General features: G+C 70.7%; 38 protein-coding genes (1 of these 38 running past the window's edge). 15 read left to right on the forward strand and 23 right to left on the reverse strand.

Annotated features, from left to right (window positions below; all coding sequences use genetic code 11):
• On the reverse strand, window positions 1-749 hold the 5' portion of the coding sequence (locus tag ACIP6U_RS02100; protein ID WP_401711557.1) for a sugar ABC transporter substrate-binding protein. 328 nt of this gene lie to the left of the window's left edge; only the first 749 of its 1,077 coding nucleotides appear in the window; its start codon is at window positions 747-749; its stop codon lies beyond the left edge, outside the window.
• A gap of 165 nt (window positions 750-914) precedes the next feature.
• Here ACIP6U_RS02100 and ACIP6U_RS02105 point away from each other — a divergent pair, with 165 nt between their 5' ends.
• Window positions 915-1,661, forward strand: coding sequence for a FadR/GntR family transcriptional regulator (locus ACIP6U_RS02105; RefSeq protein ID WP_401711560.1), 747 nt, complete (start codon window positions 915-917; stop codon window positions 1,659-1,661).
• A gap of 87 nt (window positions 1,662-1,748) precedes the next feature.
• On the opposite strand, the gene ACIP6U_RS02110 is transcribed toward ACIP6U_RS02105, so the two are convergent.
• The 6 genes from ACIP6U_RS02110 to ACIP6U_RS02135 are packed head-to-tail and all read right to left on the reverse strand — an operon-like array spanning window position 1,749 to window position 11,307.
• Complete coding sequence (locus tag ACIP6U_RS02110; RefSeq protein ID WP_401711563.1) at window positions 1,749-4,769, reverse strand: alpha-mannosidase; 3,021 nt, start codon at window positions 4,767-4,769, stop codon at window positions 1,749-1,751.
• Window positions 4,770-4,817: 48 nt separating this feature from the next.
• Window positions 4,818-6,848 carry an endo-beta-N-acetylglucosaminidase gene (locus tag ACIP6U_RS02115; RefSeq protein WP_401711566.1) on the reverse strand — a complete coding sequence of 677 codons (2,031 nt, stop codon included), beginning with the start codon at window positions 6,846-6,848 and terminating at the stop codon, window positions 4,818-4,820.
• The gene (locus tag ACIP6U_RS02120) at window positions 6,845-8,131 is read right to left on the reverse strand and encodes a glycosyl hydrolase (RefSeq protein ID WP_401711569.1); all 1,287 of its coding nucleotides are present in this window, start codon (window positions 8,129-8,131) and stop codon (window positions 6,845-6,847) included. The genes ACIP6U_RS02115 and ACIP6U_RS02120 overlap by 4 nt, the downstream gene beginning before the upstream one ends.
• A 27-nt stretch (window positions 8,132-8,158) precedes the next feature.
• The gene (locus ACIP6U_RS02125; protein WP_401711572.1) at window positions 8,159-9,064 is read right to left on the reverse strand and encodes a carbohydrate ABC transporter permease; all 906 of its coding nucleotides are present in this window, start codon (window positions 9,062-9,064) and stop codon (window positions 8,159-8,161) included.
• Window positions 9,061-9,975 carry a carbohydrate ABC transporter permease gene (locus ACIP6U_RS02130; protein WP_401712880.1) on the reverse strand — a complete coding sequence of 305 codons (915 nt, stop codon included), beginning with the start codon at window positions 9,973-9,975 and terminating at the stop codon, window positions 9,061-9,063. The genes ACIP6U_RS02125 and ACIP6U_RS02130 overlap by 4 nt, the downstream gene beginning before the upstream one ends.
• A gap of 39 nt (window positions 9,976-10,014) precedes the next feature.
• Window positions 10,015-11,307: an ABC transporter substrate-binding protein gene (locus tag ACIP6U_RS02135; protein WP_401711576.1), complete on the reverse strand. Its 1,293-nt coding sequence runs from the start codon at window positions 11,305-11,307 to the stop codon at window positions 10,015-10,017.
• Window positions 11,308-11,545: 238 nt separating this feature from the next.
• Here ACIP6U_RS02135 and ACIP6U_RS02140 point away from each other — a divergent pair, with 238 nt between their 5' ends.
• On the forward strand, window positions 11,546-12,625 hold the full coding sequence (locus ACIP6U_RS02140; protein ID WP_401711578.1) for a LacI family DNA-binding transcriptional regulator: 1,080 nt from the start codon (window positions 11,546-11,548) through the stop codon (window positions 12,623-12,625).
• Window positions 12,626-12,662: 37 nt separating this feature from the next.
• On the opposite strand, the gene ACIP6U_RS02145 is transcribed toward ACIP6U_RS02140, so the two are convergent.
• The gene (locus ACIP6U_RS02145) at window positions 12,663-15,758 is read right to left on the reverse strand and encodes an AfsR/SARP family transcriptional regulator (protein ID WP_401711581.1); all 3,096 of its coding nucleotides are present in this window, start codon (window positions 15,756-15,758) and stop codon (window positions 12,663-12,665) included.
• A gap of 141 nt (window positions 15,759-15,899) precedes the next feature.
• On the opposite strand from ACIP6U_RS02145, the gene ACIP6U_RS02150 reads away from it, so the two are divergent.
• From ACIP6U_RS02150 to ACIP6U_RS02165, 4 genes are all read left to right on the forward strand, one after another.
• Window positions 15,900-16,859 carry a hypothetical protein gene (locus ACIP6U_RS02150; RefSeq protein ID WP_401711584.1) on the forward strand — a complete coding sequence of 320 codons (960 nt, stop codon included), beginning with the start codon at window positions 15,900-15,902 and terminating at the stop codon, window positions 16,857-16,859.
• A 60-nt stretch (window positions 16,860-16,919) separates the two neighbouring features.
• Window positions 16,920-17,282: a peptidase inhibitor family I36 protein gene (locus ACIP6U_RS02155; protein WP_401711586.1), complete on the forward strand. Its 363-nt coding sequence runs from the start codon at window positions 16,920-16,922 to the stop codon at window positions 17,280-17,282.
• Window positions 17,283-17,297: 15 nt separating this feature from the next.
• The gene (locus ACIP6U_RS02160) at window positions 17,298-17,657 is read left to right on the forward strand and encodes a peptidase inhibitor family I36 protein (protein ID WP_401711589.1); all 360 of its coding nucleotides are present in this window, start codon (window positions 17,298-17,300) and stop codon (window positions 17,655-17,657) included.
• Window positions 17,658-17,839: 182 nt separating this feature from the next.
• Window positions 17,840-18,976, forward strand: a complete 1,137-nt coding sequence (locus ACIP6U_RS02165; RefSeq protein WP_401711592.1) for a methyltransferase — start codon at window positions 17,840-17,842, stop codon at window positions 18,974-18,976.
• Window positions 18,977-19,004: 28 nt separating this feature from the next.
• Here ACIP6U_RS02165 and ACIP6U_RS02170 read toward each other — a convergent pair whose 3' ends face one another.
• On the reverse strand, window positions 19,005-20,081 hold the full coding sequence (locus tag ACIP6U_RS02170) for an aldo/keto reductase (RefSeq protein WP_401711595.1): 1,077 nt from the start codon (window positions 20,079-20,081) through the stop codon (window positions 19,005-19,007).
• 237 nt (window positions 20,082-20,318) lie between these two features.
• Here ACIP6U_RS02170 and ACIP6U_RS02175 point away from each other — a divergent pair, with 237 nt between their 5' ends.
• Window positions 20,319-21,122: an SAM-dependent methyltransferase gene (locus ACIP6U_RS02175; protein ID WP_401711598.1), complete on the forward strand. Its 804-nt coding sequence runs from the start codon at window positions 20,319-20,321 to the stop codon at window positions 21,120-21,122.
• Between the two features lie 87 nt (window positions 21,123-21,209).
• On the opposite strand, the gene ACIP6U_RS02180 is transcribed toward ACIP6U_RS02175, so the two are convergent.
• Window positions 21,210-21,758 (reverse strand): ATP-binding protein, encoded by a 549-nt coding sequence (locus ACIP6U_RS02180; protein WP_401711600.1) that lies wholly within the window; start codon window positions 21,756-21,758, stop codon window positions 21,210-21,212.
• Window positions 21,759-21,979: 221 nt separating this feature from the next.
• On the opposite strand from ACIP6U_RS02180, the gene ACIP6U_RS02185 reads away from it, so the two are divergent.
• Together ACIP6U_RS02185 and ACIP6U_RS02190 are read left to right on the forward strand one after the other, a co-directional pair.
• A complete protein-coding gene (locus ACIP6U_RS02185) occupies window positions 21,980-22,222 on the forward strand; it encodes a DUF397 domain-containing protein (RefSeq protein WP_280881454.1) in 243 nt (80 codons plus the stop codon).
• Window positions 22,223-22,422: 200 nt separating this feature from the next.
• The gene (locus tag ACIP6U_RS02190; protein ID WP_401711602.1) at window positions 22,423-23,328 is read left to right on the forward strand and encodes a helix-turn-helix domain-containing protein; all 906 of its coding nucleotides are present in this window, start codon (window positions 22,423-22,425) and stop codon (window positions 23,326-23,328) included.
• 47 nt (window positions 23,329-23,375) lie between these two features.
• Here the strand turns inward: ACIP6U_RS02190 and ACIP6U_RS02195 are convergent, their stop codons facing one another.
• Genes ACIP6U_RS02195 through ACIP6U_RS02205 form a run of 3 tightly spaced genes read right to left on the reverse strand, consistent with a single transcriptional unit; the run spans window position 23,376 to window position 29,143 of the window.
• Window positions 23,376-24,920: an alpha-L-fucosidase gene (locus ACIP6U_RS02195; protein WP_401711605.1), complete on the reverse strand. Its 1,545-nt coding sequence runs from the start codon at window positions 24,918-24,920 to the stop codon at window positions 23,376-23,378.
• A 28-nt stretch (window positions 24,921-24,948) separates the two neighbouring features.
• Window positions 24,949-26,793, reverse strand: coding sequence for a family 20 glycosylhydrolase (locus ACIP6U_RS02200; RefSeq protein WP_401711608.1), 1,845 nt, complete (start codon window positions 26,791-26,793; stop codon window positions 24,949-24,951).
• Window positions 26,786-29,143, reverse strand: a complete 2,358-nt coding sequence (locus ACIP6U_RS02205) for an alpha-L-fucosidase (RefSeq protein WP_401711611.1) — start codon at window positions 29,141-29,143, stop codon at window positions 26,786-26,788. The genes ACIP6U_RS02200 and ACIP6U_RS02205 overlap by 8 nt, the downstream gene beginning before the upstream one ends.
• Window positions 29,144-29,438: 295 nt before the next feature.
• On the opposite strand from ACIP6U_RS02205, the gene ACIP6U_RS02210 reads away from it, so the two are divergent.
• Window positions 29,439-30,782, forward strand: a complete 1,344-nt coding sequence (locus ACIP6U_RS02210) for an amidase (RefSeq protein WP_401711614.1) — start codon at window positions 29,439-29,441, stop codon at window positions 30,780-30,782.
• 71 nt (window positions 30,783-30,853) lie between these two features.
• Complete coding sequence (locus ACIP6U_RS02215) at window positions 30,854-31,492, forward strand: LysE family translocator (protein WP_401711616.1); 639 nt, start codon at window positions 30,854-30,856, stop codon at window positions 31,490-31,492.
• Window positions 31,493-31,521: 29 nt separating this feature from the next.
• Here ACIP6U_RS02215 and ACIP6U_RS02220 read toward each other — a convergent pair whose 3' ends face one another.
• Together ACIP6U_RS02220 and ACIP6U_RS02225 are read right to left on the reverse strand one after the other, a co-directional pair.
• A complete protein-coding gene (locus ACIP6U_RS02220) occupies window positions 31,522-32,004 on the reverse strand; it encodes a GNAT family N-acetyltransferase (RefSeq protein WP_401711619.1) in 483 nt (160 codons plus the stop codon).
• Between the two features lie 31 nt (window positions 32,005-32,035).
• Entirely contained in the window at window positions 32,036-32,209 is a 174-nt protein-coding gene (locus tag ACIP6U_RS02225) for a hypothetical protein (protein WP_401711622.1), read from the reverse strand.
• Between the two features lie 463 nt (window positions 32,210-32,672).
• Between ACIP6U_RS02225 and ACIP6U_RS02230 the strand changes: the two genes are divergently transcribed.
• Both ACIP6U_RS02230 and ACIP6U_RS02235 read left to right on the forward strand, forming a co-directional pair.
• Window positions 32,673-33,122, forward strand: coding sequence for a hypothetical protein (locus tag ACIP6U_RS02230; RefSeq protein ID WP_401711625.1), 450 nt, complete (start codon window positions 32,673-32,675; stop codon window positions 33,120-33,122).
• A 25-nt stretch (window positions 33,123-33,147) separates the two neighbouring features.
• Complete coding sequence (locus tag ACIP6U_RS02235) at window positions 33,148-33,984, forward strand: SDR family oxidoreductase (protein WP_401711628.1); 837 nt, start codon at window positions 33,148-33,150, stop codon at window positions 33,982-33,984.
• A gap of 236 nt (window positions 33,985-34,220) precedes the next feature.
• On the opposite strand, the gene ACIP6U_RS02240 is transcribed toward ACIP6U_RS02235, so the two are convergent.
• From ACIP6U_RS02240 to glgA, 7 genes are all read right to left on the reverse strand, one after another.
• Window positions 34,221-35,714, reverse strand: coding sequence for an SDR family NAD(P)-dependent oxidoreductase (locus tag ACIP6U_RS02240; RefSeq protein ID WP_401711630.1), 1,494 nt, complete (start codon window positions 35,712-35,714; stop codon window positions 34,221-34,223).
• Between the two features lie 103 nt (window positions 35,715-35,817).
• Window positions 35,818-37,143 carry a wax ester/triacylglycerol synthase family O-acyltransferase gene (locus tag ACIP6U_RS02245; RefSeq protein WP_401711633.1) on the reverse strand — a complete coding sequence of 442 codons (1,326 nt, stop codon included), beginning with the start codon at window positions 37,141-37,143 and terminating at the stop codon, window positions 35,818-35,820.
• A 156-nt stretch (window positions 37,144-37,299) separates the two neighbouring features.
• Window positions 37,300-39,615: a GH92 family glycosyl hydrolase gene (locus ACIP6U_RS02250; protein WP_401711636.1), complete on the reverse strand. Its 2,316-nt coding sequence runs from the start codon at window positions 39,613-39,615 to the stop codon at window positions 37,300-37,302.
• 29 nt (window positions 39,616-39,644) lie between these two features.
• Complete coding sequence (locus ACIP6U_RS02255; RefSeq protein ID WP_401711638.1) at window positions 39,645-42,254, reverse strand: PA14 domain-containing protein; 2,610 nt, start codon at window positions 42,252-42,254, stop codon at window positions 39,645-39,647.
• Window positions 42,255-42,354: 100 nt separating this feature from the next.
• Window positions 42,355-46,218, reverse strand: coding sequence for a tetratricopeptide repeat protein (locus ACIP6U_RS02260; protein WP_401711641.1), 3,864 nt, complete (start codon window positions 46,216-46,218; stop codon window positions 42,355-42,357).
• Between the two features lie 86 nt (window positions 46,219-46,304).
• Window positions 46,305-47,525 carry a glucose-1-phosphate adenylyltransferase gene (glgC, locus tag ACIP6U_RS02265; protein ID WP_401711644.1) on the reverse strand — a complete coding sequence of 407 codons (1,221 nt, stop codon included), beginning with the start codon at window positions 47,523-47,525 and terminating at the stop codon, window positions 46,305-46,307.
• An 81-nt stretch (window positions 47,526-47,606) separates the two neighbouring features.
• Window positions 47,607-48,758, reverse strand: coding sequence for a glycogen synthase (glgA, locus tag ACIP6U_RS02270; RefSeq protein WP_401711646.1), 1,152 nt, complete (start codon window positions 48,756-48,758; stop codon window positions 47,607-47,609).
• 487 nt (window positions 48,759-49,245) lie between these two features.
• Here glgA and ACIP6U_RS02275 point away from each other — a divergent pair, with 487 nt between their 5' ends.
• Window positions 49,246-50,415, forward strand: coding sequence for a DMT family transporter (locus ACIP6U_RS02275; protein WP_401711649.1), 1,170 nt, complete (start codon window positions 49,246-49,248; stop codon window positions 50,413-50,415).
• Here ACIP6U_RS02275 and ACIP6U_RS02280 read toward each other — a convergent pair.
• The gene (locus tag ACIP6U_RS02280) at window positions 50,405-51,592 is read right to left on the reverse strand and encodes a transglycosylase family protein (protein ID WP_401711651.1); all 1,188 of its coding nucleotides are present in this window, start codon (window positions 51,590-51,592) and stop codon (window positions 50,405-50,407) included. The two genes, ACIP6U_RS02275 and ACIP6U_RS02280, sit on opposite strands and share 11 nt — an antisense overlap.
• Window positions 51,593-51,878: 286 nt before the next feature.
• Here ACIP6U_RS02280 and gndA point away from each other — a divergent pair, with 286 nt between their 5' ends.
• Window positions 51,879-53,318 carry an NADP-dependent phosphogluconate dehydrogenase gene (gndA, locus tag ACIP6U_RS02285; RefSeq protein ID WP_401711654.1) on the forward strand — a complete coding sequence of 480 codons (1,440 nt, stop codon included), beginning with the start codon at window positions 51,879-51,881 and terminating at the stop codon, window positions 53,316-53,318.
• Window positions 53,319-53,470: the final 152 nt, after the last annotated feature.

The raw sequence follows: 53,470 nt of genomic DNA on the forward strand, positions 1-53,470 counted from the left end.
GTCTGCAGGGTTGGCGCCAGGTAGACACCGCCGGCCTGCATGTAGATGCCCTTGATGTCGGGGTTGGCGTTGAGGAGGGTGTCCAGCTTGGAGGCCGCGGTGTCGGACTCCCACTTCGCCGGGATCTCCAGGACCTTGAGCTTGGGGTACTTCGTCTTCACGCAGTCCCGGAAGGCCTCGGAGCGGTCCCGGCCGTTGACCGAGGCCAGGTCGCCCATGATCTGCACGACCTTGCCGCTGGTGATGTGCTGGCCCAGGTACTCGCAGGCCTTCTCGCCGTACGCCACGTTGTTCGCGCGCACCACCATCGCGACCTTGCCCTTGTCGGGCGCCACGTCGACCGCGACCACGGGCACGCCCTTGCGGTCGGCCTGGTCGAGTCCGGCCTCGATCGCGGCACTGTCCAGCGGGGCCACGACCAGGCCCTTCACGCCCTGGTTGAGCTGGTTGTTGATGTCGGTGATCTGCTGGGCCGGGTCACTGTTGGAGTTGACCGTCTTCAGCGCGTCGACACCCTCGGACTTGGCCATCTTCGGCACGTAGTCGTTGTACGACTGCCAGAACGGCGAGGTCAGCAGCGGCAGGATCACCCCGACCTTGCCGGTTCCCCCGCCGCCTCCCGCGCTGCCGGAGCCGCCGGTGTCCTTGGTGCTGCCGCACGCGGTGAGCGCGAGCGACACACTCGCCGCCGCGGCCACCGCGCCGAGCATTCTGAACCTGGTGCGCTTCCCCACTGTCCTGCCGGGCATCTGGCGGCTCCTCGTTGAGCTGTGTTCGAGCGGATGACCGCATACTTATCAGACCACTCTGCCGAAAGAACACCCTCCAGCGGCAGATTTTCCTTGATTCAGGCCATAGTGGTCCTACCACTGTGCCGGTTAGACTTCGGCGCACCCGGTGACTGGAGGAACGGCGTGGACGAGACGGCTCCGCAGAAGGGCACCGTGACCCAGCGCGCGATCGAGCAGGTCAAGGGCATGATCGGCGAGGGTCGCCTGGAGCCCGGCCAACGGCTGCCCACCGAGCGCGACCTCGCGGTCCAGCTCGGCATCTCCCGCAGCTCGATGCGCGAGGCGATCCGCGCGCTGACGGTGCTGGGCGTGCTGGAGGCCCGGCACGGCTCCGGGATCTACGTCACCCAGCTGGAGGCCGGCGATCTCCTGGAGACCTTCGGCGTGGTCGCCGACCTGTCCCGGGGCCCGCAACTGGTGGAACTGCTCGAAGTACGCCGCGTCCTGGAGTCGACGGCGACCGCGCTGGCGGCGGCCCGGATCACGCCGGACCAGCTCGCCGAGGTGGAGAAGCACCTCACCGCGATGAACGCCACCGACGATCCCGAGGAGATCCTCGCCCACGACCTCGCCTTCCACCGCGAGATCGCGACGGCGGCCGGCAACGACACCATGGCCGCCATCCTGGAGGGCCTGTCCTCACGGACCTTCCGAGCCCGGGTCTGGCGCGGCTACCAGGAGGAGGGCGCCTTCGAGCGCACCAGACGGGAGCACGCGGCGATCCACCGGGCACTGGTGGCCCACGACCCGGAGGCGGCGCGCGCGGCGGCGGCCGCGCACGTGGGCGAGGTGGAGCAGTGGCTGCGGACGCAGCTCAGTGAGCAGGGCCTGTCCGGCGGATCAGCGCCCCAGGCGCGGGGCGAGGACTGACCGGGCGAGGGACGAGTGGTCCCTGGGCGTTGAACAGGGACGGGCGAGCGCCTCAGCACCCGCCCGTCTCCATCCCGACCTGATGCGTCAGGCCCGCTTGAACCTCAGCGTCACCAACTCGAACGGCCGCAGCCGCAAAGCGACCTGATTGCCCGTCACTTCGGGCGCGGGCGCCTCTTCCTCGGCGAGCGGTCGCTCCAGCAGGTCCGTCGCCGCCACCGACGCCACCTCGAACCCGGCCGTGAGCGTCGCGCGCGCCCGTCCGCCGTGGGCCTCGTGGAAGCGGACGACCACGTCACCGCTCCCGTCGTCCGCGAGCTTGACCGCCGTCACCACGACCGCGTCCCGGTCGACGGCGACCAGCGGCGCGACCTCGCCCGCACCCTCGAGTCGCCGCTCCGGCACATTGATCCGCCAGCCCTCGCGCACTGCGTCCCCGATGCCCGCGCCCGGCACCAGCGCGTGCCGGAAGCGGTGGACGCCCTGGTCGGTCTCGGGGTCCGGGAAGCGCGGGGCGCGCAGCAGGGAGACACGGACGGTGGTGGTCGTGCCCCGGTCGCCGTCCGTCCGGACCGTGCGGGTCACGTCGTGTCCGTACGTCGAGTCGTTGACGACGGCCACGCCCCAGCCCGGCTCCTCCAGATGGACGAAGCGGTGGTTGCAGGCCTCGAACTTGGCCGCCTCCCATGAGGTGTTGGTGTGGGTGGGCCGGTGGAAGTGCCCGAACTGCGTCTCCGACGCGTACCGTTCGGCGTGCACGTCGAGCGGGAAGGCGAGCTTGAGGAACTTCTCCGTCTCGTGCCAGTCCACCTCGGTGTCCACCAGCAGCCGCCGCTCCCCCGGCGCCAGGGACAGCACCTGGGTGACGCGGGAGGCTCCGAAGGTACGGGTGACACGCACCCCGTTCCCTTCCGGCACGACCTCGTCCGCGTCGGTGAGGTCCGTGACGGTGTTGCGGTAGAACTCGTCCACGTCCCAGGCGTCCCACATGTTCGGGAAGTCCGCGTGGAGTTGGAGCAGGTTGGCCGCCCGACCCGGTGCGACGGACTCGCGGTCCGCCTCGATGTCGTAGGCCGATACGACCAGGCCCTGGCCGTCGATCTCGATCCGCAGTCGGCCGTTGTCCAGGACGTGTCCGCCGCCCTCGCGCGCGGTGACCGCCGTCTCGCCGTCGGCCGCCGCCTCTCCCGCGCCGCCGGCCGAGATGCCCGCGCGGGTGTGCGGTGCCGCGTTGAAGACGAGGGGTGTCGTGCCCTCGCCGGCCAGGGCGCGCTGGGCCGCGTCGATGATCGCGGTCAGCTCCTCGGCGAGCCGCGCGTACGTCCGCCGTGCTTCCCGGTGGACCCAGGCGATCGACGAGCCGGGCAGGATGTCGTGGAACTGGTGCAGCAGGACCGTCTTCCAGATGCGGTCCAACTCCTCGTACGGATACGGGAATCCGGTCCGTACGGCCGCCGTCGCCGCCCACAGTTCGGCCTCGCGCAGGAGGTGTTCGCTGCGGCGGTTGCCCTGCTTGGTCTGCGCCTGGCTGGTGAGGGTGGCGCGGTGCAGTTCGAGGTAGAGCTCGCCGACCCAGACCGGCGGCTCGGGGTACTCGGCCTCGGCCTTCTCGAAGAACTCCCGCGGGGTCTCCCAGACGACGGTCGCCGAGCCTTCCAGGTCCCGGAGCCGGGCCGCCTTCGCGACCATCTCGCGGGTGGTGCCACCGCCGCCGTCGCCCCAGCCGGTGGGGGCGAGGGAGTGCCGGGCGACGCCCTTGTCCTTGAAGTTGGTCGCCGCGTGGGCGATCTCGCTGCCCTTCATGGAGCAGTTGTAGGTGTCGACGGGCGGGAAGTGCGTGAAGATCCGGGTGCCGTCGATGCCCTCCCAACGGAAGGTGTGGTGCGGGAACTTGTTGGTCTGCGACCACGAGATCTTCTGCGTCAGCAGCCACTTGGAGCCCGCGGCCTTGATGATCTGCGGCAGACCAGCGGCGAAGCCGAAGGTGTCCGGCAGCCAGGCCTCGTCGTTCTCGACACCGAACTCGTCGATGAAGAACCGCTTGCCGTGCACGAACTGACGGGCCATCGCCTCCGAGCCCGGCATGTTGGTGTCCGACTCCACCCACATACCGCCGGCCGGCACGAACCGCCCGTCCGCCACGGCCTTCTTCACCTTCGCCCACACCTCGGGCCGGTGTTCCTTCACCCACGCCCACTGCTGCGCCTGCGACATGGCGAAGACGAACTCGGGCTCGTCCTCCAGGAGGGCGGTCATGTTCGAGGTCGTACGGGCCACCTTGCGGACCGTCTCGCGCAGCGGCCACAGCCACGCCGAGTCGATGTGCGCATGGCCGACAGCGCTGATGCGGTGGGCGGAGGGAACGGCCGGGGCGGCGAGAACCTCGGTGAGGCGCGAACGGGCGCGCTCCGCCGACCCGTTGACGTCCTGGAGGTCGATGGCGTCCAGCGCCCGCTCCACCGCGCGCAGGATGTCCCAGCGGCGGGCCGACTCCACGGGCAGCTCGGCCATCAGCTCGCCGAGCACCTCCAGGTCCAGCACGAGCTGCCACACTGTCTCGTCGAAGACCGCGAGGTCCATGCGGGTGAGCTTGTACTGCGGTTCGTCGCCGGCCGTCTCCTTGTCGCCCAACTGCGTGGGCAGGAAGGGGTGGTAGTCGAGGATGACGGGGTTGGAGGCGGCCTCGACGTGCAGGACGACCTCCTCGCCGCCCTCGACGAGCGCGCCGACGCGCACCCACTGGTTGCGCGGGTTGAGGCCCTTCACCGGGGTGCCGTCGGGCCGGTAGACCAGGCCCTCGCACTGGAAGCCGGGCATGTTCTCGTCGAAGCCGAGGTCCAGGATCGCCTCGACGGTCTTGCCGGCCCACGCCTGCGGGACCGTCCCGGAGACGCGGAACCAGCTGGTCCCCCAAGGAGCACCCCACCGGGCGCCCACCTCGATCGGCTCGGGCTCGGCCGCGAGCCCTTCGGCGACCGGCACGGGCTCGCCGGGCGCGTTCCACACCGCCACTTCCAGCGGGACGGACTCCGGGTATACGGCGGGGCGGACGCGCTCGTCGAGGACGCGCTTGAGGCGGGCTTCGACCAGGTTGCGGTCGTCATGCATGCGGGGTGCTCCAAGACTGGGTGGACGATTACCGGTGGTGAGCGACGGCTACCAGGTGTGAGTCACGGTGACGGGAGCCGACGCGGTATACAGCTCCCCCACCGCGCTCAGCTCGAACCGTGCGGCCTGCTCACCCTGCTCGGCCCTGAGCCCGGCGACGAAGTACGCGAGCTGGGCGGTGCCGCCGAGGAAGCGGCGGGTGCCGTCGGGCAGGAGGCGGTGGAGCTCGTAGTGGCGTACGGCGCCCGGGGCGGCGCTCCAGCCGAAGCGCAGGTCGCCGCCGGTGGCCGCGGTGATGTCGAAGCCGGCCGGGGCGTCAGGGGTGTCGGGCGTGTCGTGGACGGCGAGACCACCGAGCCGCCACCGCACCGAGGCGCCGGCCACGGTCCCGGTGAGCCGCACGCCGATCGCGTACACGGTCCCGGAGAGCCCCGTGAGCGGGACGGTCACCGTCTGCCACCCGTTGACCGAGTTCACAGGCGAAGCCGCGTCCACCGGCAGATATGTGTACGGCGGTGTCGCCCCCGGTGAACCGGCCTCCGCGGTCGCCACCGCCAGCTCGACGTTCACATCCCCGGCGTCGGCCTTGTACGTCAGCTCGACAACCGTGTTCCCACCGATCGGCAGCCGGGTCGCGTACACCTCCAGGTCCGTCGGCGCGTCCAGCGCACCGGCGACCAGCACACTGCTTCCACCGCGCCACGCGTCCGCGAAGTCAAAGGTCACGGCGGGCCGCTGCCCGGAGGTGTGCACCGCCCAGCGTCTCGACGGCAGCCGGTCCTGCACCCCGAGGTGGTTCCACGCCGTGTCCGATGTGACCGCCCCGTCCTCGTACCACCGCAGCCCGTGCCCGGTGTTGAACACGCTCGCGAACGGCAGCGCGCCGACCGTCGACCGGTCGGCGACCGACACGGCCGGCGCCCGCCAGGGGTCGGTGGTGTCCGGCCGCGAGGGATCGAGGGACCGCCCGGTCCAGAACCGGTCGTCGGAGGCGTGGAAGTCGCCCGGAGTCCGGCTCGCGGGGAGGTGGTTGCGGGTCCACTCGGGCCGGTAGAGGCCGATCGACGTGACGTGCGCCTTGGTGGTCGGCACGATCGCGTCCCAACTCACCGATGAATTGGAGCCGTTGGACTCGACGTCCACGCCCGCCCACAGCTCGTACCGGCTGCGCCCCAGATCCACGGCCTTCTGCCCCGACGAGGCGAGCGTGCTCGTGCTCCACCGGAAGTCGACGAACATGTCGTCCGCGGCCTGGAAGAAGGCCTGGTTCTGCGTGTTGAGGGCGCCCTGCCAGCTCACCGTGCCGTTCACGGTCATCGAGTCGTACCAGGTCACCCGCTGCCCCTGGGCCACCGCGAGGGCCTTCAACTCCTTGACGAAGCCGAGCATGTCGGTGCCGAGGGCGGTGTTGCCGCCGCTGGTCTCGGCGTTCACGAACCACCCGTCGAAGCCGTACGCGGCGGCGACGGCCACGAGTTGGGCGGCGAGCGGGTAGTGCCCGGTCGCGTCCTTCTGCACCAGGTCGCGGGTCCACTGGAGTTGGCCGCCGTACGCGGTGGGCGGCAGGAAGATGTTGCCGAGCACGGGCACGCCGTGCCGGTGGGCGGCGTCCACGATCGGCGCGTTCGGGGCGAGGATGAGCCCCTCCCCCGACGAGCCGCCCCAGAACACCAGCTCGTCCATGTACGCCCAGTGGGTGAGGGCGTAGTAGTCGGCGGTGGCCGCGCCCTGGGACGGGTTGCTGGAGGTCGGTCCGAAGGAGACCAAGGACTGGACGCGGGCCTGTTCCGAGCGGGCGGTCGTGTTCGCCTGGGTCGGGGTGAAGCGGGTCGCGAGCGGCACGGACGCCGCGTTGAAGGCGAGGTCCGCGTCACCGGCGGCCGTCCACGCCTTCAGGCTGCGCCAGGTGATGCCCGTGCCGGGGGTGCCCGAGGGGAACGAGTCCGGGTACCAGTATGAGGCGTACGGCGGGGTCGCCGCGGCGGCCTCGGCCTTCGGGGTCGCGGCGAAGGCGGGTGCCGACGGCAGCAGGGCGGCTGCCGCGCCGGCGATCAGGACGGTGCGTCTGGTGGGGTTCACGAGCTGGTGTCTCCTGGTGGGGTGGGGAGTACCTGTTCGGGACGGACGACTTCGGTGATGCCACGCGCGGCGAGATGATCCTTGTCGTCCGCGCGCGTGTCCAGGACGGTCGTGGGCCGGACGCCGTCGGCGGTCAGCCGGAAGAAGGCGTCGTAGACCGGGCCGCCGGGCGCGCAGAGCGAGCGGACGGCCGGGTCGGCGGGGACCGTGAGTGCGGTGGTGCGGGGTGCGGGGGTGTGCGGTCCGGAGGCGGACGCCGAGGCATGGCCGCGGACGCGGGCGGCCGCGTCCGCCAGCACCCGCGCCGTGTCCTTCGGCTTGCGGTCATTGGTCAACAGCCCCAGCCCGTATTCGAGTTCGGGGAAGTCGGCGAGATCGCGGGACACGTCGTGGGAGCACCACCACGTGATGCCCCACAGGTCGGGGCAGTCGAGCGCGTTCGTGACGGTCGCCTCGGTGAAGGCGGCGGCGTGCTCGGCCGGGATCAGGGGTGCGGGGGCGCCGACCTCCTGGAGCCAGACGGGCCGGTGGGGATCATCGGCCCAGGCCTTGCTCAACTCGACGAGGTACGCGGCATGGTGTTCGCTCGGCACGGAGGTACGGCCGTGCCGTTGGGCGGTGCCGTTGAAGACCCAGGAGTGCACGGCCGTCACGGCGCCGTGCCGGGCGGCCTGGCCCGGGGTGAACGGCATGTCGTCCTGGTACCAGGTGGCGTCGTACTCGGCGTGCAGGTGCAGCTTGCCGGGGGCGCCCTGTTCGCAGGCGGCGAGCATGCGCGTGAGCCACGCGTCGATCTCGTCGGACGTCGCCCGGTCGGGGTCGGGATGCGGGCCCGCCGAGAACTGGTTGACCTCGTTGCCGAGGGTCATCCCGATGAAGTTGGACCGGCCGGCGAGGGCGGCGGCGAGGGTGCGCAGGTAGGCGGCCTGGCCGTCGAGGACGTCGGGGTCGGTGAAGAGGTTGCGCCGGTGCCAGGTCCGGGTCCAGGCGGGCAGGTAGTCGAAGCTGCTCAAATGGCCTTGCAGACCGTCCACGTTGACGTCGAGGCCGCGTTTGGCGGCGGCGTCGACGAGCTGGACGAGCTGCTCGACGGCGCGGGGGCGGATCAGGGTGCGGTTCGGCTGGAAGTACGGCCACAGCGGGAAGACGCGGATGTGGTCGAGGCCCAGTGCGGCGATGGAGTCGAGGTCGGCCCGTACGGAGTCGAGGTCGAAGTCGAGCCAGTGGTGGAACCACCCTTCGCTGGGGGTGTAGTTGACGCCGAAGCGCACGGCAGCAGACATGCGGAGGTCCTTGTGCTCAGGGGAGGTTCAGCCCTTGACCGCGCCTTCGCCGACCCCGCGGAAGAAGTACCGCTGGAGACAGGCGAAGAGGGCGATCAGCGGTGCCACGGCGATGACCGTGCCCGCCGCGACGAGCCGTTCGTCGTTGGCGAAGGTGCCGTGCAGGTAGTTGAGTCCGATGGTGAGCGTGAACTTGTCGGGGTCGCTCAGCACGATGAGCGGCCACAGGAAGTCGTCCCAGGCGCCCATGAAGGCGAAGATCGCGACGACCGCGAGGGTGCCCTTCACCGACGGCACCGCGATCCGCAGGAACCGCTGCCAGACGTTGGCGCCGTCCATGTAGGCGGCCTCCTCTATCTCGTAGGGGAGGTTGAGGAAGGCGTTGCGCATCAGCAGCACGTTCATCGAGGCGATGCAGGCGGGCAGGACGACGCCGATCAGGGTGTTGTTGAGGTCGAGCTCCCGCATGGTCGTGAACTGGGCGATGATGATGCTCTCGGCCGGCACGAGCATGGCCAGGATGAAGACGAGGGTGGCCACCCGCCGGCCCCGGTAGCGCAGTCGGGCCAGGGCGTAGCCGGCGAGGGCCGAACCGACGCAGTTGGTCACGACGTTGGCGGTGGCGACCTTCAGCGAGTTGAAGGCGTAGTCCCAGACCGGGATGGTGTCGGCGACCCGGCTGTAGTTGTGCAGGGTGGGGTGGCCGGGGAGGAAGCTCGGCGGGGAGCTGTAGATGTCCTCGGTGGGGCCCTTGAGCGAGGTGGACAGCTGCCACAGGAACGGGCCGACGGTCAGGGCGAGCACGGCGAGCAACAGCAGGTAGCGCAGGGCCAGTTCCCACACCCGGATGCGGCGGCCGTGCTCGTCGGTGACCCGGGGTTCGCGGGCGGTGGCCTGCTTCCGGTCGGGCCGCACCTTCTCCAGGACGCTCATGACTCGTCCTTCCGGTCGGCCCGCAGGACGAGCAGCATCAGGACGACGGTGATGACGAAGACGACCACCGAGATGGCGGAGGCGTAGCCGACCCGGCCGGTCAGGCCGGTGCCGGTGCGCTGGACGAGCATGACGAGGGTGGTGTCCTCGCCGGCCGGTCCGCCGCTGGGGCCCGCCATCAGGTAGACCTCGGAGAACACCTTGAAGGCGGCAACCGAGGAGAGCGCGCCGACCAGGACCATGGTGGAGCGGACGGCGGGCACGGTGACGGTGACGAAGCGGCGGATCGCCCCGGCGCCGTCGACCGCGGCCGCCTCGTGCAGCTCGCGCGGCACGTTCGCCAGCGCGGCCAGATAAATGATCATGTAGTAGCCGAGGCCTTTCCAGACCGTGACCGCCATCGCGCTCACCAGGAGCAGCCACTGGTCACTGAGGAAGCCGACCCGGCCGACCCCGATGGTCTCCAACAGCGAGTTGATCAGGCCGCGTTCGTCCAGCAGCCACACCCAGATCAGGCCGACCACGACGATCGAGGCGACGACCGGGGTGTAGAAGGCGGACCGGAAGAAGGTGATGCCGGGGATGTTCTTCTGCACCAGCATCGCGAGCAGCAGGGGCAGGATCACGAGCGCGGGCACGACCCCGAGGATGTAGAGCGTGCTGTTGCGCAGGCCGATCCAGAACATGTCGTCGTGCCACAGCTCGCGGAAGTTGGCGAGCCCCACGAACTTGCCGGGGATCAGGGTGCGGCGGTCGGTGAAGGAGTTGATCACCGTGGAGACGAACGGGTACAGGACGAACACGCCGGTGATCAGCAGCCCTGGTGCGGCGAACAGCCAGGGGCTGCTGGGCAGTTGACGCCGTACGCGCCGTACCGGCCGCTCGCCCGGCACCCGGGATCCGCGCCGCATCCGGGACTCGGTGGGAACAGTGGAACTCGCCATGTCGGGTCAGCCCTGCTGCTTGAGGAGCGTGTCGCACGCCTTGACAGCGTTGTCGAGGGCGTCCTTGGGGCTCTCCTTGCCCTGCAGCGCCTTGGCCACCTCGTTGCGCAGGGCGGTCTTCATCTGGTCGCTGAACAGCACGGGCGTGTAATTGACCGCGTTCTTCAGCGACTTGGCGGCGGCGATCCGGACGCGGGTCTCGTCGGTGCCGTCCTCCTTGGTGAAGTACGGGTCGTCGAGGGAGCCGGCGGTGCTCGGGAAGATGGCGACCTTCTTGGCGAACGACATCTGGTGCGTGGCATCGGTGACCCAGTGCGCGAAGGCGATCGCGGCGGGCTTCTTCTTGGTCTGCGCGTTGACCATCAGGCCCATCACGTACATGTTGACGTGGCCGGTGCTGGTGATCTGGTCCGTGATGCCGATGTTCTTGTACAGGTTCGGCGCCTGCTTCTTGAAGTTGCCGAGGTCCAGGGCGCTGCCGGGGTTCATGGCGACGGCCCCGGTGAGGAACTTCTTGCCGGACGACTCGGGGGTCGCGGTCAGCGCCTGCGGGTCGAGCGCCTTGGCGTCGTACAACTCCTTGTACTTGGTGAGGAGTTCGACGCCCTTCGCGTCGTTGAAGGCGAAGCCGTCGCCCGCCTTGTTCATCAGCTCGACGCCGTAGCGGCCGAAGTCCTCGACGGTGGGCACGTTGGCGAGGGTGGCGACCTTCCCGTCGCTCTTCTTCGCCAACTCCAGGGCGTCGGTGAAGAGTTCGTCGTACGTCTTCGGCGGCTGGTCGGGGTCGAGCCCGGCCTCCTTGAAGAGGGACTTGTTGTAGAAGAGCGGCCCGGTGTTGAGGTACCAGGGGAAGGCGTAGGTGCCGGTCATGCCCGGTATCTGGTGGCTGGCCCAGGCCCCGTCCAGATACTCCTTCTTGTACTTCGCGGCGCTCTTGTCCAGGTCGAGCGCGAAGCCGGCCTTGGCGAGCGGGGCGACGAGGTCCGGGGAGACGTTCACGACGTCGGGCAGGGTGCCACCGGCCGCGTCGGCGCTGATCTTGTCGGGGTAGCCCTCGGCGGGCTGGTCGACCCACTTCACGTGGGTGCCCGGGTACTGCTTCTCGAAGTCGGCGATCACGCCCTCGAAGTACGACTTGAAGTTCGCGCGCAGGTTCCAGGTCTGGAAGGTGATGTTGCCTTCCACCTTGCCGGAGGCGTCGGAGGAACCGCCGTCGTCGCTCCCGGAACCGCAGGCGCTCAGCGGCATGACGAGGGCGGCTACGGCGGTAGCGGCGAGGGCTCTGCGGGATATGGGCACGGTGACACGGCTCCCTTGGCGGCGTCGGCGGCTGGGACGCCATGGACCTTGCCCGGGGCTCCCGAGGAAAGTCAATGGATTCGGCACAGCTAAAGAAATCTGTTCATCATTAGTGCAGGTCAGACGTCCATGGTTGGCCTCTTGCCACTTCCGACTAATGCGCTTTAGGGTGATCGCACTCAAGCGCATTAGCTGTGCTGTGTCGCATCGTGTTGAATCGTGAGAAATGGGGATCCCCATGCCGGCGAAGCGGTCCCCGGCGCGCCGTCCGACCATGAAGGACATCGCGCGGCGCGCCGGCGTCTCCGAGAGCGCGGTGTCCTTCGCGCTCAACGACCGTCCCGGAGTCTCGGAGGTCACCCGCGACCGGGTGCGCCGGGTCGCCGAGCAGTTGGGCTGGCGGCCCAGCACGGCGGCTCGCGCGCTGTCCGGCGAGGGCGCGGCCACGGTCGGCTTCGTGCTGGCCCGGCCCGCGCACACGTTGGGCGTGGACTCCTTCTTCCTCCAACTCGTCTCGGGCATCCAGGAAGTGCTGGCGGAGCGTCATCTCGGCCTGCTCTTCCAGGTGGTCGAGGACGTCGAGGACGAATGCGCGGTCTACCGGCGCTGGTGGGCCGAGCACCGCGTGGACGGCGTACTCGTCGTGGATCCGCGCACCGACGACCCGCGCCCCGACCTGCTCGACGAACTCGGCCTGCCCGCCGTGGTGATCGGCGGCGCACCCGACGAGCGCCACCCCGGTCTGTCGACGGTGTGGGCGGACGACGCGGCCGCGATGGCCGCGGTCGTGGACGGTCTGTACGCGCTCGGCCACCGCCGGATCGTGCACATCGCGGGTCTCGCGGGCCTGGCCCACACCGAGCGCCGGGTCCGCACCCTGCGCGCGGAGGCCGCCCGGCGCGGCCTGACCGGCGTGCAGTCGGTGACCACCGACTACTCCGACGCGGAGGGCGCGGCCGTCACCCGCCGTGTCCTGGAGGACCCCGCTCCGCCGACCGCCCTGATCTACGACAACGACGTGATGGCCGTCGCCGGAGTGGCCGCGGCCACCGAACTCGGCTTCGCCGTACCGGCGGACGTCTCGGTGGTCGCCTGGGAGGACTCGGCGCTGTGCCGCATGGTCAAGCCCTGGCTGTCCGCCCTGTCCCGCGACAGCGTCGAGTTCGGACGCACCGCGGCACGGGAGTTGACCGCGCTGCTGGACGGAGGACCGGCGCGGGCGGAGCGGGTGCCGGTGCCTCGGTTGATCGTGCGGGACAGCACGGGAGCGGCGCGCGGCCTGGACGGTACGGGGGCGGCTGCACGCGGCCTGGACTGAACGCGCCGAGGGCCCGCGAGGACGGCCCCGGCACCTCTCAGGTCGTCCCGGCGGGGCGCGCGTCCGCGTCCAGGGCCGCCAGACGGTCCCGTACCTCGGCGGTGCGGGGGGAGTTGAGCGCGGTGTAGAGATCGAGGGCGTGTCGCCAGTGCTCACGGGCGCGGTCGTGAGCGCCCGTCTCCTGGTGGACCCCGGCCATCCCGATGTGGGCGCGGGCCTGTTCCTCCTGGTCCTCGATCTCCTGCGCGACGGTCAGCGCCTCGGTGTGCGCCGCGAGCGCCTCGGCCGGCTGGTCCATGCCGTGCAGGGCTTCGCCCAGGCCGTTGAGGGCGCCCACCTCGCCGTAGCGTTCGCCGATTCTGCGGAACAGGGCGAGGGCCTTGCGCTGGTGGTCGGCGGCGGTCTCGTACCGGTCGAGCCGGGCGTAGGTCTCGCCGAGGTTGGAGAGCGCGTGCGCCTCCCCGGAGCGGTGGCCGAGACCGCGGAACGCGGTCAGGATCCGCTGGAAGGTGTCGGCCGCCGCGGTGTGGTCGCCGAGCCGGTTCTGCACGATGCCGAGGTTGCCGAGCGCGGAGGCCTCTCCGAAGACGTGCCCGGCCTCCTGGTACAGCGCCAGGGCCTGCCGGTGGTTGTCCGCGGCTGCCTCGTACTCGTGGAGGAGCTCGTGGATGATGCCCAGGTTGTTCAACGCGTCCGCCTGACCGCCCGGATCGCCGGTCTGCCGGAACAGCGTGACGGCCTGGCCGTGGCAGTCCAGTGCCTGACGGTACTGACCCCGCAGTTCGTGGAGCACTCCCTGGTTGGTCAGATTGCGCGCCTCTCCGGTGCGGTTGCCGATCCGCCGGTAGAGGGCGAGCGCCTGCTGATGGTGGGTCGCCGCCGCCTCGTACCGCGCGAGTCGCCGCTGGATGACGCCCAGGCAGGTCAGCACGTCGGCCTCGCCCTCGATGTCGTTCGCCTCCCGGGCCGCGCGGCCGGCGTGGGCGTAGACGACCAAGGCGTCGGCGAAGTGCCCGCCGCTCTCGAAGTAGCGGTGCAGAACAGTGGCCGTGCGGGTGGCGTGCACCGCCCGGCCGCGAGCGGCCGCCTCGGCGCAGACGGTCACCAGGACCCGCTGCTCGGTGTCCAGCCACTGCCGCGCCTGCGCGGCGTCCGTCAGGTGCGGCAGGGCGCCGCTCCGCGCGGTGACGCGGGGGCGCAGCCGGCGTTCGGCCGGATGCAGGAGGTCCATCGCGGCCGCCGCGCCGGCGAGGTAGTGGTCGAAGAGACGGTCGAGCGCCAGGTCCCGGTCGTGCTCGGTGTCCTGGGTCTCGGCCTGCCAGGCGGCGTAGACGCGCAACAGGTCGTGCATGCCGTAGCGGCCGGGGCGCATCGGCTGGATCAGGTGGGCGCGGGTGAGCACCGCGACCGTGCGCCGGGCGTCGTGGAGGGAGACGCCGGCGAGGGCGGCGGTCGCGCGGGTGTCGAAGTCGGGGCCGGGGTGCAGGCCCAGCAGCCGGAAGGCGGTCGCGGCGTCGGCGGGGAGCCGTTGGTAGGACCAGGAGAACACGGCCCGTACGGCTGCCCGGGGGTCCCCGCCGACGTCCAGCAGGTCCAGCCGCTTGCGGTGGTCGGTGAGCTCCTCGCTCAACTCGGCCAACGGCACTTCCGGTTCGGAGAGCGCCAGTTCGGCCGCCACGCGAAGAGCCAGCGGCAGGCGCCCGCACTGCTCCGACAGCGCAGCCGCGGCCTCGGGTTCGGCGTCGACCCGTCCGCCTACGAGGGTGCGCAGCAGGCCGATGGCGTCCGCGGGCGGCAGCAGGTCGAGGACGAGCCGGTGCGCGCCGTGCACGGCCACGAGGCCGGCCAGTGAGTCCCGGCTGGTCACCAGCACCTTGCAGGTGGAGGTGCCCGGCAGCAGCGGGCGTACCTGTTCGGCCGACGAGGCGTTGTCCAGGACGATCAGCAGGCGTCGGCCGGACAGCTCGGTCCGGTAGCGTGCCGCGCGGTCCTCCGGCTCCTGCGGGATGTCCCGGCCGGGCACCCCGAGCGCGGCGAGGAACCCGGAGAGTGCCTCCGCCGCGGACACCGGCTCCTTCACGTCGAAGCCGCGCAGGTTCACGTAGAGCTGCCCGTCGGGGAACTCCTCCCGCGTCCGGTGGGCCCAGCGGACCGCGAGGGCGGTCTTGCCCACTCCCGCGGTGCCGGAGACAGCGGAGATCACGACCGCGGTGGCGGGCTGTCGGCCCTCGCCGCCGGCGACCAAATGCGCGGACAGTTCGGCCAGTTGCTCGGCTCGACCGGTGAACGCCGGTACGTCGGCGGGAAGTTGAGCCGGTACGGGCCTGGCGGGCGCTGTCGCCGCGGCGGGCGGCGCGGTCTCGCGCCGCGGTGGTTCGCCGGTGCTGCGGAGCACGGAGTCGTGGACGGCCCGCAGTTCGGCGCCGGGTTCGGAGCCGAGTTCCTCCATCAGCCGCCGCCGGGCCAGGGTGTAGCACTCCAGTGCCTCGGCGTTCCTGCCGGACGCGGCCAGGGCCCGGACGAGCTCGGCCGCGAGAGGTTCCACGAGGGGATACTCGGCGGTGAGGCCACGCATCCGACCGACCACCTCCAGCGGGTGTCCGGTCCTCGTCTCGGTCCGGGCCCAGGCGATGGCCGCGTCGAGGCGCTCCTGGCCCAGGGCCGTGCGCATCCGCTCCGCCCACGTTCCGGCCAGGCCCGCCAGGGGGATTCCGCGCCACAGGTCGAGCGCCTCGCCCAGCAGTTCACTGCGGTCGTTGTCGTCCCGGTGCGCGTCGCGTGCCCGCGCCACGAGTCTGCGGAAGCGCAGCAGGTCGACCCGTTCCCCCTGCGCCTCCAGGACGTATCCCCCGGTCACCTTGAGCAGGCGCAGCGGCGGCCGGTCCTCGCACCCCTCCGCCCGTGCCGCCTCCTCCAGTAGTCGCCGGATCCGGCTCACGTGGGGGTAGAGCGCGGCGCGTGCCCCGCTGGGCGGCGTGTCGTCCCAGATCCGGTCCACCAGCGACTCCATCGTCACCGGACGCCCCGCGTCGGCACCGAGCGCGGCCAGTACCGCGCGCTGCCTGGGCTGCCCCAGGTCGAGCCGGCGGCCCGCGGCCCATAACTCCAGCGGCCCCAGCAGTCGAAGATCCATAGGCGCATCCCCCGGCAGGTCAAACAGTCACGTCCGGTCACCGACGCACCACAAGGATTCCACAAGAACCCCACAACAACCCGGTGCGAGCGTGGAGTTGTCCCGGGCGGCGCCCCGGACCGGCGAAGGAGGGGGAAGGCCATGCTCCGGACAGTCGAAGCGGCCCGGAAGCCGAGCAGGCTGCCGGGCCACGGCAGGCGGAGCGGCCGACTCCAGGGCGTGACGGCTCTGCTGTGTGCGGGGCTGCTGACCGGCTGCACGGCGGGGGCGGCTGCGACAGGGGAGCAGCCGCCCCCGGCCTCCGCAGGGGTCCAACACTCCGCGGATCTCGGCCTGTTGCTGCCGCTGGACGCCTATCGGGCGGCCCCTGGCGAGCAGTTCCGCATCGACCGCGCGTACGCGACGCTGTTCCAGCGGTGCATGAAGCGGTTCGGGTGGTCCGTCCGCGCCACGAGCGCGACGGGGTCGCGGTTCCTGGCGGAGCCGAACCGGGACAGGTACATGCTCACCGACGCGCGAGCCGCTTCGACGCGCGGCTACCACCCGCCGCAGAAGGAGCTGGACGCGGCGCGCAAGGCGGCCGCGAGCGAGTCCGGGCACCAGAGCACCGCTTATCTGACGGCCGCGAGCGGCAAGGGCGCGGCGTGGGTGAAGGGCCGGGCGGTGCCGCCGGGCGGCTGTTCGGGCCAGGCGGCGAACCGGCTGACCACCGCCGAGGAGCGGGAGGCCCAGCAGCTCGTGGAGAACCTGCGGGGCTGGAGCTGGTCGCGTTCGCAGCGCGACAGCCGCGTGACCGGCGTCTTCGACGCCTGGGCGGCGTGCATGACGAAGGCGGGTTTCCACTACCGGACGCCCATGGGCGCCAACGACGACCCGGCGTTCGCCGGGGACCGGCCCACCGCACGGGAGATCTCCACCGCGGTGGCCGACGTCCGCTGCAAGAAGGAGACCGGTGTCGTCCGCGTCTGGGCGGACACCGAGGCCGCCTACCAGAACCAGGCGATCGAGGAGAACCGGCCGGCGCTGGAGAAGGCCAGGAAGGCGGTCGGGAGGCAGCTTTCTGCGGCCGCCGAGGTGCTGGGGGAAGGACAGGACGGCTGACCGTCCCGCGCGACCCCGGCATGCGCAGTACCCACCCAGTGCACTACAGAGGAGCAATCCATGAAACGACTTCTGTCCGTCGCGGCCGTGGCCTTCGTGCTCGCCGGGGGCGCGGTGACCGCCATGGCCGTCCCCGCGTCGGCGGCGTGCACCGACCGGGTGTGCGTCTACGAGCGCACGGGCGGCGGCGGCACGGCCGCGGGGTTCACCACCGCCGACAACAACTTCTCCAACAACCGCTTCGTCGACGGCACCAACGTCAACGACCGTATCTCCTCGATGAGTTGCACCACCACACGGCGGCCGATCTTCTACACGGACTCCTACTGGCGCGGCCAGGGACAGCGGGTGTTCTGCGACGGCCGGCCGGAGAACGCGGTCTGGGACAACCAGTTCAGCTCCTTCTACTACGCGATCGACTGATCAGGGAGAGACACGATGAAACACCTCCGCAGCGCCGCGGTGCTGTTGCTCAGCGTCGGCCTGGGTGCCGTCGCGACCATGCCGGCGCAGGCCGCGGACGTCTGCACGGACTCCGTCTGCGTGTGGGACGGGACCGGACTCAGCGGTGCGATCGCCGGGTTCACCACCGCGGACAACAACTTCGCCAACAACCGTTTCCAGGGCAGCAGCACCACCGTGAACGACCACATCTCCTCGATCGAGAACCACAACGGGAGTTCGGCGCGCTTCTACACCAACTCCTACTGGCGCGGTAACACCCAGGACGTCCCGGGCGGTTACTGGGCGAACGCGCGGTACGACAACGCGTACAGTTCGTTCCGCTACCTCATCTGAAAGGCCTGACCGTGATGCTCGGCATGGTTGTCTGGGATGTCTCCTCTCGCGCTTCGACGCGAGGGCGGTAGCGACCGACTGCCTCGACGCCCACGCCTGTCCACCGGACGGACGTGGGCTCGGCCTGCTCCTCGTCGAAGTGCTCTTCGTGCCCCCGCACGTTCGATCACGAGGAGTACACGGTGTCCACGATCAACTGGACCCAGGACCACACCCACCGTTCCGCCCACTGGCATTCCGAGAACGGCACCCCTCCCCCAAAGCGAACCGTCGTCGCCGACGACCGGACGAAGGCCGCCGACGCCTACCGGCAGGCCTGTGAAGGAACGGCCCTCCTCTGGCAGGGCGACTTCCACAACGCCCGGCAACTGCTCCAGGCGTTGGGCCGCCGCCTCGACCGCAGACCGCCCAGCACCGGTACCTCCCCGAGCGACTCCTTCCGCCTCCACCGACGCGCCGGCGGTCACCGCGCCCGTGTCCTCGGCAAGCTTCTGGTGCTGCTGGACGACGACCACACCCTGGCGTTGCGCAGGGCACCCGACGTCCGCCGGGCGTGCCTGGAGGCGTACGGCCCCGTGAAGGGACCCACGGCGGTCTCCCTCCGCGAACTCCTGGGAGTGCTCGGCGCTCACCAGTGGCGGCTGAAAGGCGTCGACGTACCGGCGCTCGGCGCACGCGTCCATCCGCACTACGGAGTGTTCGCACCCGTCAGAGGCGAGTACGTCGACCTGGTCGCCGACACACCGCTGCCGCCGGCGATCCGTCAACGCCCCGCCACCGGTACGGCGTTCGACCTCGGCACCGGAACCGGTGTCCTCGCCGCCGTCCTGGCCCGTCGCGGAGTCGACCGAGTCGTGGCCACGGACATCAGCCCCCGCGCCCTGGCCTGCGCCGAGGAGAACGTCCACCGGCTCGCGCTCGCCGACCGGATCAAGGTGACCGGCCCCCGCCTGTTCCCCGAGGGCCGCGCCGACCTCGTCGTGTGCAACCCGCCCTGGCTCCCCGCCCGTCCGACGGGCCCCGTCGAGCAAGGCGTCTACGACCCGGACAGCACCATGCTGCACGGCTTCCTCGCCGGCCTCTCGGCCCACCTGCGACCGGGCGGCGAGGGCTGGCTCGTCCTGTCCGACCTGGCGGAACACCTCGGCCTCCGGACCCGCCGACACCTGCTCGACACCATCCGGGCAGCCCACCTGCGCGTCGTGGAAAGGATCGACACCAAGCCCCGGCACCCACGCGCCAAGGACACCGCCGACCCGCTCCACGCGGCACGGAGCGCCGAGACCACGTCCCTGTGGCGTCTGGTCGCCACACCATGACCGGCGCCCCCGAAAACGCAGTGCCCCCTCAGTGCCGGACGGCTCCCTGCACCAGGAAGTGCACGCCGCTCTCCTCCCCGTCCACCGTCGCCCCCGCGTACTTGAGCATGCGCCCCATGCTCCGGTTGAGCTCGAAGGGGAAGTTGAGCGTCGGGGCGGAGACCGCGTCCAGGACCGCGGTCTGCTCCGGTGTGAGCCGTACGTCGAGACCCGCGAGGTTGGCCTCCAGGTGCTGGAGCGTGCGCGGGCCGATGAGGGTGGAGGTGATGCCGGGGCGGTTCTGAACCCAGGCGAGCGCTACGGCGGCGGGGCTCGCGCCGATCTCGTCGGCGACCCCGGCCAGCGCTTCGATGACCGTGAACTGGGCGTCGCTGGGGGCGCCGAGCACCGACGCGCGCCGGGAGTCCGAAGGGCCCTGGTCGCGCCGGTACTTGCCGGAGAGATAGCCGCTCTTGAGGGGACTCCAGGGGAGTACGCCCATGCCGGCGTCCTGGGCGAGCGGGATCAACTCGCCCTCGATGGTGCGTTCCAGCAGGGAGTACTCCATCTGGAGCGCGGTGACGGGGGTCCAGCCGCGCAGCAGGGCCATGGTGTGCGCCTTGGCCGTGAACCAGGCCGGGGTGTCGGAGAAGCCGACGTAGCGGATCTTGCCGGCGGTGACCAGGTCGTCCAGGGTGCGCAGGGTCTCCTCGACCGGCGTGGACCAGTCGTGGTTGTGCAGCCAGTACAGGTCGATGTAGTCGGTGCGCAGCCGGCGCAGCGACTCCTCCAGCTGGCCGAGGATCGCCTTGCGGCCCGCGCCGCCGCCGTTGGGGTCGCCGGGGTGGAGGTTGCCGTAGAACTTGGTGGCCAGGACCAGGCGGTCGCGCAGGCCGGGGCGGGCGGCGAGGAAGTCGCCGAGGATCGCCTCCGACTGGCCGCCGGTGTAGAAGTTCGCGGTGTCGACGAAGTTGCCGCCGCGGTCGAGGTAGGTCTGGAGGATCTTCTCGGACTCCTCGACGTCGGTGCCGAAGCCGCCGGCGTCGCCGAAGTTCATCGCCCCGAGGCAGAAGGGGCTCACGTTGAGGCCGGACCGGCCGAGGCCGACGTACGAGTCGAGTGCCATGGGATGCTCCTCAGAGTCTTGTGCCGTGGTGCGGCGGGAAGGGACTCTTCGAGCAAACCAGTCTGAGCAGCGCGGTTGTTAGTGCGATCCCCTCGACCTCTTGCACGATCCTCTCGACCTGTCGAGAAGCGTGGCGCGATACCGGCCGACGGACCGGTGCCTGTGAAGTCCCGCGCGGCCGCCCTCATGAACGTCAATCGCCGGACACCGCCGCGTACTTCATGTGACGCTTTGCCCATGACCTCCGAAGACCCGTTGGCCGACCGGCTCCAGCTGGACCGGCCGCACTCCGCCCGCGTGTGGAACTTCCTGCTGGGCGGCAAGGACAACTACGCCGCCGACCGCGAGGCCGGCGAGATGATCGTCCAGATGTTCCCGGACATAGCGCTGCTCGCACGGCTCCAGCGCCGCTTCCTCGTCCGGGCCGTGCGCTACCTCGCCGCCGAGGCGGGCGTACGACAGTTCCTGGACGTCGGCACCGGCCTGCCCACCGTGGACAACACCCACGAGGTCGCGCAGCGCATCGCCCCCGAGAGCCGGATCGTCTACGTCGACAACGACCCGTTGGTCCTGGTGCACGCCCAGGCCCTGCTCACCAGCACCCCGGAGGGCGCCTGCGCCTACCTGGACGCCGATGTGCGCGATCCGGAGACGATCCTCCAAGAGGCCGCGAAGACCCTGGACTTCAGCAAGCCGATCGCGCTGACCATGCTGGGCATCCTGGGTCAGATCCCGGACTCCGACGAGCCCGCCGCCGTCGTGGCACGCTTCCTCGACGCCCTCCCGCCGGGCAGCTATCTCGCCCTGAGCGACGGCACCGACACCAACGAGGCGCTCAACCAGGCGATTTCGGTCTACAACGCGAACTCCGCCAGCTCCTACCATCTCCGCGGGCAGGAGCGGATCGCGGCGTACTTCGACGGTCTGGAGGTCATGGAGCCGGGTATCGTCCCGACCTCGCAGTGGCACCCGGAGCCGGTCGACGTGGGGCGCGACCCCTCCGACGTGGACGCGATCTGCGGCATCGGCCGCAAGGTCTGAGTCTCCCGATGGGCCTGGGTGGTCCGACCGTCGAACGGTCGGACCACCCAGGCCCATCGCGCTGCCACGGCATCGCAGCCGAAGGCACTACAGCCGGAAGAGCACCCAGACCGTCTTTCCGCCGGCGGCACGCAGGTTCCAGCCCCATGAGTCGCTGAGCGCCGAGACGACCTGCAACCCCCGCCCGGACTCGGCGAGTTCGTCGGGCCGCCCCTCGACCGGGATGCGCTCGCTCTCGTCGGTGACCCCGCACACGGCGTACGACCACCGGTCCCACAGGGCGAGCCACAGAGACGGCTCCAGGGGCGTGCGACCGTCCCGCGGTTGCCCGTAGCGCAGGGCGTTGCTCAGCAGTTCCGACACGGTGACCGCCATGTCCTCGATGCGGTCGTCCGCGATACGGCCCTCCAGCGCGGCCCAGGTGAACGCCCTTGCGACACGGGCGGATTGGGTCACCGGCGGCACGACCAGGACGGAACAGAGCGCCGGTCCGCGGGGATCCCCGGCCGCGGGAGCGAGTGTCAGGCTCTCGCCCGGCGCCGGCCGGCCCAGGTCGTCCACGGCGCGACACAGCCACTCCCAAGTCGCCTCGACCCGCAAGGAGTTGACCGGTCGTGCGACTTGCTCTGCGGACATCGCGACCCCTGGTACCCCTGCGGAGAGAACAACTACGCGCGCTACGCCTTGCGGAGTATGGTGCTCCGCCTTCCCCATCGAACGCAAGTGCATCGGCAATTACCGCTGCAATTGCAGACGATCTTGCGAGGGGTCCGCCCGGGCGCTATCGTCACGCTCACCACCCATGGATGCAATTGAAGATGCAATTGCAGACGATCTTTGTGGGAGTGACGCGTCAGATGCAGCACTTGACGAACGGCATGCCGGCGACCCAACTGGGCGGCGCCCTCTGGCGCAAGAGCCGGCACAGCAACCCCGAGGGCAACTGTGTGGAGCTCGCCGCCCTCCCGGACGGCAGCGTCGCCGTACGCAACTCGCGCCACCCGGAAGGTCCGGCGCTCGTCTACACCAGCGCCGAGATCACCGCCTTCGTCCGCGGTGTGAAGGACGGCGACTTCGACGGCCTACTCCCCGGTCGTTGAGGTCGGCTTCACCCGTGGATGGCCGGAAGGCGGCCGGACTCCGGCCGCCTTCCGGCCCCATCACTCCCTGCGGTGGTTCGGCGTCTCGGTGCTACGCTCCATGGTTGAGGCCCCAGAATCTCTGGTTCCGGAGACGTTCCGAGGTCTGGGACGCAGGAACATTCAGGATGCGGAGCCGGTGCGGCGGCCGAGGGGTGGACATGACTGCAGCTCAACCGGAACTGGTTCCCTCGGGTTCCGAGGTGCTCAGCCTTCAGCGCGGCGGCCCGACGGTACAGCGCATCATGCTGGGCACCCGGCTGCGCCGACTGCGCGAGTCCCTCGGCATCACCCGCGACACGGCGGCCACGGCGATACGCGCCTCCGACGCCAAGCTGTGCCGCATGGAGCTGGGCCGCGTCGGCTTCAAGGCCCGTGACATCACCGACCTGTTGACGCTCTACGGCGTCCAGGAGCCGGACGTACGGCAGGAGTACCTGGACTCGGTACGGCGATCGAACGAGCCCGGCTGGTGGCGTGCGTACGGCGACGCCTTCCCGAGCTGGTTCGAACAGCACCTGGGTCTGGAGGAGGCGGCCTCCCTCATCCGCACCTATGAAGTCCAGTTCGTCCCGGGCCTGTTGCAGACGCGCGCGTACGCCGAGGCCGTCGTCCGGCTCGGCCACCCGATCGGCGCCCCGGAGTCGGTACAGCGGCGCGTGGAACTGCGGATGACCCGGCAGGCGCTGCTCACCGGGCCCGACGCGCCCCGCCTGTGGGTCGTGGTCGACGAGGCCGCGCTGCGCCGTCCGCTCGGCGGCCGGGACGTCATGCGCGACCAGCTGACGCACCTCATCGAGGCCGCCGCCCTGCCGAACGTCACCCTCCAGGTGCTGCCCTTCCACGTCGGCGGACACGCGGCGGCCGGCGGACCGGTCACCATCCTGCGGTTCCCGGTCCCCGACCTGCCGGACGTCGTCTATCTAGAACAGCTCTCCAGCGCGCTCTACGTGGACAAGCCCGAGGAGGTCGACCACTACCTCTCGGTCATGGACCGCCTCAGCCTCGTGGCCACACCGGCCGCCGACTCGGTCGCCTTCCTGGAGCAGGTCCTCAAGGACAGCTGAGGCCCCGGCCCGCCTCTCTCATGAGACCCGGACCGGTCCCACCTCTCTCACACCCGCGACCGGTACAGCCCGAACTCCGCGATCCGTACGGTGCCCCGCGCCGCGGTGACCCGCAGCCGCCACCGCCGGGCCCGAACGGGCGTCGGCAGCAACAGGATGCGGCTCGCGCCGATCGTCCCGGCGCCCGTGACCTCCGTCCAGCCACCGTCGCGGAACGCCTCGACGACGACACGCTCCACCTGCTGACCGTGGCGGATGTCCTCGGCGAGCCGGACGCGGTCGACCTCCTGCTCGCGCCCCAGGTCAACGGTGATCCGGCCCGGTGCCGTGGTGGTGCGGGCACCGGCGGCCAGGTCCCGGGGCAGCTCGCGTTCGATCCGCTCCCGGAACTCGCGCAACCGGACGACGTCGGTGCCGTGCAGCAGGCCGTCCGTGTCGGGCGGGACGTTGAGCAGCAGCACGGCGTTGCGGCCGACCGAGCCGAAGAAGATCTCCGTCAAGTAGTCGACGGACTTGGGCTGTTGGTCGGGGTGGTAGAACCAGCCGTCGCGGATGGAGACGTCGCATTCGGCGGGCCACCACTGGAGATAGTCCGTCACCGGCTGTGCCGTCACCAGGGCGTCCTGGCTGCCCTCGTCGGGGGTGTCGTAGGACAGCGCCCAGTCGGTGCGGCCGTACTGGTTCTCCTTGACCGGGACGACGCTCCACTCGTCCTCGCGCGCGATCCCGCTCTCGTTGCCGACCCAGCGCAGGTCCGGGCCGGTCACGGCGATCGCCGCGTCCGGGGCGAGGGCGCGCACCAGGGTGTACCAGCTGTCCCAGTCGTAGCTCTCCACCTTGTCGGGCGGGATGCGCCCCTGCGCTCCGTCGAACCACACCTCGTCGACCGGGCCGTACTCGGTGAGGACCTCGTAGAGCTGGTTGAGCATATGGGCGCCGTAGTCGGTGGCCGGGAGGGTGTACGACCGCCCCCGTGAGCGGTCGTCGCCGTCGACCAGGGTGGGAATGGTGCGGTCGGAGCGCCCGCTGCCGTTGGCGTACACCCCGTCCAGGTACTGGTTCTCGTCGGCGGGCGAGATGTAGACACCGACCTTGAGTCCGTACCGTCGCATGGAGGCGGCGAACGAGCGCAGGACGTCGCCCTGTCCGTCGCGCCAACTGCTCGACGCCACCGTGTGGTCGGTGTAGCGGGAGGGGTAGAGGACGAAGCCGTCGTGGTGCTTGACGGTCAGGATGGCGAGGTCGAAGCCGCCGTCGCGCAGGGCTCTGGCCCACTGGTCGGTGTCGAGGCCGGTCGGCTGGAAGACGTCGGGGTCCTCGTCGCCGGTGCCCCACTCCAGGCCGGTGAAGGTGTTCACACCGAAGTGCAGGAACGCGGTGCGCTCCAGTCGCTGCCAGGCGATCTGCCGTGCGGTGGGCCGGACTTGGGAGGCCTTGCGGACGAGGTCCGAAGGGCTGTCGTCCGGCGAGACGGGGATGCGGTAGCGCGGGTCCTCGGCCTCCGCGGCTGCCGCGATCGAGGCGACGCCGGTCACCGCGAGTGTGGCGACGGCGGTGGCTGCGGTGACGAAGAGGCGTCTGGAGACGGCCATGAGGGCTCCTCGGGTCAAAGGCCGGACGTCAGTTCACGTGCCAGACAGCGGGCGGGTGTCGGTCGACCGGGTACTGCACGAGCCGGCCGTCCACGGGGCTCACGGCCATCCGCGTGATGGCGTTGACGAGCCGGTAGCCGCCCGCCACGGGCTTCAACTCCCAGCGCTGCAAGGTGTTCCGGTCGTCGCAGGTCTCCCTGGTCGCCTCGACTCCGGGCTGGAGCGGCACGTTGAGCGTGAGCTTGCCGCCGCGCACTTCGAGACAGCCGTCGGCCGTCCGCAGGGTCGCGTACCCGTCGGCAGTGCGCCGCACCTCGGCGCCGAAGGAGGTGCCGGACGCCCGGAAGGTGTACGTCCCGTCCGCCACCGGCACCTTGGTGAGGTCCCGCCGACCCGGCGCGTGTCCCACCGCGCTGCCGCGTGCGGTGAAGTCGGCGTAGGTGGCGTCCGGATGCGGGTCGCCCCAGGTGGCCTGGGCGATGTGGTCGAGGGCGGGCCACAGGCCGACGGCGACCTCGTTCTCGGTCTCACCGCGGCCGTTGTCCGGCCAGAGGCTGATCTTCGCGCCGGTGATGCCCCTGCTGGACGCCACCTTCTCGCCCTCGAAGCTGCGCGGGTCCCAACCCTGGTCGTACAGCGACTCGGTGTCGCTGTGGAAGCCGCCGCGGACGAGGTAGAGCGAGTAGGCGGCGTTCTCCACCTGGTAGCCCTGTGCGATCAGCCCACTCGGCTTGACCGCGACGTTCAGCCAGTGCTCGACCGTCGTCCCGGCCGCGACCGGCACGGTGTTGGCCCCGGTCAGGCCGTCGTTCCAGATCCGCAGCCGGACGCCCTTGCTCGCCGCGCAGGCGTGGACGCGGTTGACGAAGTCGACGTAGGCGTCCTGCGGGGTGGCGTCGGGGCCGTACTTGTCCCGCGCGTACCGCAGCATCTGCGGGTACTTGGCGAAGTCGGAGCCCAGCATGTACTCGTCGGCGCCCATGTGCCAGGACGTCGAGGTGAAGACCTGGGCGTACTCGTCCATCAGGCTCGTGTAGTAGTCGAAGGCGGCCTGCTGGGTGACGTCGAGCCGGGCGGGCTGCTTGGTGCCGTCGGAGTCGGTCAGCTGGAGGTCGGGGCGGTTCTCGATCCACGGGTCCATGTGGCCCGGGGAGTTGATCTCCGGGATGATCTCGACGTGGTACTTCTCGCCGAGGGCGACGAGGCGGCGGATCTCGCCCTTGGTGTAGTAGCCCCAGGTGTCGGCCTCGGGATGGGCGTCGCTCTTCACCTTCAGTTCGAGGAGCAGCTGGTCGAGCTTGTGGTACGCCATCTCGCGGACGAGGTTCTCCAGCCAGGGCAGCGAGATGTGCACGTAGCAGGCGCAGACGCCGACGCCGCGCTCCTGGTAGCGGGGCACGTCCACGGTCCGTCCGGCGGGGATCCGGTCGCCCTGCGCGAGCAGTTGGAGGAGCGTGCGGGTGCCGTAGAAGGCGCCGGTCTCGGTGGCGCCGGTGATCAACAGGCTCTTCCCGGCGCGGAGTTCGTAGCCCTCCTTGCCCAGTTCGGCCTTCGACGGCCGGACATCGATCGAGATGTCGCCCGGGCGGGCCGTACCGCCCACGACGGGCACCCTGCCGTGGCCCGAGGCCCGCAGGTCGTCGGCGAGGGTGCCGGCGACCCGGCGCTCGGCCGCGCCGGAGGCGACCAGCCGAGCGCCGTGCCCGAAGACGTAACTCCCGGACTCCGGCGCCCAGTCGGTGAGCGCGGGCACCGTGACAGGAGCCGCTGCCGTCCGCGCCTGCGCGAGGGCCGGCACGGGCGCCACGAGCAGCGCGAACGCCGCCGCGACGACCCCCGCGAGCCGGAACCGTCTCTTCCCGTGCTCAGTCATGCCACTCCACTTTGAAGACCCAGGCGAGCCGACCCGCCTTCCGGGCCGCCGCGGGGACGTCGATGACCAGAGCGCCGTTGCTCACGGTCCAGTTCAGGGGCCGGCCGTGGCCGAGCATCGTCACCTTGTCGCCCGCCCGGATCGGCACCGGGGCCTCGACGGTGAGTCTGCCGCCCGGCTCGGCCAGGCTGTGGATGTAGAACGCGTTGTCCGGGCGGACGGTGAAGCGCAGGTCGTCGCCGAGTTCCGCCATCCTCGACCAGTACGTCGTCCCGTGGATCGCCTCGCCGTTGACGCGCAGCCAGCGGCCGGTCTCCCGCAGCCGGGTCTGCATGATCTCCGGGATGGTGCCGTCGGCGCGCGGCCCGATGTCGAGCAGGAAGTTGCCGTTCTTGGAGACGATGTCGACGAGGGAGTGCACGACCTCCTCCGTCGTCATGTAGGCGGAGTCGGGGGTCAGTTGGTTGTAGCCGTAGCTGCGGGGGTCGAGGCCGCGGCTGGACTCCCACTTGGCGACGACCGTGTTGTCGTACGTCGTGTACTCGGGGGTCGTGAAGTCGTGGAAACCGATGCCCGAGCGGTCGTTGACGGTGACCTCGACTGGACGGGCCCGGTTCTTGGCGTGGTTGAAGTACTCGGCGAGGACATGGAGGCTGTCGTTCGCGCCGCCGATGTCGCACCAGATCAGCTCCGGGTCGTAGCCGTGGATCAACTCCAGCATCTGCGGGGCCTGGTAGTCCCGCACGAAGTCCTTGCCGCCGGTGTAGCCGGTGTAGGGCAGCAGCTCCAGTGTGTACGGGTTGCGCGGGGCGTGGCCCATCCACGGGTTGTCGGGGTTGAACCACTCGGGCATCGAGAAGTAGAGGCCGCGGTGGAGTTCGGGCGTGTACCGCTTGGACGCCTCGAAGAGCTCCTTGACCAGGTCGCGGCGCGGGCCCATCTTCACGGCGTTGCGGTCGGAGAGCTTGGTGTCCCACAGGGCGAAGCCCTCATGGTGCTTGGAGGTCAGCACGTGGTACTCGGCGCCCGCGTCCCGGAACAGCTCGACCCAGGCCCGCGGGTCGAACTTCTCGGCGGTGAAGCGCGGGATGAAGTCGTCGTACGCGAAGTCCGCGCCGTAGGTGTCCCGGTGGTGGGCGTACGTGGGGTTGTTCGGGTCCTGCATCTGGTCCCAGTACCACTCGGCGTACTGCACACCGACCGGCGCCCAGGCGGGCACCGAGTAGACGCCCCAGTGGATGAAGATGCCGAACTTGGCCTGGTTGAACCAGTACGGGGCCTGGTGGCCGGCGAGGGAGGTCTCGGTGGGCTGGTAGTCGGCGACACCGAGAGTCAACGGGCCTGTCCTGGCGGTGACTTGGGAGCCTCGGCCGCGTACGGCCACCGTGCCGTCCCGCTCGGTGCCGGGTGCCGTGCCGGTGCGGTTGCGGATGCCGACCCGTACGCGTGCCTGCTCGCCCGGGTCCAGGCGCCGTACCCGCGCCGGTTCGACGGTGCGGGCGCCCGGCACGTCCACCCGGACGGTCACGTCGTCGCCGGCCAGGATCGCGACCGTGCCCGCGTTGACGACGGTGGCCTCGACGCTCTGCGCGCCGCTGGACTCCAGGAGGGAGTTCGTGGAGTGGGCGTCCCGCAGGGTCAACGCCCTTCCCTGGGCGACCGGTTGGAGGGAGAGGGCGAAGACGTGCAGGGAGGTCTTGTTCGCCTCGGCCGGGTTGGTGACCGGCAGGGTGATCGCGACCGCCTCGCGCCGCGGGTCGGTCCACACCTCCGAGACGCCGATCCCGACGGTGTGCTGGTCCTTGCCGCCGTCCGGGGTGTAGCGGTAGGGCGCGGAGAGCGGACCACCCGCGGAGTACCAGTCGGAGCCGCCGAGACCGCCCGTGGTGGTCGAGCCGTCGGCGTAGTGCACGGTGGCCTGTCCCGAGGCGTTGCCGTAGCTGCCGGAGGTGAGGAAGAAGGCCGACAGATACCGGCCCTTGGGGAGTTCGACGCGCTGGCCGAGCGCGACGACGTTGTTCTTGGCGCCCGCCGTCGCGGCCGGGAAGAGGAAGGGGATGCCGTCGACCTCGACCTGGCCCGCGGGGAGTTCCTCGCCCGGGAAGGTGTAGCCCGAGCCGTCGAAGTCGCCGCCGCGTGCCGAGGCGGTGTCGATGCCGTCGTTGTCGTAGAGGGCGTCGAGCGGGACGGGGACCGCGTCGGGGACGGGGACCCAGTCCCGCCCGCCACCCGACCGATCACTGACCTGCTCGGCCGCGTCCGCCCCGGACGCGGTGGTGAGCGGGAGGGTGGCCGAGGCGGCGAGGACGGCCGCGGTGCCAAGAACCTGACGTCTTGGATACGGATTCATGAGCGGCTCCAATTCATCGGATGTCTGATGATTGGGCGAGCCCAGAGGACTGTCAATGAGGCGTGCAGGTAAGGAAGTTATGCCAGTGATCGGATGATCCGCAGGTCAGCGAACGGCACGCCACCGCCGTGGCGCAAAAAGTCCAAGAAGAACCGCCCGAATGTCCAAGAGTCGGCGCTCTCTACCGTCCAGGCGTCGGCACCCTCGACGCGCAGCCCGCCCCGGGGCAGAGTGCTCCCCGTACCCTCGATCCATACTCGCGAGTAACGAACCCATCGCACCCCGAGGAGCCGCCGTGACCAGCTGGGTCGGCCGGACCGCCATCGAGATCGCCGCCGCCGTACGCGAGAAGCGGGTCACACCCCGGGAGGTGGTGGCCGAGCACCTCGACCGGATCGAGCGGCTCGACCCGCGCGTGGGCGCGTTCCGGGTGGTGCGGGCGCAGGCCGCGCTCGCCGAGGCCGACGAGGTCGCCTCCCGCGCCGACCTGACCCAACTCCCGCTGGCGGGCGTACCGTTGGCCGTCAAGGACAACCTCGCCGTGCGCGGCGAGTCCAACCGCGTCGGTTCGGCCGCGACGCCGGACACGCCTGCCGCCGAGGACCATGTGACGGTGGCCCGGCTGCGGGCGGCCGGCGCGGTGGTCGTCGGGCTGACGAACGTGCCGGAGCTGTGCATCTTCGGCACCACGGAGGGCGTGCACGGTACCGCCCGCAACCCGTGGGACCTCACGCGCACGGCGGGCGGCTCCTCCGGCGGCAGCGCGGCCGCGGTCGCCGCGGGCCTGGTGCCGATCGCCCTCGGCAACGACGGCATGGGCTCCTTGCGCATACCGGCCGCCAACTGCGGTCTGGTCACCATCAAACCGGGCCACGGGGTGGTGCCCGCGGACGTCGGCGAGGGCGACTGGTTCGGCATGACCGAGAACGGTCCGCTCGCGACGACCGTCGAGGACGCGCGGCTGGTGTTCGGGATCCTCGCGGACACCGGGCCGGTACGTCCGCAGGCCCCCGCCATGCGCAAGGTCGCCGTCTCGCTGCGCAGCCCCCTGTTCGGCGTCACGATCGGCAGGCCGTACCGGGAGGCGGCCCGAGGTGCGGCCGGGGTGCTGATCAAGGCCGGTCACCAGGTCCGTCGCGCGGACCCGCCCTACCCGGCGTCGCTGAGCACGACCTCGTTGACGCACTGGACGGCGGGCGCGTCCGTCGACGCGAAGGACCTGGACCCGCACCTGCTGACCCGGCGGACACGGGTGCACGCGGCGATCGGCCGGCGCTTCGTGAACAGCGTGCGCACCACCGACAGCCGCGACCGGCTGCGCCGGCGCCTGGAACCGTTCTTCACCGAGTACGACGTCCTGCTCACGCCCGCGCTCGCCCGCCGCTCCCCCAAGTCCGAGCCGTGGGACGAGCGGGGCTGGCTGCGCAACGTCCTCGTCAACACCAACTACTCGCCGCTGACGCCTCCTTGGAACCTCACCGGCTGGCCGGCCATGTCCGTCCCGTTCGGCACCCTGCCCTCCGGCGCGCCCTGCGCCGTACAGCTGGTGGGCCGCCCCGGCTCCGAGGCGGAACTGCTCGCGCTCGCGGAACAGCTCGAGAAGCTGCATCCGTGGCAGCGGACGGCCCCGCTGGACTGAGTACGGCGTCGGTCTCGGGGGCGGGAAAAACTGCTGGAGGCCGCGCGGCGCCGCGTGCTTGCATGGATCGCATGATGTCCACCGACCGTCTGCTCGCCTTCGCCGCGCTGTCGTTCCTGCTGATAGTGATCCCCGGCCCCAGTGTCGTGTTCGTGATCGGGCGGGCGCTCGCGCAGGGCCGCAGGGCCGCGCTGACGACGGTCCTGGGGAACACGATCGGCGCCTATCTGCTGGTCGTCGCCGTCGCGTTCGGCGTCGGTTCCGTGGTGGAGCGCTCGGTCCTGGTGTTCACGGTGCTGAAGCTGGCCGGTGCCGCCTACCTGGTGTATCTCGGCGTCAAGGCGTGGCGTGCGCGGGGTTCGCTGCGGGCCGCGTTCACCGACGGCGGGGTGCGGCACAGCGGCCTGCGTACGTTCTGGGAGGGCTTCGCGGTAGGTGTCACGAACCCGAAGACCATCGTGTTCTTCGCGGCCGTGCTCCCGCAGTTCGTCGACCGCGCCCAAGGCCATGTACCGCTGCAGATGCTGCTGCTCGGACTGGTCTTCAACGTCATCGCCCTCGCGTCCGACAGCGTCTGGGGCCTGGTCGCGGCCACCGCTCGCGACTGGTTCGCGCGCTCGCCGCGCCGCCTGTCCATGGTCGGCGGCATCGGCGGCCTCTCCATGATCGGCCTGGGTGTGACGGTCGCCGTCACCGGCCGCAAGGACTGAAGCGGCCGCCGGACGGAGCGGACAGGGACCTACAACGCCCGGTACATCACGTGCAGCCCCACCAGCCCGTCCCGCGGATGCTCGAACGCGTCCGGAACGGTACCGAGAATCGTGAAGCCCAGGGACGTCCACAGCCGCACGGCCGGGTTGGTCTCGACGACCGCGTTGAAGACCATGCCCCGATAGCCGTCGGCCTTCGCGGTGACCAGGATGTGCTCGGCGAGCGCGCGGCCGTAGCCCCGTCCCGCCTGGTCGGGGTCGACCATGAAGCCCGCGTTGGCGATGCCCGCGGCCGGGCCGCCGTAGTTGGGGGTGACGTAGGCCGAGGCGACGACGGTGCCGGACTCGTCCTCGACCACGTGGACGCGCTTCGCCGGATTCATCCACAGGGCCCGGGCCGCCTCCTCGGAGGTGCCCGGGTCCCAGGCGTAGGTCTCGCCGGCGGCGACGATGCGGTGCCAGAAAGGCCAGATCCGCGGCCAGTCCTCGGCCACGGCTTCTCTGATCTGCATGGGCGTCAGTCTCGCACGCCCATGTGAGACCTCAGTCGACGCTGGGCAGGATGTGCGGCTCGGCGAGGTCGTCCTCGTAGCCCGCCAACCGGATCGGGGCCGACCGGGCCCACACGTCGAGGCTGCCGATGTCGCCGGGCCGGTGGCCGGCGCGCTGCGTACGTTCCTTGGGACCCTGTTCCAGATCCGTCTTCTCTGGTGTCACCGCGCACTCCTTATGTGTCGGGTCACCCTCGGGAGGTGCAGACCGCTTCACGGTCCAGCTTCTGACGTCCCGCTCGGGTGTGAGTCGAAAGCAGTTCGGACGCGGTGGCGCCGGTACCTCATGAGAGCAGGCCGCTGTGAACCGGCTTGTCCCGGGACGGACGTGGGTGTGGGTGGAACCCGCTGGTGCTGTCCGTCCGGATCAGAGTAACCAAATGAGCGGGCCCGCGCTCGATAGGGACTGAAAACAAGGTGTAACTATCCCAAGTCCACGTGCCGCCACCGCAGATGCTATGCACCGATTCGTCGTACGGCGACCGATTTTCGGTTCACCCGGACGGCCCACACCTGCGCAGGCGTCCGCGAAGAGTGGGCGGCGCAGTTCAGATCCCGTTGGCCGAATCGCAAGGCGCCCATGATCTCCTGTCGTGCGGCAACGGCTTGTCCTGCGGGAGGACCGACGCATGGAGCTGCGCAGTGTCGAAGAGCTGATGGATCTGCTGCACGCCTGCCGGGGCTCATGGGACGCCCCGGGCCTGCGCGGCGGTCGCGTCGATCTGCACCAACACGCGCTGCAGACCGCCGCCCTGCTGCGCCGGCGCCGCCCCGCCGACAAGGAGCTCCAGCTGGCGGGCCTCGTCCACGCCATCGGCCCGCTGCTGCGCCCCGGCGATCCGAGCGCTCACGCGGACTGCGCGGCCGACGCGGTACAGGCCCTGCTCGGCGAGCGGGTCGCCCGGCTGGTGCGCACCCACCATCGCGCCGAGGCCGGCACCGACGACGATCTGCTCAGCCTGCGCCAGGCCGACGAGGAGGGCCACAACCCCGCCTTCGACGCGGGCGTGCTGGAGGACTGGCGGACCGTGCTGGAGATCGTCGCCGCCCGCAACTCCCGTCTCGGGGCTGTCGACTGACGGATCGTCATGAGACGGTACGGCGATGACGTCGTCGTACGGACACAAGGCGCGCGAGCCGGAGGCCCGGGGTCTGGGGACCAGGGGTCTGGAGGGCAGGGCCGCCGTCGTCACCGGTGGCACACGCGGCATCGGGCGTGCCGTCGCCGGGCAGTTGGCCGCGGCCGGGGCGCTGGTGTGCGTGACGGCACGGGACGCGGACGGGGTGCGGGACACGGCCGCCGAACTGGGCGGCATCGGCGTGGCGGGCAGCGTCGCGGACCCGGCCCACCTGAGGGAGGTCACGGAGCTGGCCATGGCCGAGTTCGGCCGCCTCGACATCCTGGTCAACAACGCGGCGACGAACCAGCCGTACGGGCAGCTGATGGATGTGGACCCCGAAGCCTGGCGGGAGGCTTTTGCCGTCAACGTCGAGGCGCCGTTGCGGCTGGTCCAATGCGCCTGGCGGGCGTGGATGCGGGAGCACGGTGGCTCGGTCGTGAACATCTGTACAGAGGGTGTCGGTCATGTGGGACCCAAGGTCGGGGCCTACGGGACCAGCAAGACGGCCCTGCTGCGCCTGACCCAGCAGCTCGCGGGCGAGCTGGCCCCGACGGTGCGGGTCAACTCCGTCTCCCCCGGCCTGGTCCGCACCGAGATGGCGCGGTTCGTGTGGGAGCCGGGCGAGGCCGAGGTCGCCGCGGGCCTCCCGCTCGGGCGGATCGGCGAGCCGGCCGACGTGGCGCGGGCCGTCGTATGGCTGGCCTCCGACGCGGCGGAGTGGGTGACCGGGGCGGATCTGGTGGTGGACGGAGGGACCCGGGTCCGGGCGGCACGCCCGGGCGGGTACGCCGTCCACGACCGGCTGCGGTCGGCGAGGTGAGCCGGATGTGCCCGAGGTCAGTGCGGTTGCGCGGTGCCCTCCGACAGGGCTACAGGCCCAGGGGTGGACCTGCATGGGGTCGAACCACGAAGTACGCGTGACCGTCGCACCGGGCACACCGGCGCACCTCCACAACGGTAGGGCGCCGGCCTCGTGACCCGCGAGCGAATAAGCGGGCCCCTACCTCCTGGCATGCCCGCTGACGCCCAGCGTGCCCTCCACCGCTCAGCCGACCGCTACCACTTCCCGGGCGCGTAGTCCTTGAGGAAGACGCCGTACACGTCTTCGCCCTGCTCGCCGCGCACGACCGGGTCGTAGACGCGGGCCGCGCCGTCGATCAGGTCGAGCGGGGCGTGGAAGCCCTCCTCGGCCAGGCGCAGCTTGTCGTAGTGGGGGCGCTCGTCGGTGATCCAGCCGGTGTCGACCGAGGTCATCAGGATGCCGTCGCTCTGGAACATCTCCTGGCCGCTGGTCCGGGTCACCATGTTCATCGCGGCCTTGGCGGCGTTGGTGTTCGGGTGGCCCGCGCCCTTGTAGCCGCGCCCGAAGACGCCTTCCATCGCCGAGACGTTGACGATGTACGCGCGTCCGCTCGTCGCCTGCCGGGCGGCTCCGGCCATGACCGGGCGGAGCTTGCTGATCAGGATGAACGGCGCGGTGTAGTTGCAGAGTTGGGTCTCGAGGAGCTCCACCGGGGAGATCTGCTCGATGGTCTGGACCCAGGTGTTGGTGTCGACGACGTCGGGGACCAGGCCGCCCGCGTCGATGGCGGTGCCGTCGAGGTGCCGGGCGACGCTGGCGTTGCCCGCGACCAGGGCGAGGTCGGCGACCTGCTGGGCGTCGAGGTTGCTGATGCCGACGGGCAGGGCCGCGAGGCCGTCCACCGCACCGGAGTTGAAGGCGCCGATGACGTGGTGGGCGGGGAGTTCACCGGCGGGCAGCGGGGCGCCCTCGCCGTCGACCAGGGCGGCGTACGCGGAGGGCAGCCGGCGTACGGTCTGGGTCGCGTTGTTGATGAGGATGTCGAGCGGGCCCGCCTCGGCGACCTGGTCGGCGAGGGCGACGACCTGTGCGGGGTCGCGCAGGTCGACGCCGACGATCTCCAGGCGGTGCAGCCACTCCGCGGAGTCGTCCATGGCCTTGAAGCGGCGGATGGCGTCCTTGGGGAACCGCGTGGTGATCGTCGTGTGGGCGCCGTCGCGCAGCAGCCGCAGCGCGATGTACATGCCGATCTTGGCCCGGCCGCCGGTGAGCAGGGCGCGCTTGCCGGTGAGGTCGGCGCGGGCGTCGCGCTTGGTGCGGTTCAGGCGGGCGCAGTCGGGACAGAGCTGGTGGTAGAAGTAGTCGACTTCCACGTACCGGGTCTTGCAGGTGTAGCAGGAGCGGGGCCGCTGGAGGATGCCGGCGAGCTGTCCCTCGTCGGTGCCCGAGGAGGGCAGCAGGCCCTCGGTCTCGTCGTCGATGCGCTGGGCCGAGCCGGTCGCGGTGGCCTCGGTGACCGCCTTGTCGTGGGCGGTCTTGGCGGCCCGGCGATCCTGCCGGCGGCGCTGCTTGACCGTGCGGTAGACGCCGGCGGTGGCCCGGCGCACCGCGATCGCGTCCGGGTGGTCGACCTCCAGCTTGTCGAGTTCCTCCAGCACGCTCAGGCAGACGGCGAGCCGCTCCGGGTCGATACCGGGCCCGAACACGACCTCTTCCCCGGTCGTGGGGCCTTCCTCTGTCACCGTCATCGCGCTGCCGCTTCCCTGCTGTCCCGCGTGGCGCTCCGATCGCACCCACTGTCGAACGGCGAATTTTACGGAGCGCCGGCCCGGTCCACCAAACCCGGCGGGATCAGGAGCCGCAGGCAGTGATGAGTGTCTCCACCTCCGCGGTCAGCGCGGCGGCGAACCGATCAAGGTCCGGCACGGCCTCGGCGTCGGCGACGAGCCCGTAGTGCACGTGTCCGCGATACGTGGAAACGGCGACGGCCAGCGCCTGGCCGCGGGCCAGCGGGGCGAGCGGGTAGACCTCGGTGACCGGGTTGCCGCCGAGCTTCAGGCCGATGCTCGGCAGCGGCACGCTGGTGACCAGGATGTCGAACCAGAGCCGGGCGGCCTGGCTGACCAGCGGTCCGCCGAGCCGGTGCGCGAGCGGCGGCACGTGGTCGGCGAGGAGGGCGACGGCGCCCGCGCCGCGGTTGGGTCCCGCGTCCTTGTTGCGGTTCATGGCGCCGCGGACCGTGCCGAGGCGGCTGAGCGGATCGGGGTCGTCGACCGGGAGCCGTATCAGGTAGCCGGAGAGGCGGTTGCCCTGCGGCTGGGCGGTGCGCGGCCGGCGTTTGGAGACGGGGATCAGGGCGCGCGGTGCCACGCCCTCGCTGCCGTCGCCGCGTTCGTCGAGCCAGCGGCGCAGGGCGCCCGCGACGACCGCGATCAGTACGTCGTTGACGGTGCCGCCCTCGGACTTGCGGATGCGGTGCACGTCGTCGAGGTCGATGACGACTCCGGCGGTGCGGCGGGTCCCGGTGGGCTCGGCGGTGAGCGCGGCCGAGGACTGCGTGGCGAGGGTGGACACGGCCACGGAGGCGCCGATGTCAAGGGCCCGGCCGACGTCGGAGAGGGCGCCCCTGACCAGTCCGGGCAGCTTGCGCACGTCGGGCAGCAGACCGGGCTTGGGCTCCTCGCGGCGCGGCCGGGGCGTGGGCAGGTCCATCGGGTCCAGGACGGCGGCGGCGAGCGTCAGGGCGCGCAGCCCATCGGCGAGGGCGTGGTGGAACTTGAACAGCACGGCGAAGGACACCCCGTCCTCCCCCGGCAGCACATGCGCCTCCCAGGGCGGCCGGTCGCGCTCCAGCGGTCGCTCCATGAGCCGGCCCGCGACCTCGTGGAAGTCGGTGGTGGGGGCGTGCAGCCTGATGTGGTGGAGCGGGTCGAAGTCGGGATCCGCCTCACGGGCGGCGCTCCCGAAGCGCAGGGACAGCGGCTGCCACACGTCCCGGATGCGCATCCGCAGTCCGGGTACGCCGGCGGCGCGGGCGGCCAGCAGGTCGGCGGCGTGGGCGCCGGCGGTGGGCGAGTGGGCGGAGAAGACGCCGAGCGCGCCCAGGTGCATCGGGTTCCGGTCGGACTCGATGTTCCAGAACGCCAGGTCGAGTGGAGCGAGCAGGTCGGAAGTCAAAGGCTTGCCTCGCGTCGACTAGGGGTGAGCAAGCAGTCAAGCGCCGACCAGTGATTACGGTCAAGTACGATCAAGCTACGCTCAGTTAACGGCAGGTTACGTCTCGGTCCGGTCCCGCCCCTCCTGAGAGGGGCGGGACGCGTGAGACGCCTGTGATCACTTCAGTGCGGGTGGCGCCGCTTTCGGTGATGTTCCCCACTCAGACGGCTGCGGGCCGACCGTGAAGGCCAGCGAGCGCAGGGAGCGCAGATCGCCGGTCGTCAGGTAGGTCCGGTCGTAGGCCTTCCCGTCCGCCCGGGCCGACTGGACGTACCGGTCGGTGGCCGAGGTGCCGGACGCCGTGACGGTCAGGGCGCCGCGCGGGTAGTAGCGCCGGTCCAGGGTCAGGTCGACCCGCTCGAAGACCGGCGTGGACAGACCCCAGGTGTCGTAGCCGGGCTGCACCGGGAAGATCCCGATCGACGACAGCACGTTCCACGCGGACATCGTGCCGAGGTCGTCGTTGCCGGTCATGCCGGTCGGACCGTCCGTGAACAGGGTCAGCGCGGCATGGACGACATCGGTCGTCTTCCAGGGCTGCCCGGTGGACAGGTAGGTGTACGGGGCGATCAGGTCGGGCTCGTTCTGCGGGTTGTACTTGTCCGCGTTGTAGTAGTCGTACGGCCCGTTGACCCACACCTCGCGCGCGGTCTTCGCCGGGTCGGCCAGCAGCCGGTCGTAGGCGAAGAAGGAGTCGAGCCGGTCGTTGGCCGCCTGCTGTCCGCCGATGAGGTCGACCATGCCCGGCAGGTCCTGCGGCACCAGCCACTGGTACTGCCAGGACGTGCCCTCGTGGAAGCCCTCGCTCTTCGCCGGGTCGGCCGGCCCGACGAAGGCGCCGGAGGCGTCCCGGGCACGGAAGAAGCCGGTCGAGGGGTCGAAGACGTTCCGGTAGCTCTGCGCCCGGGCGGCATACCGCGCGGCGTCCGCGCCGTGGCCGAGGTCCCGCGCCATCTGCGCCAGCATCGCGTCCGACAGCGCGTACTCCAGGGTGGCCGAGGCCCCGTGGTCGTAGTCCGAGTCACCGGGCTTCACGTGCGGGCGGTCCTTGATGTACGGCGCGAAACCGCCCGCGATGTACTCCGCGTTGGCCTCCCGGCCCACCGCAGGCGAGTCGGCGGGCGGTACCCCGTCGGCGTTCTGCTTCAACGCCCGGTAGGTCCGCTCCTCGTACCCCTTGAGCAGGCCCTGTTGATAGGCGTTGGTCAGGAACGGCGTGACCGGGTCGCCGGTCATGATGTTCGTCTCGACCGTGCCGTAGCCCCACTTGGGCAGCCAGCCGCTCTCCTCGTCGATCCTGATCACCGAGATCGCCATGTCCCGTGCCTCACGGGGCGCGAGCAGGGAGAGGAGCTGGGACTGGGTGCGGTAGGTGTCCCACAGCGACCAGTTCTGGTAGTACGTGAAGCCCTTCGCGCGGTGGATCTTCTGATCCCACCCGGTGTACCGGCCGTCGGCGTCGCTGCCGATGTTGGGCGCGAGGAACGACCGGTACAGCGACGAGTAGAAGGTCCGCCGCAGACTCTCGGAACCACCCTTCGCCCGTACGTCGTCCAGCCGGTCCTCCCAGGCCCGTTGAGCTTGGTGACGAACCGCGTCGAACGAACTCCCGCCCTCCGCACGGAGGTTGAGCGCCGCCCCTTGCGCGTCGACGTAGGAAAGGGCCGTGGTCGCCTCGACCGTACGGTCCTTGCTCGTGTCGAAGCGGACGTAGGCGCCACCGCTGCCGCTCTTCGAACCGGCCGTCACCGTCGAGCCGTTCCAGGTGCCGTACGTGGTGAAGGGCCGGTCGAAGCGGGTGATCGTGTAGACGGTGTACGGCTTGGTGTCCTGGCAGAAGCCGCGGCCGGTGATGGCGGTGCGCACGGTCCGGTTGTCGAGGACCTCCACCTTCGAGGTGACCCCGCTGTGCAGCGACTGGGCCGCGTTCAGCAGGACGTTGGCCTTGTCGGTGGCCGGGAAGGTGTAGCGCTGCACGCCGGTGCGCGCGGTCGCCGTCAGCTCGGCCTCGATGCCGGTCTTCAGACCGACCTGGTAGTAGCCGGGGCTCGCCTGCTCGTCGTCGTGACTGAACTCGGCCGCGTACTGGGCGTAGTCCGTCTGCGTCACGTCACCGGTGGTCGGCAGCACGGGCAGATCGCCGCCCAGGCCGCAGCCGACGCCGGAGAGGTGGACCAGGGAGAAGCCGCGGATGTGGTTCTGGGAGTAGTCGTAGCCGGTGTTGTGGCCTGTGTCCGGCGAGAACTGCACCATGCCGAAGGGCACGGCCGCGCCGGGGTAGGTGTTGCCGTCGTTCTCGGTGCCGATGAACGGGTTGACCAGGTCGGTGAGTCGACTGTCGGGCGAGGTCTGGGCGGTGGCGGGGACGGCGCACAGCGCGGACGCTGCCACCGCCCCCGCCATGCCCAGACGCAGGCGCCGGGTCCATCTCATGCGGGAAGTCCTCCGGATGCGTGGGGGGTTCAGGGAGTCGGGCACCCTGCGGGAGTCGCTTGCGAAGCGTCACGGATCAGGGCCTGTTGGGCGGCCTTCACCCGCTGCGTGTCGGGTTTGAGCACCCTTCGGTCGTACGTCAGCAGGCCGTTCAGCTCGCCCTCGACGTCCGAGATCTGGGTGTAGACGGCGCCGTTGCTCCCCTTGCAGGCCAGGGCGTGCACCTCGGCGAGCTTGGTGAGGTAGTCGTCGGTGTAGGCCGCCGGGTCGACGTCGACGTACGACTGCTGGACCGACCAGGCGTGTCCCGGCACCGCGAGCCCGAGACCGCCGTACTCACCGCTCACGAGGGCCCGTCGACCGTCGGGATGGGGTGGCAGGGCGGGACTGGGATAGCCGTGTTCGTCGATGATGTCGCCGGTGCCGCCGTCGGTCCCGAGGTTGATGCCGGACATGCTGTTGACGAGCCGGGTCGGGTCCCAGGCCTTGGCCTGGTCGGCGATCCGGGCCTCGTCGTACTGGCCCCACCCCTCGTTGAACGTCACCCACATGACGACCGACGGACTGCTGATGTGCTCGTCGATCATCTGCTTCATCTCGCGCTCGTACTCGGCCCGGGCGGCGGTGGACGGGTTCACTCCTGCGGTCATCGCCGGCATGTCCTGCCACACCATGAGCCCCAGCCGGTCGGCCCAGTAGAACCACCGGTCGGGCTCGACCTTGATGTGCTTGCGCACGGAGTTGAAGCCCAACTCCTTGTGCACCTTGAGGTCGTAGGCGAGGGCCTCGTCGGTCGGCGCGGTGTACAGGCCGTCGGGCCAGAAGCCCTGGTCGAGCGTGGCCATCATGAAGATCGGCTTGCCGTTGAGGACCGTGCGCGGGACGCCGTTCACCTTCTCGACGGCGATCGAGCGCATCCCGAAGTAACTGCCGACGCGATCCTTGCCGACGGTCACCTTCAGGTCGTAGAGGAACGGGTCGTCGGGCGACCAGAGATGAGGGTTCTTGATGGTCAGGGTCAGCGGTCCGCCGGTGCGGCCACTGGCCGTGGCGACCTTGCGCTTCCCGTCGTACGCCGTCGCCGTGATCGGTACGCCGTCCCGCACGCCCTGCGCCTCGACGGCGAGTTGGCTCTTGCCTACGTCAGGCGTGAGCTTGAGGGAGTCGACATGGTCGGTGGCGACCGGCTCCATCCACACCGTCTGCCAGATGCCCGAGGTGGGCGTGTACCAGATGCCGCTCGGATCCAGGCGCTGCTTGCCGACCGGCGGGTTCTCACCGTCGGCCGCGTCGGTGGGGTCGTACACGCCGACGATCAGTTCCTGGGTGCGGCCGGGCTTCAGCGCGTCGGTGACGTCGGCGCTGAACTTGTCGTAGCCGCCCTGGTGTTCGGTGACCTTGACGCCGTTGACGTACACCTCGCTGCGCCAGTCGACGGCACCGAAGTTGAGCCGCAGCCGCTTGCCCGAGCCGATCTTCCAGTCGGCCGGGACGGTGAAGGTGCGGCGGTACCACATGCGGTCCTCGTGCCGTTCGAGTCCGGAGAGCTGGGACTCGACGGGGTAGGGGACGAGGATGCGCTCGGCGAGATTCCGGCCGACCGGCGGCTGTTCACCGGCTGTGGCGGCGGCGAACTGCCAACGCCCGTTGAGATTGCGCCAGTCGGCGCGGGTCAGCTGCGGACGCGGGTACTCGGGGAGGGCGTTATCGGGGCCCACCTGGTCGGCCCACTTGGTGCGCAGCTCGTACGTGGACCGGTTGGGGCCGCTGCTCCAGAACCCATTGGTAACGTTGCCATCGGCTCGGTTCAGGCCGCCGTTTCCGTCGTAGCGGACGTCGGCGATGCCGGGCGCGGTGCCGGTCTTGTTGCCGACGACGGGTTCGTCGAGCGCGACGAGCAGGGACTTGGGGTCGGCCGGGTCCAACGTGGCCGTGCCCAGAGGCCACTTGGCGCCGCCGATGACCGCTTCGATGTGGTCGGTGAGACCGGCCGGGGGTGCGGCGAGGGGCTGGGCGAAGTCGAGCTTCAGGGTGCGGCCGGTGCCGGTGACGGTCGTCGCGATGGCGCCGTCGTAGTCGAATCCGTCGGGCAGGCGGAACGCCGACTGCGGGATCGCCTCCTTGCCGCCGCCGGGCTGGGTCCAGCGCAGGTGGAGGTTGGAGCCGCCGTAGTGCTCGAAGTACTCGACCTTGATGTCGTAGGACTGCCCTGCGGTCAACTCGACCGGGGCGGCGGTCTGTTCGCGGTCCCAGTCGTCGACCCAGTGGTCGATGAGGAGCTGTCCGCCGACCCACAGGCGGAAGCCGTTGTCGCCGATGATCGAGAAGGTGTGGGCGCCGGTCTTCTCCGGGACGATCTTTCCGGTCCAGCGGACGCTGACGTCGTCCGAGCGGCCGGTGGTGAAGGCGAGGCGGGGTTCGAGGTTGGCGAAGTCCAGGTTCGGGTCGAAGCCGGTGGCTTTGAGCTGGTCGAAGTCGAAGGCGCCGGGGGCTGATTGGGTGTAGTACTCACCCTTCAGTCCGTGGACTTCGGGCGTCTCGTCGGCTGCGGTGGCCGCCGGGACGGCGACCAGTCCGGCGAGGCCGAGAGCCACGGCGAGGAGTAACGCGAGTCGGTTTCTGAGCCGGGTGATGCGCATGCAACCTCCATGACAACGTTGGCATGGCAAACAGTTGGCATGACAACACGGATTCCGTTGCCCGTCCAGGGACATGACAACAGGGGCCGGTCGGGTCGGTTCAGAGACGGGCTCGGTGATCGTGCAGACGTTGGCGCAGTCGTCGGACCTCTGGGACGTGGTCTCCGGGTACGGCTTCCAACTCGTCCAGCCAGACCATGAGGTCGTCGGCCCCCTCCTGATCGACGATCACCTCCAGGTTCCGGCGGGTCGGTGACTCGATGTCGCCGCCGCGGTCCACCAGGAGCGGGCGCAGGAGGGCGGCGAAGCAGGTGATCTCCTCGTCGTCGTCCTGGTCCGCGAGGTCGAGGACCCTACGCCAGTCCTCGCGGTGGGCGTCCAGTCCGTGTTCACGGCTGTCGAGCGCCACCAGTTGCAGGCGGACCTGAATGTCCACGTCGTCCTTGGCCAGGAGGTGCCGCAGGTCGGCACGCGCCTGGTCCGGGCGACCGGCCGTCTGGTGGGTGAGGGCTCGCTGCTGTCGGGCGAAGTCGTAGGAGGGGTCGATCTCCAGGGCGCGGGTGAAGTCGGCGACGGCGTCGTCCTGTCGGCCGGCCAGCCGATGCGTTTCACCGCGGTACGCGAGAGCCATGTCGAGGGCGGGATCGAGTTCGACGGCCCGGTTCAGATCGGTGATTGCCTCTTCGTACCGTCCGGCTCGCCGATGGGAGTGTCCGCGTTCGGCGAAGTCCCACGGGTCCAGGGGGTTGAGCTCGATGGCGCGGGTGAAGTCGGCGACGGACTCGTCGAGGCGTCCGGCCAGTTGATGGACATAGCCACGCTCGCCGACGGCCCAGTCACTCTCCGGGTCGAGTTCCAACGCCCGGTCCAGATCGGCCAGCGCCTCGTCCAGACGCCTCGCCTCCCTGTGCAGCACACCACGCTGTGTGAAGGCCCACCCGAACTCCGGGTCGAGCTCCAACGCCCGGTTCAATTCGGCCAGCGCCTCCTCCGGCCGACCCGTCTCCGAGTAGCCCACAGCACGCTCTGCGATAGCCCATGCGTCCTCCGGGTCCAGCTCCACAGCCCGGTCCAGATCGGCCAGCGCCTCCTCCCGCCGACCCGCCTGCCGGTGCTGCGCACCGCGCTGGGCGAAAGCCCACCCGTCTTCCGGATCCAGTTCCACCACCCGGTCCAGATCGGCCAGCGCCTCCTGCGGATGCTCCGCCTCGATGTGCACCAGAGCACGCTCGCTGAGGGTCCACGCGTCGTCCGCGTTCAGGCCCACCGCGCGGTCGAGGTCGGCCAGCGCGTCCTCCAGCCGACCCGCCTCCCGATGCACCGCACCCCGATGGGCGACGGCCCAGGCGTTGTTCAGGTCCAGCGCCACAGCGAGGTCCAGATCGGCGAGCGCCTCCTCCGGACGACCCGCCTTCAGGTGCACCTGAGCACGCTCCCCAAGGGCCCAGGTGTAGTCCGGATCGATCTCCAGCGCCCGGTTCAGATCGGCCAGTGCTTCCTCCGGACGACCCGCCGCCGCATGCACCGCACCACGCTCGGCGATGATCGATTCGTCCTCCGGGCTCAGCTCCAACGCCCGGTTCACGTCGGCCAGCGCCTCTTCCAGGAGGCCCGCCTGTCGGTGCACCTCACCGCGCCGGTTGAGGGCCCACAAGTGGCGCGGGTCCAGCTCCAGCGCCCGGTTCAGATCGGCCAGCGCCGCCTCCGTGCGCCCCTCGTCACCGTGCAGTGCGCCACGTGCGGCGAGCGCCCAGTCGTCCTTGGGATCCAGCTCCAGGGCCCGGTCCAGATCCGCCAGCGCCCGAGCCGTACGCCCCGCCTGTCGGTGGATCGCACCCCGTCGGCCGAGGGCCCACCCGAACCCCGGATCCAACTCCACCGCCCGGCTCAGATCCGCGACCGCCTCGTCGAGACGTCCCGTCTGCTCATGGACCATCGCGCGTACGGCCAGCGCCACTTCGTACCCCGGATCCAGCTCCAGGGCCCGGTCCAGGTCGGCGAGCGCGGGCCCGGGGTGACCCTCGATGAGATGCGCCAGGCCTCGCCGGCACAGGACCCAGTCGATGTCGGAGTCGAGTGCGAGGGCACGGTCGAAGGCGAGGATCGCGTCGTCGGGGCAGCCCCGCCACAACTCGACGACTCCGCTCATGGCGTGCGACCGCACGAGCCCGGGATCCAGCTCGAGCGCATCGGTCAGTTCGTGCAGCGAGTACGGGTCGAAATCGAGCCAGTGCCAGACGACGCCCCGTTCCTCAAGGGCCGCGGCATTGGTCGGATCGATGTCGATCGCACGGCCGAGTTCGGCGCTCGCGTCATCCAGACGGTCCGCGTGGTGCAGGTACCGGCCCCGGTACAGGTGGGCGCTCGCGCGGGCCGCCGGGCTGAGACCGGGAGCCGTCAGCAGGGCGGTCAGGCCGTCGTGGACGCCTTGCCCACCGGCCGCCGCCGAGGTCAGGCGACGGCCCCAGTCGGTGACGGCGGGCGCGTCGCTGTCGATGCCGGCCCTGGTGAGCAGGTCGGCCCAGCGGCGCAGGGTGGGCAGATCCTGGCCGGCCGCGTGGATCGTCTCTTCGAGGGCGGCGGTCAGCTGCTGGGCCGGGTGGGCACACAGGCGGTGGTAGGTCTCGTCGAGACGGAGGCCGCGCCAAGTGCCGTCCGCCCAGCGCTTGTCGGCCGCCAGGCTCGCCTCGCGGGCCGCGCGCAAGTCGGCGAAGACGTCCGCGAGCCGGGTGTGGTCGTCGCTCCAGTTCTGCGGTGAACTCGCCCGCCGGCGACGGAGCATGCTCGTGCGTACGACGTCGTGGTACTGGACAGACCCGTCCCGGTCGGTGACGAACGGCTGGGCGCGCAGCCACGCGAACAGGTCGGGCTCGGCCTCCGGGAAGGCCGCACGGAGGATCTCCTCGTCGAACAGGAGCGGCAGCGAGCAGCCCAGGACGGCGTCCCGCCGCCTGGTGTCGTCGATCCGGTCGAGGTAACTGTCGACGGCGATGTCGACCGGCTCCCTGGCCGATTCGTCCGCGGCAACGGGTGCGGCGCGGGGGCCCGCGAGCATGTCCAGGAGGAGGGGCAGCCCAAGGGCGGTGTCCAGGACGGACGTGATCGCCGCCTCGTCGGTCACTCCGCGGGCCGCGAGCAGGTCTCTGGCCTCGCGGTCGGTAAAGGGTTTCAGCGGTACCTCGGTCACGTGGGCGCGGAGTCGGGTCCAGTCGCTCTCGTCCAGCGGGTCCCGGCCGGCCAGCACGACGATGATGTTGCCGGGCAACGGGCCGAACCTGTCCAGCAGGAGTGCGCGCACCCACGCGTCCAGGAATTCGCCGGACCGCTCCCAGGTGTCGAAGAACAGCACCAGGAACGGCTGTTGACGGGAGAGACGGACCAGCTCGGTCACGAAGGCAGTGCTGAGCCGGGCGACCGTACCGGCGTCGTGTTCGTCGGTCCCACGTGCACGCGGACGCTGGTCACGCTCCGCGACACGCGCCCAGTCGACGGGCCGGCCGATCATGGCGGGGCTCGCCCTCCAGGGGACGACTGCGACGCCCGGAGTCGGTACGGACGCGCCCTTCGGGGACTGAGTCGGGTCCTGATCGCTTGCAGCGCGAGGTTGCCCCTCGGGGGCCACAGCCGGCCCGTCGGACCCGCGCTGTCTCTCGTCGAGCTCCGGCCCCGCACCGACGCCCTCCAACCGGCCCGCCGGGAAGCCGAGTTCGGTGCCGACGGCCGCCATCGCCTCCGCGACACCGCACAGCGCCGACGCGTCGACCACCGCGGTCGGTGCGCCGTGCGCACGTGCAGTGGCTTGCCAGTGCAGCAGCAGCGTCGACTTGCCCACGCCCGCGACGCCGTGCACATGGATGAGCCGTCGGGAGCCGTCCGGGCCGGGGTCGCGCGCGATGCCGGCCGCGAACAGGGCGCGCTCCGCAGCCCGGCCGACGAACACCTCTTGTTCCCGGTCCCTGGTCAACTCTCCGCTCGACGACCGCTGTTCGTCCCCCTGCGACCGTCGTGCGTTCCCCCGTACCATCCCGTTCCCCTCCCCCGGCGAGGAGGCTACGTGACCAACTGCCCCTTCCCCAAGGCAATTACTCCGCCCTTGGAGACGGTGTACAGCTCGCCGTCCCGCTCCGGGTTGACGCCGATGGTCGCGCCCGGCGGTACCTCGACGTTCTTGTCGAGGACCGCGCCGCGCACCACCGCGCCTCGGCCGATGTGGACGTTGTCGTGCAGGATCGAGCCCTGGACCACCGCGCCGGGGTCGACCACGACGCCGGGTGACAGGACGGACCGCGTGACCTGGCCGCGGATCAGGCAGCCCGCGCTGATGATGGACTCCCCCGCGATGCCCCCGGCGTTGAAGCGGGCCGGGGAGAGCTGGTTGGAGTGGGTGTAGATGGGCCAGCTGCGGTTGTAGAGGTTGAAGGCGGGGCGCTCGGCGATGAGGTCCATGTGGGCGTCGTAGTACGCGTCGAGGGTGCCCACGTCCCGCCAGTAGCCCTGGTCGCGGGTGGTCTCGCCCGGCACGTGGTTCGCGCTGAAGTCGTAGAGCTGGGCCTCGCCGCGGTCGGTGAGCTGGGGCAGGATCGAGCCGCCCATGTCGTGCACGGAGTGCCCGTCCTCGGCGTCCCGCTGGAGCGCCTCGATCAGGACCTTGGTCGTGAAGACGTAGTTGCCCATCGAGGCGAAGACACACTCGGGGTCGTCCGCCAGGCCGGGCGGGTCGGTGGGCTTCTCCAGGAAGCGCTCGACGGTCAGGCCGTCCGAGCCGGGGCTGATGACACCGAAGGACGAGGACTCGGTGCGCGGGACGCGGATCCCGGCCACCGTGACGCCCGCGCCGCTCTCGATGTGCTGGGCGAGCATGTGCCGCGGGTCCATGCGGTACACGTGGTCGGCGCCGAACACGGCGACGTACTCGGGCCGCTCGTCGTAGATCAGGTTCAGCGACTGCAGGATCGCGTCGGCGCTGCCCAGGTACCAGCGCGGGCCGAGCCGCTGCTGGGCCGGGACCGGGGTGACGTAGTTGCCCAGCAGGCTGGACATCCGCCAGGTCTGGGTGATGTGCCGGTCCAGCGAGTGCGACTTGTACTGCGTCAGCACGCAGATGCGCAGGATGTCCGCGTTGACGAGATTGGAGAGAACGAAATCGACGAGACGGTACGTACCGCCGAAGGTGACCGCGGGTTTCGCGCGGTCCGCGGTCAAGGGCATCAGTCGCTTGCCCTCTCCGCCCGCAAGCACGATTCCGAGCACCGAAGGACCACCCCGACGCATGGCCGCTCCCCTCACCGTGGTTGACCCATGCCTGCCCTTGAGCTGGGCGGAGTAAGCCTGTTCGAAGCCAGCTCCGTACTACTACCCCTGTTTGAGGATCTCCTCGTAAAGCCGGACCGTACGGCGGGCGACCGCGTCCCAGCCGAACTCGCCCACCGCGCGCTCCCGGCCCGCCTCGCCCATCCGCCGGGCGGCCTCAGGGTCGCCGAGGACCGAGTCCAGCGCTCGCGCGAGGTTGGGCTCGAAGTCCTCGTCCACGGTGACCAGCAGTCCGGTCCTGCCGTCGTCCACGACCTCGGGGATGCCGCCGACCCGGGAGGCCACCACGGGCGTGCCGCAGGCCATCGCCTCCAGGTTGACGATCCCGAGCGGCTCGTACACCGAGGGGCACACGAACACGGCGGCGTGCGTGAGGAGCTGGATCACCTCGGGGCGCGGCAGCATCTGCGGGACCCAGTGCACGCCCTCGCGGACGCTGCTCAGCTCCTGGTAGAGCTCGCGGAACTCGCGGTCGATCTCCGGGGTGTCGGGCGCGCCCGCGCACAGGACGACCTGTGCGGCCGGGTCGATGTCCCGTACGGCCCGCAGCAGGTGCGGGACGCCCTTCTGGCGGGTGATGCGGCCGACGAACAGGACGAACGGGCGGTCCCGGTCCAGGCCGATGCGGTCCAGGACGTCGGTGCCGTGGTCGGGCCGGTAGAGCGCGGTGTCGATGCCGTTGTGCACGATGTGGACCTTGGCCGGATCCAGCGCCGGGTAGCAGGTGAGGATGTCCTCGCGCATGGCCCCGGATACGGCGATCACGGCGTCGGCCGTCTCGATCGCGGTGCCCTCGGCCCAGCTGGACAGGGCGTAGCCGCCGCCGAGCTGCTCGGCCTTCCAGGGGCGCAGCGGCTCCAGGGAGTGGGCGGTCATCACGTGCGGTATGCCGTACAGCAGCTTGCCGAAGTGTCCCGCGAGGTTGGCGTACCAGGTGTGGGAGTGCGCGAGCTCGCGGCCTTCGAGCCCCGCGGCCATGGCGAGGTCGACGGAGAAGGTGCGCAGGGCGTCGTTGGCGGTGTCCAGGGCGGCCCAGGAGCGGTGGCGTACGACGCCCACGCCGCGGCCCTCGCCCCAGCAGTGCACCTCCAGGTCGACCAGGGAGCTCAACTCCCGGGCGAGGAACTCGACATGGACACCCGCGCCGCCGTACACGTCCGGCGGGTACTCCCGGGTCAGCAGTCCCACTCGCACCCACAACCCCCTGGTCTCCGCAGCCGGTTCCCACATGGTCACCCAGATGTGCCGCGCGCGGAAGAGCAACTCGGGGGCCCGCGGGAATCGGCGCCCCTTCGAACACGAAAAGTTATGGAATTTTCTTAAACATCCGATAACAAGTTTTTGTCAGCATATGCGAAACTTGGAGGTAAGGGCCCGGTGTCTGTCCGGCCGTGCGTAGTAGCGAGCGGACCTCGGGTGCGGTGCGGGCGGCGGTCTCGGGGGCGAGGTCCACGAAGGCCAGTAGTACCAAGGCCTCTAGGGGGTGCGGCCCCGAGGAGTCCACCCCGTGTCACCCACCCTGGGGAGGACAACGCCCGATTCGTACTCCATCGGCAGTAGGACCCAATGCCTGCTCAGGGACGACGACGGGAACAGTTCGACAGGGCATCGTGTTCGGTATGAAGGACGACCGTTCGCCGCGCCGGGCCCAGCGCCCCCGCCTCACGCAGAGGAGCAGCTTATGAATGCCCTCGCGTTGTCCGTGCTGCTGTCGCTCGTGTCCGCCGTGGCCTACGCCGGCGGCGCGATCGTGCAGGAGCACGTCGCGGTGTCCTCCCCGGACGAGCAGTACGCGCCGCTGCGCCGCCCGACCTGGTGGGCTGCGGTCGCGTTGAACGGCCTGGGCGGCATCCTGCACGTGGCGGCGCTGGCCTACGGCCCGCTCAGCCTGGTGCAGCCGCTCGGCGCCCTCACCATCGTGTTCGCGCTGCCCATGGCGGCGCTCTTCGTGGGCCGCAAGGCCGGTGCGACCGCCTGGCGGGGCGCGATCATGGCGACCGTGGGCCTGGCCGGTCTGCTCTCCCTGGTCGGCGCGTCCGACTCGCAGTCCCTCGACACCGCCCAGCGTGTGGGCGTGGCCGTGGTCACCGGCGGTGTGGTCGTGGCCCTGATGATCGCGGGCCGCGCCGCCCACCGGCACCCGGCGGTGCGCAGCATGCTGCTCGCGACCGGGTCCGGCATAGCGTTCGGCATGTCCTCGGTGTTCACCAAGACGGTGGCGGTCGACTGGAGCGGCGGTGTGACCGCCTCGGACCTGCCCTCCCTGGCCGTGATCGGTGTCTTCGCCACGGCCGGCATGCTGCTGTCCCAGGCCTCCTACCGCGGCGCGGGCCTCGCGGCCCCGCTGGCCACGCTGACCGTGGTGAACCCGGTGATAGCGGCCGCGGTGGGCATCACGATGTTCGGCGAGACCTTCCGCTACGGCACCACGGGCACGGCGCTCGCGCTGAGCTGCGGTGTGGTGGCGGCCGGCGGTCTGATCCTGCTGACGACCGAGCGTCTCTCCCGCACCACCCCGGAGACGGCCCCGGTCCTGCCCGAGCCCGCCGCCGCGGCATCCGCCGAGGAACACCTGGCGGCGCTGCCCGAGCAGCCGGTGGCCGCGCGCCACGAGAACGTGCGGGAGCGCGAGGAACTCCGCGAGGAGATCCTCGTACCGGCACAGGCTCAGGGAGCGGCCGCGGACCCGTCCTTCGACGGGGACGCCGACCCGTCGTCCCCCGCCGCGGACACGAGCAGGGACGAGGACGACGAAGCGCCGGCGCCCTACGGTTTCCACGGTCCCTTCTTCGGCGGCACCTACCTGCCGTTGCCACTCGTGGACCGGCACCGGGTACGCGTCAAATCCTGACGCCACCGGCCCTGAGATAGGCGAGAGGGTCGATGTCCGTACCGAATCCGGGCCCCGTCCGCACTTCGAAGTGCAGATGCGGGCCCGTGGTGTTTCCGGTGGACCCCGAGCGCCCGAGCCGCTGCCCCTCGCCCACCGACTGCCCGGCCCGCACGGAGATGGCCGACAGATGGGCGTACTGGGTGTAGCGGCCGTCGGCGTGCCGGAGCACCACCTGGTAGCCGAAGGAGCCGCCCCAGCCGGCGGTGACGACCTTGCCCGCCCCGACGGCCTTCACCGGGGTGCCGGTGGGGACGGGGAAGTCGACGCCGGTGTGGTAGCCCTTCGACCAGGAGGAGCCGGTCGCGTGGTACTGGGTGCCGGTGGCCGCGTTCACCGGGGCGACGAGGGAGTGCCGGGTGCCGGCCTTCTCCTCGGTCTTCTTCTCGACCTTCTCCTCGGTCTCGGTGGACGTCTTCTTCTTCGTCTCCGTGGCCGTGCTCGCCGTGGTGTGCGTCTTCGGCGTCGCCTTCGCCCGCAGGTCGAGCCGCTGGCCCGGCATGATCAGGTCGGGGTCGGAGCCGACGGTCCTCCGGTTCGCGGCGTACAGCCGCTGCCAGCCGCCCGGGACGTGCTCGGTCTCGGCGATCTCGGAGAGGGAGTCGCCGCGGACCACCGTGTACATCTCCGCCGTGCCCGCCCTGGACTGGGGCGTGGTCTGCGGCTGCACGTCCTGCACGGAGGTCTTGCCGGTCTTCTTCGTCGTCTTCTCGGCGCTCTGCCCGCCGCCGCCCGCCGGGTGGATGTCCGGGGTGTCGCCGCCGCGGGTCAGCCCGGCCCGTACCGAGCACACCGGCCAGGCGCCGGGCCCCTGTCCGTCCAGGACCTTCTCGGCGACGGCTATCTGCTGGTCCTTGGTGGCCAGGTCGGCGCGCGGCGCGTACTTGGTGCCGCCGTACGCCGCCCAGGTCGACCGGGTGAACTGGAGCCCGCCGTAATAGCCGTTGCCGGTGTTGATGCTCCAGTTCCCACTCGACTCGCAGGCGGCCACCTTGTTCCAGGTGGACACGTCGGCGGCGTGCGCCGTGCCGGCGCCGATGAGCGGAATCGCCATGCCGACGCTGCCCGCCGTGACGGTGAGCGAGGCGCGGTTGATCGTGTTGGGCTGATACCGGCGGTGCCGGCCGCGTACGGCCATGTCCCAAGCCCCCATCGACAGGCGTCAGGCAGGAAGGCCAAAACTAAGCGCCCCGAACAGGCCATGACAAGACGGGAAATCAGCCTCCCTGTCTCACAAGTGACCAGGAATAAACCCCCGTTGTGTTTCGGCTGAGGCAGGTGGGGTTGGCTGTACGTATCTGCGGACGGCATGTCACGCACTCCGGACGTGCGCCCCACGTACCGGCACGTCAGGATGGTCGGTGGGGCGATACTGACGGGCACGACCGGCACCACCGAAATCGGATCCTCTAGGAGCCAACCGAATGAGCACTTCAGCCCAGATCGGCGTCACGGGTCTCGCGGTCATGGGCCGCAATCTCGCCCGTAACTTCGCCCGCAACGGCTATACGGTCGCGCTGCACAACCGGACGGCGGCGCGCACGCACGCCCTGGTCGAGGAGTTCGGGAACGAGGGCGACTTCATCGCGGCCGACACCGCCAAGGAGTTCGTCGCCGCGCTGGAGCGGCCCCGGCGGCTGGTCATCATGGTCAAGGCCGGCGAGCCCACCGATGCGGTGATCCAGGAGTTCGCCCCGCTCCTCGAGCCCGGCGACATGATCATCGACGGCGGCAACGCGCACTTCGCCGACACCCGCCGCCGCGAGCGCGACCTGCGCGAGCAGGGCATCCACTTCGTCGGCATGGGCGTCTCCGGCGGCGAGGAGGGCGCGCTGCACGGCCCGAGCATCATGCCGGGCGGCCCGAAGGAGTCGTACGACTCGCTCGGCCCGATGCTGGAGAAGATCTCCGCGAAGGCCGCGGACGAGGCCCCCTGTGTCACGCACGTGGGCCCCGACGGCGCCGGGCACTTCGTGAAGATGGTCCACAACGGCATCGAGTACGCCGACATGCAGCTGATCGGCGAGGCGTACCAGCTGCTGCGCGATGTCGCCGGGTACTCCCCCGCGCAGATCGCCGAGATCTTCCGCACCTGGAACACCGGCCGGCTCGACTCGTACCTGATCGAGATCACCGCCGAGGTGCTGTCCCACGTGGACGCGGACACGGGCAAGCCGTTCGTGGACGTGGTCGTCGACCAGGCCGAGCAGAAGGGCACCGGCCGCTGGACGGTGCAGATCGCCCTCGACCTCGGCGTCCCGGTCTCCGGCATCGCGGAGGCGGTCTTCGCCCGCTCACTCTCCGGTCACGCGGCGCTGCGCGAGGCCTCGCGCGGTCTCGCCGGACCGACGGCGTCGCCGCTGGGCGAGGCCGAGGCGGCGGCCTTCGCCGACCAGGTCGAGCAGGCGCTGTACGCGTCGAAGATCGTGTCGTACACGCAGGGCTTCCACGAGATCTCGGCGGGCAGCGACGAGTACGACTGGAACATCGACCTCGGCGCGGTCTCCTCGATCTGGCGCGGCGGCTGCATCATCCGCGCGGCCTTCCTGGACCGCATCCGCGAGGCCTACGACACCCGTCCCGACCTGCCGAGCCTGCTCTCCGACGAGACGTTCGCCCGGGAGATCGCGGCGGCCCAGGACGACTGGCGCGAGGTGCTGATCGCCGCGACCCGCCAGGGCGTGGCCACCCCGGGCTTCGCCGCGGCCCTCGCCTACTACGACGGCCTGCGCGCGGAGCGCCTGCCCGCCGCGCTGACGCAGGGCCAGCGCGACTTCTTCGGCGCGCACACCTACCGGCGCACGGACAAGGACGGCTCGTTCCACACGCTGTGGGGCGGGGACCGCTCGGAGGTCACCGCGTAGCGCTCGCGCGCGGCGGCAAGCGGGAAAAGACAAGGAGACGGTGGTGGGGCGCCCCCCCCCCGCCGGCCACCCCCCACAATTTGTGGGGGGGGGGGCACGGGGGAGGGGGGGCCGGCGCCCGGGGGGGGCGCGGGGGGGGGGGCGGGCGCGCG

It is taken from the genome of Streptomyces sp. NPDC088794 (assembly GCF_044750545.1).
Taxonomy (GTDB): Bacteria; Actinomycetota; Actinomycetes; order Streptomycetales; family Streptomycetaceae; genus Streptomyces.

Coding starts and splice junctions, on each gene's coding strand:
- ACIP6U_RS02180 (WP_401711600.1), bottom strand. CDS start 21,758: ATGTCCGCAGAGCAAGTCGCACGACCGGTCAACTCCTTGCGGGTCGAG.
- ACIP6U_RS02220 (WP_401711619.1), bottom strand. CDS start 32,004: ATGCAGATCAGAGAAGCCGTGGCCGAGGACTGGCCGCGGATCTGGCCT.
- ACIP6U_RS02275 (WP_401711649.1), top strand. CDS start 49,246: ATGAATGCCCTCGCGTTGTCCGTGCTGCTGTCGCTCGTGTCCGCCGTG.
- ACIP6U_RS02190 (WP_401711602.1), top strand. CDS start 22,423: ATGACTGCAGCTCAACCGGAACTGGTTCCCTCGGGTTCCGAGGTGCTC.
- ACIP6U_RS02205 (WP_401711611.1), bottom strand. CDS start 29,143: ATGAATCCGTATCCAAGACGTCAGGTTCTTGGCACCGCGGCCGTCCTC.
- ACIP6U_RS02255 (WP_401711638.1), bottom strand. CDS start 42,254: ATGCGCATCACCCGGCTCAGAAACCGACTCGCGTTACTCCTCGCCGTG.
- ACIP6U_RS02230 (WP_401711625.1), top strand. CDS start 32,673: ATGGAGCTGCGCAGTGTCGAAGAGCTGATGGATCTGCTGCACGCCTGC.
- ACIP6U_RS02240 (WP_401711630.1), bottom strand. CDS start 35,714: ATGACGGTGACAGAGGAAGGCCCCACGACCGGGGAAGAGGTCGTGTTC.
- ACIP6U_RS02160 (WP_401711589.1), top strand. CDS start 17,298: ATGAAACACCTCCGCAGCGCCGCGGTGCTGTTGCTCAGCGTCGGCCTG.
- ACIP6U_RS02195 (WP_401711605.1), bottom strand. CDS start 24,920: ATGGCCGTCTCCAGACGCCTCTTCGTCACCGCAGCCACCGCCGTCGCC.
- ACIP6U_RS02155 (WP_401711586.1), top strand. CDS start 16,920: ATGAAACGACTTCTGTCCGTCGCGGCCGTGGCCTTCGTGCTCGCCGGG.
- ACIP6U_RS02170 (WP_401711595.1), bottom strand. CDS start 20,081: ATGGCACTCGACTCGTACGTCGGCCTCGGCCGGTCCGGCCTCAACGTG.
- ACIP6U_RS02200 (WP_401711608.1), bottom strand. CDS start 26,793: ATGACTGAGCACGGGAAGAGACGGTTCCGGCTCGCGGGGGTCGTCGCG.
- ACIP6U_RS02145 (WP_401711581.1), bottom strand. CDS start 15,758: ATGGATCTTCGACTGCTGGGGCCGCTGGAGTTATGGGCCGCGGGCCGC.
- ACIP6U_RS02150 (WP_401711584.1), top strand. CDS start 15,900: ATGCTCCGGACAGTCGAAGCGGCCCGGAAGCCGAGCAGGCTGCCGGGC.
- ACIP6U_RS02120 (WP_401711569.1), bottom strand. CDS start 8,131: ATGTCTGCTGCCGTGCGCTTCGGCGTCAACTACACCCCCAGCGAAGGG.
- ACIP6U_RS02215 (WP_401711616.1), top strand. CDS start 30,854: ATGATGTCCACCGACCGTCTGCTCGCCTTCGCCGCGCTGTCGTTCCTG.
- ACIP6U_RS02185 (WP_280881454.1), top strand. CDS start 21,980: ATGCAGCACTTGACGAACGGCATGCCGGCGACCCAACTGGGCGGCGCC.
- ACIP6U_RS02235 (WP_401711628.1), top strand. CDS start 33,148: ATGACGTCGTCGTACGGACACAAGGCGCGCGAGCCGGAGGCCCGGGGT.
- ACIP6U_RS02110 (WP_401711563.1), bottom strand. CDS start 4,769: ATGCATGACGACCGCAACCTGGTCGAAGCCCGCCTCAAGCGCGTCCTC.
- glgC (WP_401711644.1), bottom strand. CDS start 47,525: ATGCGTCGGGGTGGTCCTTCGGTGCTCGGAATCGTGCTTGCGGGCGGA.
- ACIP6U_RS02250 (WP_401711636.1), bottom strand. CDS start 39,615: ATGAGATGGACCCGGCGCCTGCGTCTGGGCATGGCGGGGGCGGTGGCA.
- ACIP6U_RS02130 (WP_401712880.1), bottom strand. CDS start 9,975: ATGCGGCGCGGATCCCGGGTGCCGGGCGAGCGGCCGGTACGGCGCGTA.
- gndA (WP_401711654.1), top strand. CDS start 51,879: ATGAGCACTTCAGCCCAGATCGGCGTCACGGGTCTCGCGGTCATGGGC.
- ACIP6U_RS02140 (WP_401711578.1), top strand. CDS start 11,546: ATGCCGGCGAAGCGGTCCCCGGCGCGCCGTCCGACCATGAAGGACATC.
- ACIP6U_RS02175 (WP_401711598.1), top strand. CDS start 20,319: ATGACCTCCGAAGACCCGTTGGCCGACCGGCTCCAGCTGGACCGGCCG.
- ACIP6U_RS02280 (WP_401711651.1), bottom strand. CDS start 51,592: ATGGCCGTACGCGGCCGGCACCGCCGGTATCAGCCCAACACGATCAAC.
- ACIP6U_RS02125 (WP_401711572.1), bottom strand. CDS start 9,064: ATGAGCGTCCTGGAGAAGGTGCGGCCCGACCGGAAGCAGGCCACCGCC.